This window comes from Acrocarpospora sp. B8E8, from assembly GCF_039871605.1.
Taxonomy (GTDB): Bacteria; Actinomycetota; Actinomycetes; order Streptosporangiales; family Streptosporangiaceae; genus Acrocarpospora; species Acrocarpospora macrocephala.
The window spans coordinates 114,356-161,950 of record NZ_JBDPLV010000019.1 but is presented as its reverse complement, the minus strand read 5'-3'; the positions used below and the strand labels follow the sequence as shown (position 1 = coordinate 161,950).

The window sequence follows — 47,595 nt, the reverse complement described above, 5'->3', positions numbered from 1 at the left end:
CGATCTCGGAGTAGCCAGGACCGGCCCAGACGGCGGCGGGCTCGCCGAGCGAGCGAGCCAGGGTCAGCAGCTCAAGGGTGACCTTCTTGACGTCTCCGTCGACGTGCTCGACGAGCACCAGGATCTCTGCCATGCCACCCCTCCCTAGATGAACTTCTTCGACGCGAGGAAGTCGGCGGTCTTGACGCCGCCGTCGCCCTCATCCTTCACCACGGTGCCGGCCGCGCGCGGCGGCGCGACCGCGAAGTCGGCGACCTCGCTCCACGCGTTGGCGACGCCGACCAGCGCGGCGTCGATCTCCGCGTCGGCGATGCCGAAGGTCTGCACCGGCTTCTTCTTGGCCGCCATGATGCCCTTGAAGGACGGGTAGCGCGGCTCGTTGATCTTCTCGACCACGGAGACGACGGCCGGCAGCGACGCGTCGACCTTGTCGAAGCCGTAGTCGGTGACCCGCTGCACGGTGATCCCCGTCCCGGAGATCTCGACCTTGTTGGCGAGGGTGAGCTGGGGGGTGCCCAGCCGCTCGGCCAGCATGGCGGCGAGCATGCCGGTTCTGGCGTCGGTGGACTCGGAGCCGAGGATGACCAGGTCGAACCCGATCTTCTTCAGCGTCTGGGCCATCGCATACGACGTGGACAGCGCGTCCGAGCCGTGCAGGGCCGGGTCGACCAGGTGGACGGCCTTGTCGGCGCCCATGGCCAGGGCCTTGCGGATGGTGTCGGTGGCCTTGTCGGGGCCCATGGTGAGCACGGTCACCTCGCCACCGTGGGCCTCCTTCAGACGCAGCGCCTCCTCGACCGCGTACTCGCACAGCTCGTTGATGACGCCGTCGGCGGCGTCCCGGTCGAGCGTCTTGTCATCGGACCGCAGCTTGCGCTCGGTCGCCGTGTCGGGGACCTGCTTCACGCAGACGACGATGTTCATGGCCGGTGGCCGACCTCCCGTATTCCGTGTGGCTCTGATCGCATGTTACCCGCGAGTAGCTTAATCACAAACCTCCTACCGGGCACCCTACCGAACTATGTTCGGGAGGTATCAGGTGGGGTGATTTAACTCGCCAACGCCAGCAGACCCACGGCGAACAGCAGCGCGCCCACCGCCAGCAGCAGCGTGAACGTGCTGAACAGCGTGCTCAACCCCGCCCACAACGCGACAGATCCCGCGATGCACACCAGGTCTAGCACCACGCGTGGCCGTGACTTCGCCGCCAGGCCGAAGCCCGCGTCCACCAGGACCGTCGTGCCGTACGCGACGAGCAGCAGCAACGACAGTTCGGGCACGTGCTCCCGGCCGGTGGCGGACAGCAGGCCTACCACCAGCCCGGTGCCGACCACCCAGCGCCGCCGGATGACCTCCCGGCGCCGCAACCGCGACTCCTCGGCGGACGAGCGCCGCTCGGGCGTCATGCCCGGCCGCCACTCCCGGGTCTCGGCCTCCCGGGCGGAGAGCGGCTCGGCGGTCATCGGGGTCACCGGTTCCGGCGCTCCGGTGAGCACCCGCTGGCGGAACGTCCCGGCCAGGCGGTTCAGCAACTGCGCGGCCGACGGTCTGGCCGCCGGTTCCGCGCGCAGGCACTCGCGCAGCAGCGGGGCGAGCCAGCCGGGCACGTCGTCCAGGTCCGGGTCCCCGTGCACCACCCGGTAGGCCACGGCCGGCACCGGCCCCGTCCCGTACGGGTGCCGCCCCGACGCCGCGAACGCCATCGTCGCCGCCCAGGCGAACACGTCGGCGGCCGGACCGGCGTCGCGGCCCTCCAGGACCTCCGGGGCGAGATAGCCGGGCGTGCCGATGACCGCGCCCGAGGTGGTCACCGCGGCGGTGTCCAGCGCGTACGCGATGCCGAAGTCGATCACGTAGGGTTCGCCGTCGGCGAGGATCACGTTGGCGGGTTTCAGGTCGCGGTGCACCACCCCGGCCCGGTGCACGGCGACCAGGGCTTCGGCCAGGCCGTGCGCGAGCCGTACGAGATCGTCGCCGTGCAGCGGGCCGTCGGCGACCACGGCGGAGAGGGCGCGGCCCTGCACATACCGGGTCACCAGGTAGGGCTGGTCGCCGTCCAGGGAGGCGTCGAGGACCTCGGCGACGTGCGGGCCGCGGACCCGGCGCATGGTCTCCACCTCGCGGGCCAGCCGGGCCAGCGCGGAGGCGTCGGCGGCCACGTGCGGGTGCAGCACCTTCACCGCGACCGTGCGGCCCTCGCCGTCCAGCGCCAGGTGGACCTCGCCGAATCCGCCCGAGCCGAGCGGGGAAAGCAGGCGATAGGGGCCCAGATACTCGGCTCCCATGCACCCTCCCTTTCGCGGCTTCACGCTCTATCGTGCCCAATCAGGCCACGGCCGCACCTATCGGGTATCAGTTCCAGAATGTGATGAAGCCCAGCCCGAGCTGGTTCATCAAGTCCTCCACCAGGCCGCCGATGAGGTTGACGACCGTGTCCTCGCCCTTCTGCTGCAAATCGGAGACGATCGCGTCGATGGCCACCGACGGCGGCCGCCACGGCGCCCAGGACGCGGCCGTCGAGATCGCGGCCATGATCACGAAGAAGGCGAGCGTGCCGACCGCGATGGTGGCCACCATGCCCGCGCCGGGGCTGCGGATCAGCCCGCTGAGCGACTTGGTGACCGCCTTCCGCGGGCCGCCGCCGCCCGGCAGGATGAACAGCCCGGCCACGAAGGCACCGGCGGCGTATCCGGCGGCGGTGTCGGTGTTCTGGTGCGCGCCGTACACGAGCAGGCCCCAGACGCACATCCCGAACATGATCGAGAGCGGCACCTGGAACAGCGTCGCCAGGGTCGCCTTGATCAGCGCCCACGGGGTGCCGAGCACGGCCAGCACCGGGTCGGCGCCGCTGCTCCCCCGGCTCTGCCGCCGCTCGGTGAGGCCGCCGAACAGGTAGTGGCCGACCCGCAGGCAGAGCGCGGCGGCGATGGCGAACAGGCTGACGATCACCGGCAGCAGGCAGGCCGCCGCGACCAGCACGGCGAGCAGCATCGCGGCCAGGACCGGGTGCCCGGTCCGGTAGCGCTGCCCGCTCGGGCTCGGCTCCGGCTGGTACGGCCTGGCCTGCGCGGGCGGCGGCGGCTGGTACCGGGGCGGCGCGGTCGGCTGGGCGTTCACCGGCGCCGGATACCCGGCCACCCGCTGGTCGGGGAACGGCGCCGGCTGGTACGGCGGGGGCGGCACGTAGGGCGGCGGCGGCGCGGCCTTACGCGCCTTCTGCGGCTTGGGCGGCTTCTGCGGACGCTCCGGCTTGACGTAGTTGACCGGCGTCAGCAGATCCGAGTGCGTCTGGTTGACGGGCAGCCCCCGCGTGCCACCGGGCCCGTCGTCGAGAACGCGGGTGCCGTCGTTCACCACCCGGGTGCCGTCGCTCAGGACACGGGTGCCGTCGGCCAGAATGCGCGTGCCGTCCGCGAGCACCTTGGAGCCGTCGTTCAGAACCCGAGTGCCGTCGACGTGGATGCGGGTGCCGTCCGCGAGGATCTGGGTCCCGTCCTCCAGCACGCGGGTCCCGTCCTCACCGGTCAGCACGTGCGTGGCGGCCGACTCCTTGAACACGGTCACCGACGGGTCCAGCGCCCGGGTCAGCCGCAGCAGCGCGCCCGCCGTGGGCCGCGTCCCCATGTCGGTGGACAGGGCCAGCCGCAGCCACCCGCGCAGCCACGCGGGCGCCAGGTCGACCTTGGCCTTGCCCTCCAGGATGTTGTAACAGACCACCTCGAACGTGCCGGACCCGAACGGCGGCTGCGCGGTGGCCGCGAAGAAGACCGTCGCCGCCAGAGCGTGCACGTCGGCGGCCTGGGTGATCCCGGCGTCCCTGATGATCTCGGGCGCCAGGTAGCCGGGGGTGCCGACGAACATGCCCGTCTGGGTCAGCCGGGTGGCGTTCACCAGGTGCGCGATGCCGAAGTCGATGACCAGCGGATCGAACCCGCCGGGCCGTTCGACCAGCATCACGTTGGCCGGTTTGAGGTCGCGGTGGATGACGTCGGCGGCGTGCACCGCGACCAGGGCCTCGCAGAGGCCGCGCGCGAGCCGGATCAGATCGCGGGCCGGCAGCGGCCCGTCCTCCAGCACGTGCTGCTCCAGCGTGCGGCCGGGCGCGAACCGGGTCACGATGTACGGCGTCGCCCCGATCAGATCCGCGTCCAGGACCTCGGCGACCCGGGGGCTGCGCACCCGGCGCATGGTCTCCACCTCGCGGGTGAGCCGGTCCCGCGCCTTCAGGTCGGACGCGACATGCGGGTGCAGCACCTTGACGGCGACCTCGCGGTTGTCCCTGTCGAGTCCGAGGTGGACAACCCCCATGCCCCCCTCACCGAGCCGGCGGAGCAACCGGTAGGGCCCGATCCGCTCCGGAGCCTCAGTCGTGGCCATCTATGACCCCCCTGGTCCCTGTTGCCGTAGCACGGTCAAACGCTCAATCAGCTCCTGAATGTCAAAGCCCCAGAAGAGGCCGGCGGTGTTGTCCCCCCTCACCGACAGCAGCGCGATTCCGGCCAGCAACACCGCGATCACCCCGATCCCCCACGCCGCGCCGACGGCCGCCCCCCGGGTGGGGAGCAGGGACGCGAGCGTACGCCGTACCTGGCGGGTGGGCGCTTCCACGGCCGGTCCCGCGCAGATCGCCCAGAGGGCGACGGCGACGCCCCAGGCGAGGGCGGAGTTCTCGTCCATGGTGGTGACCAGGACGGTCAGCAGCAGCGTGACCGGGACGCCGAGGATCAGCCCGTAAAGGACCAGTCCCAGCGTGGACCCGATCGACTTGAACAGCGGCCCGGGCAGGCCGATCACCCGGAACACGTCGCTCGCCGCGGCGCCGATCGGGCGGCGGGTGTTGAGCTCCGGCTGGGCGATGTCGGCAGCCCGGAACAGCACGACGGCGGGGATCGCGATCAGCGCGACCAGCACCGGCGCGATCACGGCCGCCGCGGTCATCGCGACCAGCATGAACGAGCTGGCCACCCCGTAGGCCTTGGAACGCTGGAGCATGTTGCCGGGCCGCATGCCCGGGTTGTGCAGTGGTTGCGGCGGCGGCACCCTGACCGTCTGCTGGAACGGCGGCGGATGCGGCTGGTGGACGTGCGGGGTCTGCTCGTAGAAGTCCGGCGGCTGCTCGAAGAAGTTCTGCTGCTGCGGCAGCGACTGGCGGAGTTCCTCCGGGCGCACCCGCCGGGTGGGAATGTCGCCGTCCCTGCCGGGCTGCTCCTGCGCGGGCGGCGGCTGGTGCGGCTGCCAGGCGCTCGCCCCGGACGGAGGGCCCATCCGGGTGGGGATGTCGCCTTCGACGATCTTGGGGATGGTCGGCGGCTCGTACTTCGGGGGCGGCGGCTCGTACTTGGGTGGCTGGGACACGTCCGGCTGGGCGGTGAGCCCGGCGCGGCGGAGGTCCTCGCCGGTGACGCGCACGGTCGGGAACGGGTCGCCCGCCTGGCCGGCGGGCGGTGGGGAGGCCACCTGGCCGGTCGCCGGGGCGTCGCCGAGCAGCGAGACGAACTCCGACCGGGACACGGCCGGGGTGATGAGCGGGTTCGGCTTGAGCGGCGCGACCGGCTGGTTGACCTGCTCGTGCGAGGCCGGACGTGGCTGCGGCGGCGGCCCGTCCAGGCCCATGACCGCGATCGGCTTTCCGGTGGTCTGGTCCACGTTCGGCACCGTGGTGACCTCGTCGGGCACCCGCGGCCGGTACGGATTCGGCAGCAGCCTCGCCACCTGGTCGCGCAGCTCGGACGCGGTCGGGCGGCGGGCCGGGTCGCGTTGCAGCGCGGCCCGCAGCACCGGCTGGATGACCTGCGGCGCGCCCTCCACGTTCGCCTTGCCGGAGGTGATGTTGAAGAAGATCATCTCCAGCGTGCCCTTGCCGAACGGCGGCAGGCCGGTTGCGGCGTAGAGCAGCGTGCCCGCCCAGGCGTGCACGTCCACCTCGGGGCCGGCCTCGTGGCCTTCGATGATCTCGGGGGCGAGGTAGCCGGGGGTGCCGATGAACATGCCGGTCTGGGTGAGCCGGGTGGCGTCCACGGCCTGCGCGATGCCGAAGTCGATCAGCACCGGCTCGCCGTCCAGCATCAGCACGTTGCCCGGTTTGAGGTCGCGGTGGATGACCCCGGCGGCGTGCACGGCGGCGAGCGCCTCGGCCACCCCGGCGGCCACCTTGAGCAGCGCCTCCACCGGGAGCGCCCCGTCCTGCTTGACGATCTCGTCCAGCGGGCGCCCGGGGACGTATCTGGTCACGATGTACGGCCGCTGGCCGGTCACATCCGCGTCCACGACCTCGGCGATGTGCCGGTTGCGGACCCGCCGCATGGTCTCGACCTCGCGTGAGAGGCGCCGACGCGCGGTGTCGTCTCCGGCGACCTCCGGGCGCAGCACCTTGACGGCCACCTGCCTGCCATGAGGATCCAAGGCCAGGTGGACCACGCCCATACCACCCTCACCGAGCCGCCGCAGCAACCGGTAGGGGCCCAGTCGGTCGTCCTGATTCATGCCTTAAGCACCATACCGACTAAAACACCGTCCATGAGTGAACCATCGGGCCACATTCCTGCTAAGCACAACGTTAGGCGTGGCTCAACGGTTTCCCACCCTACGGTCACAATGTGAGCACCAGTGTCTCGCCCCGGGTGGCGGCGACCACGTCGGCGCCGGATATGGCCAGCTTGGAGCGGCGTACACCGCTTCCGATCACTAGAAATGAACGGTTGGTCACGTTTTCATCAACGAGGACGGGCCAGCCTTCGGGGAGGCCCAGCGGGGTGATACCGCCGTATTCCATCCCGGTGAGGGCGACTGCCTCTGACTGCGGGGCGAAGGACACCTTGCGGACGTCCAGCCATTTCCTGATCACGCCGTTGACGTCGGCGCGGTCGGTGGCCAGGACCATGACGGCCGCGTAGCGGGTCTCGCCGCCGCGCTTTCCGGCCACGATCACGCAGTTGGCGGAGTCTTCGAGGGCGACGCCGTACCTCGCGCAGAAGGCGGCCGTGTCGGCCAGGCCGGGGTCGATCTCGGCCACCCGCAAGCCTGGGACCAGGGCTTTGGCCACCGGGTCGGCCAGCAGGTCGAGGTGGTCGGCGGCGGGCATCCAGTCGAGCGTCACTCGGTCTCCTCCTTCAGCACCCGGTCGTGGAGGCTGGTCACCACGTGGCGGGCGGACTCGAAGGCTCCAGCCTGCCAGGCGACCAGGTGGGTGAGCCAGTCACCGGCGAAGTAGACCCGGCCGGCGGGCTCGTGGAGCAGGGTGGACGGGGGCATGTTGGCCCAGGCGCCCTCGATGTGGGGGCGGTTGGACCAGGCCATCGAGATGCTGGAAAGCAGGTCTTTCCGGTATTTCGGGCCGTGCACGCGTTCGCCCTGGGCGAGGGCTTTCTCCAGGCGGGCTGGGTGCTTCAGGGCGGTATAAGTGTCGGCGTCGGCGGCGAAGTTGTAGTAGCCGACGACCAGGCCGCGGGGGCGGTGGAACCCTTCTGACGGGTACCAGATGCGGGCGATGTCGAGGTCGGTCTCGGTGATGCCGCCGTAGATGCGGTCCTCCTGCTCCCACCAGCGGCGGCCGTACTCCAGGCCGAGCTTTCCCGCGGCGAAGGGCTGGGCGGCGCGGAGGGCGGCCAGGACGCGGGTGTCGAGGTTGCCGGGGATCTTCGCCATCAGGTGCGGGGGGAGGGTGGCGACGCAGTAACCGGCTTTGATCGTGCCGCCGGCGTGGGTGATCTCGACGCCGTCGTCCAGGTTGGTGACCTTGGAGACCGGGGAGGAGAGCTGGATGCGGTCCCGGCCGATCACGTCGGCGAGGGCGGTGACGATCGAGTCCATGCCGCCGACCGGCTGGAACATGGGCATGGCCTGCTCGGAGGAAAGGTCGAAGGTGAGCGCGGGTCCGAGGTGGTAGCCGAGGAGTTCGCTGAGCGGCGGCGCGGGTGGGAGCGGTGTTCCGGCCTCCACCCCGGGGTAGGTGGCGAAGCCGCGGCGTTCCGAGCCCTCGTAGGTGGTCTTGTCGCCGAGGTCGCCGAACTGGCGGAGGAAGTCCAGCAGGAGTTCCTTGTCGGATTCCTGGACGGTGTCGTTGAGCGCGCCCTGGCTGGTGGCCTTGGCGAGGAGTTCGGAGAGGGTGCCGAAGACGTCGGCGCGGGCGGTTCGATAGCGGACGGGGGCCTTCATGCCGGAGGTGTAGATGTAGGCGGAGGCGTTGCCGTTGACGAACGGTTCGATGGGGACGCCGAGTTCGCGGCAGTAGTCGAGGGTGACCATCCAGGAGGCGATTCTGGCCGGGCCCGCGTTGAAGTAGACGCCCTCGCCGAAGCGTGCGGTCTGCTTCTCGCCGGTGGTCTCGGTGAGCTGGTCGCCGCCCCGCAGGGTCAGGTTCCGGCCGCCGATCCGGTCGGCGGCCTCCAGGATCGTGCAGTCGTATCCGGCTTTGCCTAGTTCGTACGCACAGGTGAGGCCGGCGATGCCGGCGCCGAGGATGACGACTTTGGCGGCGGATTTGCCGCGTAACGCGAAGTCCGACGGGCGCGGGGCTTCGAATTCCGAGCGCTGCTCGCCGGGGGCTAAGCCGAGGACGTTCATGGCGGCGTACATGGCGCCCGCCCCTCCGGCGGCCCCCAGTCCGATCAGCAGCGCGCGCCGGGTGACGGTCATCGAGTCTCTCCTTGAGCGGTCAGCCGTAGATTCCGCTGCCGCAGGCCACCTGGCCGGCGATCATCGCGAAGAGGCCGAAGAGGGCCATGATCTCGTGGTAGTCGCCGGTCTCGAACTCGGTGTGCCGGGGGCCGACCAGGCGCGTGCCCGGGACCAGGGCGCAACCCGCCGCGATCGCCGTGGAGTTCCACTCGACCCCCAGCCGGTACGGCGGCTGCACCACGTAGGGCGAGAAATCCGACAGCCGGTTCAACGCCCTCCCGGCCGCTTCTCTGATCCGCTCCTGGGCTACCGACGGCGGCAACAACTCGGCCGAGAAACGATCCACGCCCTTCTTGACCGCGACCGTCTCCACCTCGCCCAGCAACTCCACGGCCTCCTCGCAGACCGCGTCATCGCCCGTGACCAGCGCCACCGGCACCCCCAGCGCTCCCGCGAACCCCGCCACCAGCCGCGTCTCCCCGCAGATCTCGTCGTTGAGGTAGACGTTGTGGATCTCCTTACCCATCCACGTGTGGTTGAGCACCCCGTGCGGCACGCCTGCCCTGGCGTGATATCCCACAAAACAGGCGGCGTCGAAGTCCGCGGTCAACCCCTGAGCCATGCGATGCGGCTTTCCCGGCCCTCTGATGAGCGTGGCCCGCGGGTCCAGCAGATCGACCCGGAGGTTCTTGGTCGACCCGTGCGCGTCATTGAGCAAAACCGCCCGCGCCCCCGCCTCGAACGCCCCCGCCACCACCGCGTTGGCGTCCTCCGTCATCAGCTCGCAGCCGCGCTCATATCCCCGGCCGCCCGCGTGCATCTCCTCAGGATCGGTCAGCCCGGTGACGCCCTCCATATCAACCGACAGATAAACCCGCATGCCCCCAACTCTCAGACGGTCTTGAGATCCCGCAACCGATCCAGCTCCCGCCGCATCGCCACAACCTCCCGCCGCAACATCTGGACCTCCCACAAGGTATCCCTGATGTCCCGCAGATGATCAGCTTTGGTCACATAACGCGCATCGATCCGGGCCCGCACCGCCCGCCGAAGCCGCATGGGAACAACCCTCAAGACGAACCGCATAAACGGCCACGATAGCCGCACCGAACAACGAAAACGCCCAGCTCTGATCACAATCCGGGCTTCTCGCCACCTACCAAACTCTAGGTGGTTCTCCCACCCACCCATCCCTTTGTTTCCCCTCGGGCTCCGCCCGCCCCCGTCATCCCCGTGGTCGCCCACACGAAACGATGGCCACGTCTTACCCCGAGCCCGAGGCCGGAGGCCGATGGGGCCGAGCGCGAGCGTCCCAAAGGGCGGGTGGGTGGGGGAACCACCCGGAAGTCCGGGAGGCAAAGCCCGGCCCGTGGCTTGGGTGCGGCGGGCCGGGTACGCGTGGTTAGCGCAATGTGCCGTTGGTCATTCCGGCGGGTTCCTCTGGGACCGTGATGAGGCCTAGTTCGGCGGGGGAGGCCATGAGGGGGTGGTGGGGGACCACTCGGACCGAGTAGCCGAAGGCGCCGGTGCGGTCTAGGGGGATGGTGCCGGTGAAGGGGGCTCGGCCGTCGTCGCCGGGGGGGCCGGCGGTGAGGGTGACGTAGGTGGGGTCGATCAGTTCGTCGTGGGGGCCTACGCGGCCGTAGCCGGACTGGACGTGGATGTCTTCCGGGGAGAGGTCGCCGAGGGCGATGGTGGCGGTGATTTCCATGGTGGCGCCTAGTTCGGGGGTGTCGCCGATGCCGGAGGTCTCCACGTGTTCGACGCGGATGCCGGGCCAGGCCTGGGAGACGCGGAGTTTCCAGGCGGCGAAGGATTTGGCGCCGTGGTAGTGGTCGGCGGAGAGGGTGCGGGCTGAGTCGGCGGCGGGGGCGTACAGCTCGATGACGTAGTCGCGGAGCATGCGGCCGGCCAGGACCTTGGGGCCGAGGGAGCTGAGGGTGTGCTTGACCATTTCCAGCCAGCGGCGCGGGAGGCCGTCGGCGGCGCGGTCGTAGAAGCGGTCGGCGACCTCGCGTTCGATGAGGTCGTAGAGGGCGGCGGCTTCGAGTTCGTCGCGGCGGTCGGGGTCGGTGACGCCGTCGGCGGTGGGGATGGCCCAGCCGTTGGTGCCGTCATACCACTCGTCCCACCAGCCGTCGCGGATGGAGAGGTTGAGGCCGCCGTTGAGGGCAGCCTTCATGCCGGAGGTGCCGCAGGCTTCGAGCGGGCGCAGCGGGTTGTTCATCCACACGTCGCAGCCCTGGACGAGCAGCTGGCCGAGGGCCATGTCGTAATCGGGCAGGAAGACGATGCGATGCCGCACATCCTCCATGTCAGCGAATTTCACGATCTGCTGGATGAGCTTCTTGCCGCCCTCGTCGGCGGGGTGCGCCTTGCCGGCGATCAGGATCTGCACCGGCTTCTCGGGATCGAGCAGCAGGTCCCGCAGCCGGTCGGGGTCGCTGAGCATGAGCGTGAGCCGCTTGTAGGACGGCACCCGCCGCGCGAACCCGATGGTCAGCACGCCGGGATCGAGCGCCTCGTCGGTCCAGCCGAGCTCGGCTTCCGACGCGCCACGCTCCCGCCAGGACCGCCGCAGCCGCTTGCGCGCGTCCTCGACCAGCCGGCCCCTGAGCTGGCCGCGAATGGTCCAGATATCGCCCTCGGACAGCTTCTGCACGCTGTCCCAGCCCTGCGTGCGATCGACCAGCGTCGGCAGTTCCTTCCCGGCGAGCTCCATCACCTCGCGCCCCACCCAGGTCGGCGCGTGCACGCCGTTGGTGATCGACCCGATCGGCACCTCGGAGAGGTCGAACCCGGGCCACAACCCCTGAAACATCTCCCGGCTGACCTCGCCGTGCAGCACCGACACGCCGTTGACCCGCTGCGCCAGCCGCATGCCCATGACGGCCATGTTGAAGACGGCCTTCTCGCCGTCCCCGTCCGCCGCCTCGGGCTCGGCCCCGAGCTCCAGGATGCGATCGACGTCCACGGTCGGCCAGGCGTTGTCGCCGCCGAACTGCCGCCCGATCATCTCCGCCGGGAACCGGTCGATCCCGGCCGGCACGGGGGTGTGGGTGGTGAACACCGTGCCCGCCCGCACCGCCTCCAGGGCTTCGTCGAAGGACAGCCGCGCCTCGGTGAGCTCGCGGATGCGCTCAAGCCCGAGGAAGCCCGCGTGGCCCTCGTTGGTGTGGAAGACCTCGGGTTCGGCGTGGCCGGTGATCCTGCAGTACGCGCGCAGCGCCCGTACGCCGCCGATGCCGAGCAGCAGCTCCTGCATGAGGCGGTGGTCGCCGCCGCCGCCGTAGAGGCGGTCGGTGACGTCGCGGGCGGCGGTGTCGTTGTCGGCGACGTCGGAGTCGAGCAGCAGCAGCGGGATGCGCCCGACCTGGGCCACCCAGATCTGGGCGTGCAGGGTGCGCCCGCCGGGCAGGCCGATCCGGATCCGGGACGGCGTGCCGTCCTCCTCCTTCAGCAGCGACAGCGGCAGGCCGCCGGGGTCCAGCGACGGGTAGTGCTCCTGCTGCCAGCCCTCCGGCGACAGCGACTGGGAGAAGTAGCCGTGCCGGTAGAGCAGGCCGACCCCCAGGATCGGCACGCCCAGGTCGCTGGCGGCTTTCAGATGGTCTCCGGCGAGGATGCCCAGGCCGCCGGAATATTGCGGGAGCGCGGCGGCGATGCCGTACTCGGGGGAGAAATAGCCGATGGCGGCGGGGCCGCTGGGGAGGGTCTGGTACCACCGCGGGGCGGTCATGTATTCCCGGAGGTCGTCGGCGGCGTCGGCCAGGCGACGCAGGAAGCGGCGATCGCGGGCGAGTTCGCGCAGCCGGTCGGCGGCCACGGCGCCGAGCAAAGCCACCGGATCGTGGCCGACGCGCTCCCACACGTCGGGGTCCACGTCGGCGAACAGGTCCATCGTCTCCGGGTGCCACGACCAGCGGAGATTCTGGACCAGCTCACCGAGCGGGGCGAGTTCGGCCGGAAGGACGGTACGGACGGTGAACCTGCGAATAGCTCTCACGTGGCCAGACCCTAGGGGATGTGAGGGGGTGGAGGAGCACATACAGCTCTCACCATTGCCCTACGGACTCAAACATCACAGATCCGCAGTCCCGCCCGTGATTCCGCTGCCCGTCCACGGCTCGGCGGAAGGAGATGGAGTTGACCCGCGCCATGCTCTTTCATATCCATGGGTAAACATGGAGCATTGGGGCAACTCCTGTATGAGCCACCGGCCCGCTCGGCGGGTCGTGGTTCGTGCTGCCCGACTCCGAGTAAAGATCGATCCTGCCCCGTGAACTCCGGCGGCACCGGGTGTGCCGTCGCTACGTTGAGAAACGATGATCGGAAGAATCCCAATCCAGGACATCCACCCTGTCGTCGACTGCGGGAAGCGTCCCGCGAAGGCGGCCGCAGGGGAAACCTTCGAGATCAGCGCCACCGTGTTCCGGGAGGGACACGACGCGGTCGCCGCGGGGGTCGTGCTGATCGACCCCCAGGGCGTGGCCGGGCGGCTGCAGCCCATGCGCGAGCTCGCGCCGGGCACCGATCGGTGGGGGGTGAGCGTGACCCTGCCCTCGGAAGGGTTGTGGTCCTTCCGGGTGGAGGCGTGGAGCGACCCGGTGGCGACCTGGCTGCACGACGCCGGGATCAAGATCCCCCGCGGGCTCGACGCCGACCTGATGTGCGAGGAGGGCGCCCGCCTGTTCGAGCGCGCCGCCAAGGCGGTGCGGGCCGGTGACTGCCTGCCGGGCGCGAAACGGCTGGTGAAGGCGAGCGATCGGGCGCTGCTCCAGGCGGAGCTGCGGATGTGCGGGCACCGGGCCGCGCTACTGGCGCTGGCCGCGCGGTTGCGGGACGACGAGGTGGATCCGCGGGCCAGGTTCGCGGTGGCGCAGCTGCCGGAGACGCTGGCGCTGGTCGCCGCGCATCCGCTGCGTGACCTGGTCACGAAGGCGACGCCGGCGCGGATCCGGGTGGACCGGCGGCGGGCGCTGTTCGGCTCCTGGTATGAGTTCTTCCCCCGCTCGGAGGGGGCGGTGATCGAGGACGGCGTGCCTGTCTCCGGCACGTTCGCCACCGCCGTCAAGCGTTTGCCCGCGGTCGCCCAGATGGGCTTCGACGTGGTCTACCTGCCGCCGATCCACCCGATCGGGGTGGCGTTCCGCAAGGGGCGCAACAACACGCTGACCCCGGAGCCGTTCGATCCGGGTTCGCCGTGGGCGATCGGCGGGGAAGAGGGCGGGCACGACGCGATTCATCCGGATCTGGGGACGATCGAGGACTTTGACGCCTTTGTCGCGCGAACCCGCGAGCTGGGCATGGAGGTCGCGCTCGATCTGGCGTTGCAGTGCTCGCCGGACCATCCGTGGGTGAAGGAACATCCGGAGTGGTTCAACATCCGGGCCGACGGGTCCATCGCGTACGCCGAGAATCCGCCCAAGAAATACCAGGACATCTACCCGCTCAACTTCGACAAGGATCCGGCCGGGATCTACGCCGAGGTCAAGCGGGTGGTGCTGCACTGGATGGAGCACGGCGTACGGATCTTCCGGGTGGACAACCCCCACACCAAGCCGGTGGCGTTCTGGGAGCGGCTGCTGGCCGACATCAGGACCGACGACCCGGACGTGCTGTTCCTGTCGGAGGCGTTCACGCGTCCGGCCATGATGCGCGCGCTGGCGAAGGTCGGGTTCCACCAGTCGTACACGTACTACACCTGGAAGAACTCGCGGGCCGAGCTGGAGGAGTATCTCTCGGAGCTGGCCCACGAAACGGGACATTTTTTGCGCCCGAATCTGTTCGTCAACACTCCCGACATCTTGCATGAGTACCTTCAAAACGGTGGCATACCCGCCTTCAAGATCCGCGCGGTGCTGGCCGCGCTGACGGCGCCGACCTGGGGGGTGTACGCGGGATATGAACTGGGCGAGAACGTCGCGGTCCGGCCGGGCAGCGAGGAGTACCTGGACAGTGAGAAGTACCAGTACCGGCCGAGGGACTGGGCGGCGGCCGAACGGGAGGGGCGGAGCCTCGCTCCGCTCATCACGCATCTCAATTTGTTCAGAAGAGCACACCCGGCGCTCCAGGAATTGCGTAATCTACGGTTTCACAACTGCGATCAGCCGGATGTGATCTGCTTCTCGAAGCGGCTCCCCGGCGCCTACGACACGGCCACACGACGGCACGCCCTAGGCGACGTCGTTCTGGCTGTCGTCAACCTGGATCCGCACCACACCCATGAGGGCATCGTCCATCTGGACCTGCCGGCCCTCGGTCTCGACTGGCATGCCGAGTTCGTCGTGGACGACGAGCTGTCGGGCGAGTCGTACCGCTGGCGGCAGTCCAATTACGTGCGCCTCGATCCACATCTCAATCCCGCACACGTCTTCACGCTGCGTCACGGGTCAGCGCACCGCCCGTGAGGACAGCCCTTGCACAACCGGGGAGTACAACGGTGAGCCTTACGCCGATTCAGCATCAGCCCATCCCGAACACCTTCACGCACGACAAACCCCGCGATCAGTACTGGTACAAGCGGGCGGTGTTCTATGAAGTGCTGATCCGAGGCTTCGCCGACTCCAACGGGGACGGCACGGGCGACATTCGCGGCCTGATCGAAAAGCTCGACTACTTCCAGTGGCTCGGGATCGACTGCCTCTGGCTGCTCCCGCTCTACGAATCCCCCCTCCGAGACGGCGGATACGACATCGCCGACTTTATGAAGATTTTGCCCGAATTTGGGGATCTCGGGGACTTCGTGAGGCTGGTCGAGGAAGCCCACAAACGCGGCATCCGGGTCATCGCCGACCTGGTCATGAACCACACCAGCGACCAGCACCCGTGGTTCCAGGCCTCCCGGCGTGACCCGGCCGGACCGTACGGCGACTTCTACGTCTGGCACGACAACGACGAGAAGTACAAGGACGCCCGGATCATCTTCATCGACACCGAGACGTCCAACTGGACCCACGACCCGGTCCGCGGTCAGTACTACTGGCACCGCTTCTTCAGCCACCAGCCGGACCTCAACTACGAGAACCCGGACGTGCAGGAGGCGATGCTGGAGGTGCTGCGGTTCTGGCTGGACCTCGGCATCGACGGGTTCCGGATGGACGCCATCCCCTACCTGTTCGAGCAGGAGGGCACCAACTGCGAGAACCTGCCCAGGACGCACGAATACCTCAAGCGGGTCCGCGCCGAGGTGGACCGCCTCTATCCCGACCGGGTGCTCCTGGCGGAGGCCAACCAGTGGCCGGCCGACGTGGTCGAATACTTCGGCGACCCGGTCACCGGCGGGGACGAGTGCCACATGGCGTTCCATTTCCCGCTGATGCCGCGCATCTTCATGGCCGTACGGCGGGAGTCGCGTTACCCGATCTCGGAGATCATGGCGCAGACCCCGAAGATCCCGGAGAACTGCCAGTGGGGCATCTTCCTCCGCAACCACGACGAGCTCACCCTCGAAATGGTCACCGACGAAGAGCGCGACTACATGTACTCCGAGTACGCCAAGGACCCCCGGATGCGCGCAAACGTGGGCATCCGCCGCCGCCTGGCCCCCCTGCTGGAGAACGACAGGAACCAGATCGAGCTCTTCACGGCGCTCCTTTTGTCCCTTCCGGGTTCACCGGTGCTCTATTACGGGGACGAAATCGGGATGGGGGACAACATCTGGCTGGGCGATCGCGACGGAGTCCGTACGCCCATGCAGTGGACGCCCGACCGGAACGCGGGCTTCTCCACCTGCGACCCGGGCCGGCTCTACCTGCCGCCGGTGATGGACCCGATCTACGGCTACCAGGCGATCAACGTCGAGGCGCAGCAAAAGAGCTCGGGCTCGCTGCTGCACTGGACCAAGCGGATGATCGACATCCGCAAGCGGCACCCGGTGTTCGGCCTCGGCGAGTTCATCGAGCTCAACTCCTCCAACCCGAGCGTGCTGGCCTTCGTCCGGGAGCTGGGCGACGACCGGGTGCTCTGCGTCAACAACCTGTCCCGCTTCCCGCAGCCGGTCGAACTGGACCTGCGGCGCTTCGAGGGTGCGGAGCCGGTGGAGACCATGGGGGGCGTTCCCTTCCCCCGAATTGGTGAACTTCCGTATCTTTTGACGCTTCCGGGGCATGGTTTCTACTGGTTCACCATCCCACCGGTGTCACGGGAGGACTAATAACGTGCTGACCGAGCTCCTTACCGGCTGGATCGCTACTCAACGCTGGTTCGCCGGTAAGGGGCGCCCGATCGACGAGCTGTCGATCGAGTCGAGCACCCAGCTCGCGGCCGACGACCCGATCCTCGCCCATCTGATCATCTCGGTACGGCAGGGCGATCGGGTCACCCGCTACCAGCTGCTGCTGGGGCTGCGGGACGAGATTCCGGACCGGCTCAGGCACGCGATGATCGGGCGGACCGAATGGGGCGGCCGTGATCGTTACGCGTTCGACGCGGCGCACGACGCCGGCCTGACCGGCTGGCTGCTGACCGGCATGGACGTGAACCTGAGGGTCGATCCGCTGGCCTTCCACCGGGTTCCCGGGGTCGAGATCGACACGACACAGCGCAGCCTGGTGATGACGGCCGAGCAGTCCAACACCTCGATCGTGTACGGCGACAAGTACATCCTCAAGCAGTTCCGCGCGCTGATCCCGGGGGTCAATCCGGAGCTGGAGATCGTGACCGCGCTGGCGGCGCAGGGGTCCTCGCATGTGGCGAAGCCGTACGGGTGGATCGAGACCACGCTGGACGGGGAGACGACCACGCTGGCGATCATGCAGGAGTTCCTGTCCAACTCCAGCGAGGGCTGGGCGATGGCGCTGACCAGCGTGCGCGATCTTTACGCGCAGCCCAGGGACGTGTCGGCGGCCGACGCCGGCGGGGACTTCGCGGCCGAGGCGCGGCGGCTGGGCACGGCGACCGCGCAGGTGCACCGTGATCTGGCCCGGGCCTTTCCGACCGCGGTGATCGAGCCGCCCGAGGTCAAGCGCATGACGGAGCGGTTCAGGCGGCGGCTGGATCGGGCCATCGCGGAGGTGCCGCAACTGGACGCGCACGCGGAGGTGGCGCATGCGGCCTATGACCGGCTGGCGGACATCGACCGGCCGGTGGCCGTGCAGCGGGTGCACGGGGATTACCACCTCGGGCAGGTGATGCGGACGGCGGCCGACTGGGTGGTGCTCGACTTCGAGGGCGAGCCCGGGCAGCCGCTGGCCGAGCGGCGGGCGCTGGACTCGCCGCTGCGGGATGTGGCGGGCATGCTGCGCTCGATCGAGTACGCGGCCCGGCATCTGCTGGCCGACCATCCGGACGCGGCCTCGCTGGTGTCCCGGGCGCAGGAGTGGTCGGCGCGCAACCGCGCCGCCTTCCTGGCCGGTTACACCGAAGCCGGGGGCAACATCACGGGCGCGGACGCCGTGCTGCTGCACGCCTTGAAGCTCTCCAAGGCTGTGTACGAAGTCGTCTACGAGGCACGTAACCGACCCACGTGGCTGCCGATCCCGTTGGCCGCCTTCCAGGAATAACAGATCCCGAAATATCCGGCGGCCTTACTCGGGACGTCCTCCGCAGACGCCCATCTCGCGGCCCAATGTCTCGCGGATATCCCTCCCAGAGATATCCCACGCAGGGATAGTCAGCGGAACCGGCGTCAATGGGCGGATCTCCGTGCAGACCACCTCCCGGGGATCCCTCCCAGGGATAGTCAGCGGATGGTCCACTGACCGGGAAGGATCAGCGGGCCGCCGAAGGCGGGCAGGCCGAGTTCGGCCGCCAGAGCCGACATCGGGCCCCATGCCTCCAGGCGAATCCTGGTCAGCGCGGCGGCCTTGTCCTCGCTGGACTCCGCCGGGCGCAGCCGTTCCAGCGGATTCAGCCGCGGATAGGAGCGAACGGGGGCGTCGACCGGCAGCCCGGCGCGCTTGCGGGCCAGCGTCAGCGCGTCCTCAAGACCGCCGAGCTCGTCGACCAGGCCGTTCTCCCGCGCGTCCGCGCCGGTCCAGACCCGGCCACGGGCCAGCTCGTGCGCCCGTTCCCGGCCCAGATTCCGCCCTTCGGCCACTTTGCCGACGAAGTCATCGTAAATCCGGTCCAGCCAGGCGTTGACCCGTCCCCACTGGGCCTCCGAGAACCCCCGGGTGAGCGAGAACATCCCGGCGTTGGCGCCCTCGGTGATCGTCTCCGACACCACGCCGACCCGGTTGAGCAGCTCCCCCAGCACCGGCTTGCCGCCGAAGACCCCGATCGAGCCGGTCAGCGTACCCGGCTGAGCCATGATCACGTCGGCGGCCATGGCCACGAAGTACCCACCCGACGCGGCCACGTCGCCCATCGAGACGATCACCGATTTCCCGGCCTTGCGGGCCAGCACGACCTCCCGCCAGATCGTGTCGGAGGCCACGTACGACCCCCCGGGGCTGTCCACCCGGAACACGATCGCGCGGACCTTGTCGTCGCGGCGCGCGGAGCGCAGCGCGGCGGCGATGGTGTCGGAGCCCATCGCGCTGCCGCCGCCCAGCGGGGAGCGCCCGCTGCGGCCCATCCGGATCGGCCCCTCACCCTGGACCAGCGCCACCACGTCCTCCCCCGGATGCGGCAACTTCCGGGGCCCGCCGAGCTTGGCATACCGCGCCACATACTGGAGATGAGCGCCCTCGGGCACGACCTCGGCATAGACCTCGTCACGATATTTCAGGCCATCGATCAGCCCGGCCTCCAGCGCCTCCGCGCCGATGAAAGGCCCCTCGTCGATCAGCTCGCGCACCCGGACCGGCTCCAGCCGCCGCGACTCCGCGATCCCCGCCACGATCTGCTCGGTCACCGACTCCGCGATCCGAGACGCCGACTCACGATGCGCGTCGGTCATGTGATCCTGGGTGTACATGTTGGCCGCGGTCTTGTACTCGTGCCGCTGCCCGACCTGATACTCCACGCTCAGCTTGGCCAGCGCGTCCTTCACGAACCGCTGCTCCAGCGCGATCCCGGTCAGGCCCACGTCGCCGGACGGCTGCAGGTAGACCCGCTCGAACGCGCTGCCCAGGTAGTAGGGCACGGTTCCGGTGCCGAACTCGCCGAACGTCTCCGCATACGCGACGGTCAGCTTCCCGGCGGCCCGCAGCTTCACGACCGCGCCGCGCAACTCCTGCACCATGCCGAGCCCCAGCGGGCCACCGCCGATCTTCACGATCAGCGCCTTGACCCGCGGATCCTTGCGGGCCCGGCGCAGCCCCGCGAGCACGTCGGCCAGGCGCGGCTTGCGCATGGTCAGCAGCGCGCCCAGCGGATCGGCGGGCGGACCCTCCGTCAGCCCTTCCGTCAGGTCCAGCTCAAGGACCAGGGGCCCCGTGCGGCGCTGCCGCATCCGCCCAACGGTCTCCACGATCGTCCTCGTCGCGTCCATACCCGCCACCCTAAGCGACCCCGACGACAATGCGGCGGCCCTCACGAGGGCCGCCGCACTGCTCAGCGGGCCGAGACGGTTCCGGCGCTGTTGATCATCATGAGCTTCAGCTGACTACCGTCCATATACGTCTGCGCGGGCGTCAGGTACCCGTCGCTGGACGTGGCGGTGGACCGGTTGAACCTCTGCTGGAAGTGCGGAATGTAGCCGACCTCGGTGCGGAAGCTGGTCAGCGACGCGGTGCCCTCGTTCCAGTGGTACATGTTGGTCTGCCACTTCGGGTAGTAGTAGCCGGGCACGTCCGGCTCACCGGCGTCGCGGGTCGGCGAGACGAGCCAGTCGTCCACCCCGTCCCCGTCGACGTCGGCGATATCCCAGAGGAACAGGTCCTTGATGGCGTACCGATCAGTGGTGGCTCCCGGGTCCGAGATGTGCAGGTACCAGCGCCCTCCGGTGTAGACGTTGTACGCGATCCGCGACGTGCCGCCGGTGCGCACGATGGGATTCGCCGGATACGACACCCGGTTCTCGTACTTGTTGCCGTCGCTGTTGTCGTGCGCGTACGAGTAGAACCGGTCATCGACGGTGTTCGAGCCGAGGTCGTAGACCGAGACGTGCCGCTCGATGCCACCCCACGGGTCGCGGGTCATGGTGCCGGAGAGCCGGTCCAGATAGAGGGAGTAGTTGCTGGTCCCGGCGACCAGCACCACCTTGCTGGAGTTGCCGGGGTCGACCGCGACGACACCGTAGTTGCGCCCGCCGATGTCGGTGCGCCCACCGGTGAGGTAGGGCCGGTCGGCCACGAGCTGGCTCGCGCTCAACGGGCCGACCGCGTACTGCGCGACCCGGCCCGAGGTCCAGAACACCAGCCGTTGCTGACCCGACACGTTGACGATGAGCCCGTTGGCCGCGTGCGAGTTGGTGATGTACTTGGTGCCCGTCGGATACGTGTTGGCCAGGGCGTTGGTGTAGGTGGCGTCGTACGACGACGTGGACGGGAAGTAGAGCGCCCCGTCGGTGGTGAACGAGCTGCCGTTGAAGCCGAAGAACCACGAGGTGCTCGCGTAGTACGGAGAAACCGCGATCTTGTTCGTGGGACCCCACAGCACGCCGTTCTCGGTCCACTGATGGGTCGGATAGATCGTGCTGCCGAAGTTCCAGCAGATGTCCGTGAGCGGGGAGAGCGGCGTCTGCCGGGTTCCGGTCTGTCCGCTGTAGAAGTACAGCGTGGTGGTGACGACCGGGGTGGTGCCACAGGTGGTGCCCGTGGACGCGGACACCACGACGAAGACGTCGGGCCAGCCGTCGGCGTCGTAGTCGAAGCCGCCGTAGGGTCCGTACCCGGTGGTGCCGGCGGTCCAGAGCTGCGTGCCGGACTGGTCGACGGCGCGCAGGGTGCCGCCGGTGAGCTGGAAGCCGACGGCGCTGACGGTCGCGCTGCCGGTCACGGTGTAGACCGGCAGCACGACACCGCCGGAGAGGGTGATGACGTTGCCCACGGCGGGCGGATTCGCGGCTGCGGGTGCCACGCCGACCAGGCCGACAGCCGTGGTCATCAGCAGGCACATCGCTAATCGGGAGACGAGTCGGTTCACACGGACTCCTTGCTGGGTTATGGAACGGTCTCCAAGGCGTCCAGCACCCGCATGGCCGGCAGCACGTCTGCCACCGTGCAACGCGGGGCGCGGCCCTCGGCGACGGCGGCGAGGAAATCAGCGTCCTGTGCCTCGATCGCCGCGTCCTGGGTGGCCGCGACGCCGGGCGAGTCGACGATCACGCCGTCGGGCCCGTACAGGCGGCCGTCTCTGATGTGCAGGGTCTGGTCTTCGGCGATCAGGAGGTAGTCGCTGACCGGCTCCCGGGAGTGGTAGGAGAGCGAGAGCGTGGCCAGGTCGCCGGCCGGGGTGGCCAGCACCGCGCCGACATCCATCGGGCTGCCGCTCCCCGTCCAGGCCGGCCCGCGCCGGCCGTGCACGCTGACCTCGGGTGCGTCGAGCAGCCACAGCGCCGCGTCGACGAGATGCGCGCCATGGTGCCAGAGCACGCTGTCGGTCCAGTCCCGGGCCTTGCCGGTCCAGCCCACGTTGCTCTGCCGCAACTGCAGCGAGCGTGCCACGACGTGGCGTAGCCGCAACTCGCCGCGCTCGACGCGGGCCCGCACCTCCAGATGCGGCGCCCAGAACCGCAACGTGTGGCCCATCGCGACCGACCGTCCGGTCTCCGCGGCGGTACGCGCCACCAGTTCGGCCTCGGCCAGCGACACCCCGGCCGGGATCTCGCACAGCACATCGCGCCCGGCCCGCAGCGCGGCGACGGTGAGCGAGGCGTGCACGGGGCTGGGCGCGGCGACCACGACCGCGCTCACCTCGTCATCGGCGAGCAGCGCCGCGGTGTCCCCGTAGGCGCGTGGAATGTCGTGCTCGGCGGCGAACGCGGCGTTCTCCGCGGGCTTCGGCCCGGCCACCGCGACGATCCGGCCACCGGCCGCGCGGATCGCCCGGGCATGGCAGGCGCCGATCGCGCCCGGCCCGAGAATGCCGATGCCCGTAGCGTTCATGGAGTCCCTCCGAAGATCGTGTCGGCGCTGCGGCCCAGCACCCAGGCCTGGTCCTCGTCGCCGAGGAACGGCATGTGGCCGGTGACATGGTCGACGGCCGCGGCATAGTCGGCGTCGGTGCCGCCCGCCCGGTTCCAGTCCCCGCTCCACATGAGCCGGTCCGCCCCGAAAGCCGCCAGGGACATCCGCAGGTACGGCTCCGCGTCCGGATAGGGGTACGGGGTGCCGGCGTTGAGGAAGAAGCCCGACCACGAGGTGGAGGTGTTCGGGCGCTCGGCCAGCCTGAGGAACCGCCGGAATCCGCGATACGGCGGGGGATCGTCGGCCAGCTTCAGCCAGCCGAGATGCTCGAGCCTGAAGTGCACGCCCGGGTGCCGGTCGACGATATCCAGAAACGCGTCGCCGGTGACGTCGGCGAACGGCCCGGTGACGCTGGCGACCAGCCGATGCGTGTCCATCGCCCGCCACACGCCGGATGGCGTGCCGCCGGCCGGGAGCCGTACCCCCCTCAGCACGCTGCGCTCGCCGATCTCATCGACGTGCCGCGGCGCGCGAGAATCCTGGGGGTCCACCAGAGCGACTCCGGCGAACAGGTCGGGGCGCTCGCGCACGCAGCGCTCGAGGTACTCGTTGTCGGGGTTCCCCAGATGCTGGACGAGGACGGCGCGGGCGATCCCGTGCGTCTTCATGGCCTCGAGATAGTCGGCGATCGGCCGGTACTTGGTGAGTCCCACGTGCACGTGACAGTCGACGATCACGCGGTCAGGCCCCGGCACGGCCGCCCGCCAACCGCGCGCAGGCCGCTGTGAACTGCGCGGACGTGGCGGTGTATCCCACGTTGGACTCGATGTACCGGATCGCCAGCAGGTTGGCCAGCTCGCCCTCGCGCGTCTCCGGATACTCGAAGGTCCGCACGCAGTCGCGCAGGACCACCACCCGGTAGCCCCGGTACATCGCCTCGGTGACCGTGTTGCCGAGGCAGATCCGGCTGTCGAAGCCGACCACCACCAGGTCCCGGATGTCGCGCGCCCGCAGCGTGGAGTCCAGCGTGGTCTCGTAGAAGCCGCTGTACATCTGCTTGCGGATCAGCGGTTCGCCGTCACCGGGCGCGATCACCTTGGAGAAGGCCAGGATGTCGTTGGGTTCCCGCCACGCCTCCAGAACGTCCACGTCGCAGGTGCGCATGGACAGGTTGCGCCACTCGGTGCGCTCCGTGAGGCCGGGCGAGAGATGGTTGGTGAGGTAGACGACCGGCAGGCCGGCCTGTCGCGCGGCCTCCCTGGCCGGCACGATGTGCTCCCGGACGATCTCCTTCACGACGGGGTCGGGGGCGTAGATGCCGGTGAGGTCGGGATGCTCCTCCTCGTCGTCGAAGCCCCGGCCGTAGGCGTCCACGATGAGGAATCCGGTCCGCGCCGGGTCGAGCTCCAGCGCTTCCTCCGCGTGGCCGAGCGGGTTGTCGAACGACGGGTACATCCGGTAGTACCGGCCGGTCAGGGTCAGCGTCATCGTTGTCCTTCACTGGGGAGGGCCGGCTGGGTCTGGGTGATGAGGGCCTGCGTTCCCCGGTCTCCGCCTAGCGCGTCGATTACCGCCTGGCACAGCTCGCGGACCAGGCTGGTGCCAGGCAGCCGGCGGGCGTCGCCGACCTCATCGAGGGCCAGCCCGAGGTCCTTGGCCAGGTGCGCCACCTTGAATCCGGGCTCCAGGTCGCCGTCGCTCAGCCGGGGCCAGGCGAAGTCGAGCAGCGGCGAGCCCGCCACCCCGACCCGTACCGACTCGTGCACCCGTGCCGGATCGAGCCCCGCCGCCTCGGCGACGGCGTAGGCCTCGCAGATGCCGAGCGTCACGTTCGCCACGAGCGCCTGGTTGACCAGCTTCGCGGCCTGCCCGGCACCGGCGGGGCCGTGGTGCACGACGGTCGAGCCGAGCACCTCGAAGACCGGCCGGACGCGCTCGAACGCGTCGGCGGCACCGCCCACGAAGACGGAGAGCGCGCCGCTTTGGGCTCCGGCGGGTCCGCCACTGACCGGAGCGTCCAGCACCGAACCTCCGGTGATGTCGGCCAGCCGCCGGGCCAGCGCGGGCGACGACGTCGACATGTCCACCGCGATGGTGCCGGGCGAGGCGTTCGCGAGGATGCCGTCCGGACCCAAGTAGGCCGCCTCGACGTCGGCGGGAAACGGCAGCATAGTGATGACCACGTCGCGATCCCGGGCCGCCGCCGCGATCGAGCCGGCCCAGCCCGCGCCCAGGGCCAGCAGCGGTTCCGCCCTGGCCGGGGTCCGGTTGTGCACGGTCACCTGGTGCCCGGCCGCGACCAGCCGCGCCACCATCGGCGCGCCCATCAGGCCCGTGCCGATCCAGCCGATCCTCATGCGTGCCCTCCCGAAGGTTGCCCGGCCAGATTCGCCGCGAGCGGGGGCGACGACTCGGCGAAATGGCAGGCGGCCATGCCGCCACCGGCCGCCGGGCGCAGCCGCGGGCGCTCCTCGCGGCAGCGCGCCGGCTGGCCCAGTTCCCGCCACAGGGGACATCTGGGCGCGAAATGACAGCCCGCCGTGACCGGCCCGGAGTCCGATATCTCGCCCTTGATCACCGTGCGGGTGAAGCCGCCACCCGGCCGGAACACCGGTATCGAACCGATCAACGCCCGCGTGTACGGGTGCACCGGGTTCTCCAGCAGCGTGCGCCGTGGACCGATCTCCACCAGCCGGCCGAGGTACAACACCGCGATCCGCTCGCACAGGAAGTACACAGCGCGCAGATCGTGGCTGATGAACAGCATGGCCAGGCCAAGTTCCCGGCGGAGTTCGGCGAACAGGTTGAGCACCTGCGCCTGCACCGAGACATCCAGCCCGGAGACCGGTTCGTCGGCCACCACCAGAGCGGGCTGAACGGAGAGCGCCCGGGCGATGCCAAGACGCTGCCGCTGCCCACCGCTGAACTGCTGCGGATACCGGTCCAGCATCGCGGGCGTGAGGCCCACCTGGCGCAGAAGCGCGCCCATCCGCTCGTCCAGGTCCGCTCCGGCAGCGAGCCGATGGATCTGGTACGGATCGGACAGCACCGAACGAACCGTGCGCCGGGGATTGAAGGCGTTCTGCGTGTTCTGGAAGATCATCTGCACGTCCCGGCGGAACTCCAGCAATCGCCGCCCGGACAGCCCTCGCAGATCCTGCCCGCGCAGCTCGATCTGACCGGCGGTCGGTTCCTCCAACCGCACGATGAGCCGCCCGATCGTCGTCTTCCCCGAGCCGCTCTCCCCCACCAGGCCCAGCGTCTCGCCGGGAAACACGTCGAAGGACACGTCGTCGACCGCCCGGACCGTCGACCGCCCGGGCCCGAAACCGCGCTCCCGGAAGTCCTTCACCAGACCGCGCACCGACAGCAGCGGCTCCCCGGTCACCGGACCACCGCCTCGGCGACGGACTCGGTGAAGTGGCACCGGCTGCGCCGCTCGGAGGCGAGGTCGGCGAGGTCCGGGGCAAGCGAGGTGCACTTCTCCGGGTTGCCCAGCCGCTCGCGCAGCCAGCACCGTTCGGCGAAGCGGCACCCGGCCGGCCAGGCACGCGGATCGGGCGGCGCGCCCGGAATCGTGGTCAGCTGCTCGGGCGGATCGCCGCCCAGCGGCGGTATGGCGTCGAGCAATGCCCGGGTGTACGGGTGAGCCGGAGCGGTGCACACCTCGACCACGGGACCCGACTCCACGATCTGGCCGGCGTACATCACCAGGACCCGGTCGCAGATCTCCGCCACCGTGGTCATGTCGTGGGTGACGAACAGGATGCCGGTGCCCGACTGCTCGCGTACATCGAGCAGCAGGCGGAGGATCTGCGCCTGGATGGTGACGTCGAGCGCGGTGGTCGGCTCGTCGGCGATCAGCAGGTCCGGCCCGAGCTGGACCCCCATCGCCACGGCCACCCGTTGCTGCATCCCGCCGGACAGTTCGTGCGGATACCGCCGGACCTGGTGCTCAGGGCGCGGCAGCCCGACCCGCCGGAGGATGTCCAGGATCCGGGCCGGCCGCTCGGCCCGCGGCAGGTCGGGCAGGTGGGCGGCGAGCCCTTCGCCGACCTGGGCGCCGATCCGGGTCACCGGGTTCAGCGCGGCACCCGCGTCGGACGGGATGAGCGCCATCTGGCGGCCCCGCAACTGGGCCAGCTCCCGGAGGCTGAGCGTGCCCAGCTCGATGTCGCGCAGCCGCACCGAACCGGCCACGATCCGGCCCGGCCGGGGGACGAGCCCGAGCAAGGCCAGCATGGTCACGCTCTTGCCGCTGCCGGATTCGCCGACCATGCCGACGATCTCGCCGGCGCGCACGTCGAAGCCGACCCCGTCGACGGCCCGCGCCACGCTGCCGCGCAGCGAGAACTCCACGGCGAGATCCCGTACTTGGAGCACGACAGTGGCCATCAGCCGGTCCTCTTCGCGTCGAGCCGATCGCGGAGCGAATCGGAGAGCAGGTTCATGGCGAAGACCGCGAGCACGATGGGGACGCCCGCGACCAGCGCCAGCTCGGGATGCGCCAGGATGAACTCCCGGCTCTCCGCCAGGCGCGAGCCCCACGAGGCCTGCGGCGGCTGCACGCCCAGCCCGAGGAAGCCCAGCGCGGCCTCGTCGAGGATGGCGAAGCCGAGCAGCACCGTCGTCTGGACCAGCACCAGCGGGACCAGCCCGGTCAGGATGTCGGTCCGGATCACCCGCAGCCGGGACGCGCCGAGCACCCGGGCCGCGTCGACGTAGGGCCGGGACCGGATGCCCACCACCGCGGCTCTGATCAGCCGGGTGTAGAACGGCCAGTACGACAAGCCGAGCGCCAGGATGGTCGTGGTCAGCGAGGGGCCGAAGAGCCCGACCACGCCGATCGCCACCAGCAGCGACGGGATCGCGAAGAACAGGTCGACCACCCGGGTCACCACGAGATCCACCCAGCCGCCCAGGAACCCGGTCAGCACGCCCAGCGGAATGGCGACGGCCGTGGCCAGGGCCACCGCGCCGAGCGCGATCAACGCGGTCGCCCGCGCGCCGTGCGCGATCCGGCTCGCCACGTCCCGCCCGAGCTCGTCGGTGCCCAGCCAGTGTGCCGCGCTCGGACCGGCGAACCGGTTGCCGACATCGATGGCGTACGGATCCTTGCCGATCAGCCACGGGCCGATCGCGATGGTGAGCAACACCAGCAGTCCCAGGGTCGCGCCGACCACGGTGAGCAGCGGCGTCCGCCGCCGGCCCACCGCGCGGGGCTCGGTGACGAGAACTGCGGCCGGCGCGGTCATGTCGCCGCCTCAGCGGTGGAGAACACCTCGGCGGTCACGTCAGCCTGACCCTCGGGTCGAGGAGGCTCTGGGCTATCTCGCAGGCCAGGTTGACCGCGATGAACAGGCCGCCGTAGATGAGCAGTAACGCCTCCACCATCGCGTAGTCCCGCTCGGTCACCGCACCGGTGACCAGGCGACCGGTGCCGGGCCAGTTGAACAGCGCCTCCACCACGATCGAGCCGGCCATCAGCGAGGCGACCGTCAGCCCCAGCGCGGCGACGAGCGAGGGCAGGGCGTTGCGCAGCACGTATCCGACGGAAATCTTCCGCGGCGCCAGGCCCTTCGCGCGGGCGAACGGCACGAACGGCTCCTGGGCCGTCTCCAGCACCGCGGATCGGGTCAACCGGGCCAGGTACGGACTGATCGCCAGCCCGAGCGTCAGCGCCGGCAGTAGCGTCAGCCGAAGGCTCTGCGCCGGATCGTCGGCGAAGGGCACGTATCCCTGGGACGGCACCAGGTTCAGCTTCAACGAGAAGAAGAGCATCAGCAGGGTGCCCAGGAAGAACGCCGGCACCGCGAGCCCGAACAGGGTCGCCGACGTGATCAGCGAGTCCAGCCGGGAGCCCGGGCGCGTTCCGGCGGCCACCCCCGCCGGGATGGCGATCAACAGGGACACCACCAGCCCGGCGCCCGCCAGCTGGAGCGTGGCCGGGATCCGGTCGACGATGATCGTGCTGATCGGCAGCTGGGAACGGAAGGAGACCCCGAAGTCCCCGCGCATCACCCCGGCGAGCCAGTCGCCGTACTGGCCGAGCAGGGGGCGGTCCAGACCGAACTGCTCGCGCAGCTGGGCCACGACGGTGGGATTGCTGTTCACGCCGAGCATCGCGGTGACCGGATCGCCGGGAATCAGCCTGACGTAGACGAACGAGAGCACGGACAGCCCGAAGAGCAGAGGCACCGCGAGCAGGATTCTGCCCAGTGCGTACCGGAGCATCGCCCACCTTCCTTTCCCAGGATCGGTGGTGACCGGCGCTCCCGCCGATCACCACCGATTCAGTCAACCGCCGCGCCGGCACCGGTTCAGCCGACGCTGGCCCGCACCAGGCTGTAGGAGTCGTCGTCCAGCGGCGCGGTGAAGTTCTGCACCCGCTTGCTGACCGCGACCTGGGGCCATTGGTAGCCGACCACCAGCATCGGCACCTCGTCAGCCTGCCACTGCTCCAGTTCCTTGAAGATGGCGGTGGCATCTGCCGGGGTGCCCGCGCCTAGCGCCTGATCGATCTTGGCGTCCAGCGACTGATCGGCCAGGTGGGTGGTCAGCGAGGTGAGCGAACCGCCGGTGTGGAACCAGTTCTGGTAGAGGTCCGCGGCTCCGCTGGCGCCGGCGCCGCCGTGGTACATGGCGAACTTGCCCTTGGCCACGTCACCCCAGTACGCCGCCGGGTCGTACTTCTCCGGGGTCACCTGGATGCCGACGTCCTTCAGGTTCTGCTGCAGCACCTGGACGTGGCAGCCGGCGGCCGGCCAGTTGGACTCGTAGGGCACGGAGACCTTGAACGGGGTGCCGTCATCCACTCCGGCCACGCCCTTGGCGGTCCGGGTGCCCCCGGCGCCCTGCACCCAGCCGGCCGCGTCGAGCAGCGCGCCGGCCTTGCTGATCGCATCCGCCCGGCTCGACGTCTGATACGTGGAGATCTCTGTGTAGTTCGGATCCCACGGCCGCAGGATGTTGCCGTACGTGACCCCGCCGGTGCCCGACCAGCAGGCGGCCTGCCGGCCCTCGCGGTCCACCGCGAAGGCCACCGCCTGGCGGACCTTCTTGTCGGAGAACGGGGGCTTGGTCCGGTCCCAGCCCCAGAACAGGGGGGCGAGGGCGTCGGACTGGAGGACCTGCACCGTGCCGCCGCTCTTGAGGCGCTCGGCGTCGGTGTAACCGATGTTGGCGATGTCGCCGGAACCGCTCTCGATGGCGGCGGCATGCCCGGACGGGTCCTCCGAGAACGTGTACCGAATCTTGCTGATCTTCGGCGGCGTCGGGTAGTGCGGGTTGACGTCGAAGATCGCGCTGCCCTTCGGGACATAGGACGTGAGTTGCCACGGCCCGGAGGTGGCGGTCGGCAGGGTGAAGTAGCCCGGCTTCGCCTCCACCGCCTTCTTCGAGAGGATCGCCGCGCTGCCCGGCCGGCTGGCCGTCTCCGGGAAGATCCGCGACGGCGCGGAGAGAGCAAACCGGACCGTCTTCTGATCCACCGCCTCGACGCCGGTCAGCGTCGAGAGCAGGCCCTTCATCACCTCGCCGGTCTTCATCCGGTCGAAGGAGAACTTGACGTCCTCGGCGGTCACCGGGGTCCCGTCGCTGAAGGCGGCGTTGCTCTTGAGGGTGAACGTATAGGTCGTGTTGTCCGGCGAGGACTCCCACTTCTCCGCGAGCGCGCCGACGAGCTTGCCGTCGGCGTCGCGCTCGGTGAGGGTCTCGTACATCATCGCCATCGGGATACGCGAGGCATCGGCTGCGGCGATATTGGGATCGAGCCCTTGGCTCGGCTCGGGTTGCAACATGGTGATCTCGGTGATCGCGGTGCTCGGGGTGCTCGATGCACCGGGTTCCGAGCCGCCACAGCCGGCCAGCGCAGACACGCCGACCAGCACAAAGGCCCCGGTAAGCGCCGTTGTTCGCCGCATCCCGCCTCCTTAGGGTTCCACGTAACTAGCGCAGAGATTAGGGCGCGATCCAAGCTGCGGTCAAGACCCCTGACTTAGGTCATAAGTGTTACATTGACCTCACACGCACGAGAGGACGGTCATGCAACCCACCACCATCTGGGGCGGGATCTTCCCCGCCGCCCTGACAATGTTCGACGCGCACGGCCGGCTCGACGAGGACGCCAGCGCCGCCCACGTGGACTGGTTGATCGGTCAGGGCGCGCACGGCGTGGTCGTCGCCGGGACCAGCGGCGAGTTCATCTCCCTGTCCGGCCGGGAACGGCGCCGGCTCTTCGAGGCCACCGTGAAGGCCGCGGCCGGCCGGGTCCCGGTCATCGCCGGCACCGGAGCGTTCAGCACCGCGGAGACGGTCGAGCTGACCCAGGGCGCCGCCGAGGCGGGCGCCGCCGGTGCGATCGTGATCCTGCCGTACTACCAGCGCCCGCACCGCGACGAGGTGCTGGCGCACTTCCGGGCGGTCGGGCGGGCCGCCGAGATCCCAATCATGGTCTACAACAATCCGGCCAACTCGGGGACCGAGCCGCTGACCGCCGCCGACCTGGCCACCCTGTACGGGGAGGGCGCCGCGCAGGCGGTGAAGAGCACGTTCCCGACCGTGCACCAGGTCCACGAGGCGCGAGCCGCCACCGACGAGGGGTTCCGCGTCTTCTACGGCAGCTTCATGGCCCCATTGGAGGGGATGGCCGGTGGCGCGCACGGCTGGGTGAGCGGGATCCTCAACGTGGCGACCCCGGACGCGGTCGCGCTGTGGAACGCCGTGCAGCGCGGTGATCTGCCCGCCGCCCGGGCCGCCTGGGCGCGCATCCTGCCAATCAAGTATCTCTACACGCGGCAGCCCCTCGGACCGGTCAGCGATCTGGCGATCTACCGGGAGATGCTGGCGATGCGGGGCCTGCCGGGCGGGCACAGTCGCGCGCCACTGCTCCCGCTGACCCCGGACCAGCGCGGGACCCTGGCCCGCCTGCTCGCCGAGAGCTGATCTGGAACCGGGCTGCCCCGCACGCGAGGCAGCCCGCAGGTCAGGAGGTGGCGCCAGGTCCGCGCAGGGCGCGGCCCGGAGTCGCCCCGGTGAGCACGCCGTCGTCGAGCACCAGCCGGCCGTTCACCGCCACATAGGACATACCCAGCGCGAGTTCCCGAGGCCGTTCGAAGCTGGCGGGTGCGTGCACCGTGGCCGGGTCGAAGACCACCAGGTCCGCCTTCATCCCGTCGCGGACCAGCCCGCGATCCGAGAGGCCGAGCCGCTGCGCCGGGAACGAGGTCATCTTGCGGATGGCCTCGGGCAGCGAGAGCAGCCGCTCCTCGCGGACGAAGTCGCCCAGCACCCGGGCGAAACATCCGTACGCCCGCGGGCTCGGGTACGCCCCGATCAGCACCGCGTCGCTGGCGATCATCCCGAGCGGATGGCAGACGAACTTCCACAGGGTCATCGCCTGCGGGCTGGGCCTGGTAAACGTGGCGCCCGGGTTGGCCGCGGCCAGCACGCACAGCGTCTCGGTCAGGTCCCCGCCCCACTCGGTGACCACCTCGGCGAGATTCCAGCCCTCGAACCGCGTATGGGCCGGATCGCTCAGGTTCCCCAGCCGTACGTCGGCGAAGGGCCGGCTCACCACGTACTGCCGGACCGCCGCGCTGTCCTGCAACTCCGCGCGCAACCGGTCGCGCAGCGCCGGATCGGCGAGCCGTTCCTGGAGCGGGTCCGGTCCATCCGCCTGCAACCAGCCGGGCAGCAGCCGGACCAGCCGGGTGCCGCCCCACTCGTACGGATACGTATCGAACGTGACGTCGAGCCCGTCCGTGCGCGCGCCCTCCACGAGGTCGAGCATCCGCTGGGCACCGCCGGTGTAGGTGGCCCGCATCGAGCGGGAGAAATGGGTTAACTGCACAGGAATGTCGGCCCGTCGGCCGATCTCCAGCGCCTCCAGGAACGGGTCGAGGTAGGTATCTCCCAACGCGTACCGCACATGGGTGTGGTAGATCCCGCCGAACCTCGCGGCCTCCTTCGCCAACTCGACCAGTTCGTCGGTGTCCGCGTGGCTGCCCGGCGGATAGTCCAGGCCGGTGGACAGGCCGAGCGCGCCGTCGCGCATCGCGTCCCGGACGATCCCGCGCATCCGGTCCAGCGCGACCTTGCCGGCCGGCGCGTCCGACCAGCCGAGCGCGCTGATCCTGGGCGCGGTGTTGCCCACGAAGACCCCGACGTTGACCGAGGCGCCCCCGTCATAGCGGGCCAGCAGGTCGGCTACGGACCGCCAGGAGTAGTCGATCTCCGGGTGGCCGGCGATGCCGGCGTTCATCCGGACGAATCGCAGCAGGTCGGCCGGGTCGTCGAACGGCGCGTAGGACAGGCCGTCCACCCCCAGGATCTCGGTGGTCACCCCCTGCCGTACCTTCATCTCCAGCGTCGGGTCGACCATCAGCACCAGATCCGAGTGCGAGTGCGCGTCGATGAAGCCCGGGGCGACGACGAGGCCGCGGGCGTCGATCCGGCGCTCGGCGGGCACCTGGGACACGTCGCCGCGCAGCACGTACGCCCGGTCGCCGCGGACCCCGACGGCGGCGTGGAACCCGGGGTTTCCCGACCCGTCCACGACCAGCCCGGAGTGGATGATCAGCTGGTACGGCTCGCTCATCGGGTGCCCCCTCGGTCGAGCTCGGGTTTGAACGGGTGCTTGACGATCTCCTCGACCCGCAGCCGCGGCCCGAGCCCGGGCGTGTCCGTGACCACCCACTCGCCGTTCTCCACCCGCGGCGGATCCTCGGTATACCGCTCCCAGTACTGCATCTGGGCCGGTGTGATCATCGACTCGGAGATCAGCAGATTCGGCAGGGTGGCCGCGAGCTGCCAGGTCGCCGCGCTCTGCAGCGGCCCGAACGGGTTGTGGAACGCGATCGACAGCCCGTGCACCTCCGCGCAGGTGGCGATCTTGCGAGCCGCCGTGATCCCGCCGCAGATCCCGACATCCGGCTGGACCACCGCCACCGCGTGCGCGCCGATGAACGGGGCCGAGGCGAAGTGGTTGCCCCACCGCTCGCCGGCCGCGATCGGGGTGGTCGAACGGCGGCTCACCTCGAGCATCCAGTCCACCCGATCCGCCGGCACCGGCTCCTCGATGAAGGTCAGGTCATAGGGCGCGAGCGCTTCGCAGAGCCGGATCGCGTTGGCCACGTTCAACCGGCCGTGGCAGTCGAGCATCAGATGGACATCCGGGCCGACCTCCTCCCTGGCCGCCGCGAAATACTCCGCGATCACCTTGAACGTCCAGGTGGGCAGCAACTCGGTCTCGGTCTGCCGGGCCGGGATCAGCGCGGGCCGATCGTGCTTGACGCTGGTCACCTTCTCGTAGAAGCCGGGCAGCGTGGTCTTCACCGCCGTGAAGCCCCGGTCCACCCGGTCCCGGATCTCGGCCGCCAGCTCCTCCGGCGAGCCGCCGGCCTTCGCGTGCGTGTAGACCGGCACCCGATCCCGGAACTTCCCCCCGAGCAACCGGTGGACCGGGACGCCCAGCGCCCGGCCGTTGAGGTCCCAGAGCGCCTGGTCGATCGCGCTGATCCCGATGGTGAGCAGGGTGCCGCCGAGGAACGCGTCCCGGTACATGCGCTCGGCGTGCTGCTCGATCCGGGTGGGGTCACGCCCGATCAGGTATTCGGACAGCTCCTCGATCAGGGCGGCGACCGACCGCGTGCGCCTGCGCATCGCCACCTCGGCCTCCCCCACCACACCTTCATCGGTCTCGATCCGGACGTAGATGGCGTTGTAGAACCCGAAATCGGCGATCCACTGGCGGACACCGGTGACTCGCATGACACCTCCCACAGCTCAGCTCACTGCGACAATGTAACCTAGGTTAGGCCCTAGGTCATACCTCCTGTGTCCTGGGTGCATCGGAACGCGCTACGCTGTCCCCCAGGTGGCCGACTTGGCCGGTCGGCCAGTTCGGCAGCGACCGATTCTGGAAGGGTGACCGGCGTGACCATCGGGGAGTCAGCACCACAGGGGCAGTGGCGGCACACCCGGGTCCCGCTCGGGAAGCAGATCGCCGACCAGATCCGGGACCTCATCAAGACCGAGGGGCTGATCGACGGCGACCCCCTGCCCTCCGAGTCCGACCTGGCCAACCGGTATGGCGTGAGCCAGCGGGTGGTCCGCGACGCCCTTCGCACGCTGACCAACCAGGGCGTCGTGGAGACCCGCCAGGGCAAGCGGGCCACGGTCAGCGGGCTGCGCCCGGTCGCGGTGGAGGACTACTTCCGGCTCGCGGTGGACGCCCACGAGGAAGCCATCGACGAGCTCCTCGAACTGCGGCTCGCCATCGAGACCAAGGCCGCCGGGCTGGCCGCCACCCGGGCGACGGCCGTCGAGATCGCCGAACTGCGCACGGTGATGGCCCAGCTCAACGACGCCGAGGACGATCTGTCCCGCCGGGTCGAGCTGGACATGGCATTCCACAGCGCGATCGCCCGTGCCTCGCGCAACAGGTTCTTCCAGTCGATCCTGGACGCGCTGGCCGAAGCGCTCACCGCCGAGCGGCATCGCGGCGGCCAGCTCACCGAGGCGGCCGGGCTGACCCACGCCGAGACCAACACCCAGCACCAGGCGCTGCTGCTGGCCCTGGAAGCACGTGACGCCCAGCTCGCCGAGCAGTGCATGCGGGCGATACTGGAGCGCGCCCGGCACTACTTCCGGGACCTGGACAGCACAGCGCCGGGTGCCTAACCTCGATCCTGAACTCTGTCCTAAGACAGACTTGGGGGTCGAGGTGTCAGAGTGGTGGACCGCGCGTGGCGATGGCCGCAACCTCGGGCGTACGGACCTTGCAGGCGGATACCGCCACGCGCCGGTGGAGGTCTGGCACTTCGACACCGGCGGGGACGTGCGGTTCGCGCGTACTGTGCGGGTCCGGGGCGTCGAAGCCTTGCTGGTCCAGGCAGGCAGCACGCTCGCCGCGACCGGCTGGGACGGCAGGCCGATCTGGCGCGCGGACACGCTCGGCGTCACCCGGGTGCTGCACGCCGGGCGGTTCGGCGCGCCCGACGCGTGGCACGCGCTGATCACCACCGATGAGCGCACCGTGGCCCTGATCGACCTGGACACCGGTACGCCGGTGTGGACCTGGAACACGGAGGCGCGGGCCAACCTCGCCGGGCCCGGCGCGTCCAAGGTGTTCGGCTCCCCCGGCGCGCTGCGCTGGGTGTGCTTCCCGACCTACTCGACCCGGGGCCGATGCGTCGACTTCTCCGATCCTGGCCGTCCGTCCGTGGTGTGGGACGTGGACTACGGGGACGCGTACGACGCCGGGTTCGGGCCCACCGTGGTAGTCGCGGACGTGACCGGGGGTGGCCAGGCCGAGGTGCTGGTGTCCAGCCGCTGCGGCACGGGTTATGCCAGTGCCGACACCGAGGCGCTGGTGCTCGGGCGCGAGGACGGCCGGCTCTACCAGGCGGTGATCGACGCCGGGACGGGTGCCGTGCGGCTCGTCACGCGCTATCGGCCCGATCCCGGCGACTACCCGTGCGCCCGCCCGTACGGGCTCCTGCAAGCCGTGTCGCCGGACGGCGGCCCACGACTCGGCGCCGTCCTGGTGAGCTGCCAGGTCGAGGAGTACCTGGCGGTGACCGGGCACTCCGGCGCGGGACTGCATCGCGCCTGGGGCCACTTCGTGGAGAAGGACTGGCCCGAGGACCATCGTGAGCTGCGCCCGCAGATCACCTCGGTCGCGGACGTTCGCGGGACGGGACGCCCCGATCTCGTCGTCGGCCTCTGGCAGGACGGCCGGTGGCGCACGCTCGTTCTCGACCTCTCCGCCGGGCCGTCCGGCGGTGACCTGGCGGCTGGGGCGCTGGCCGTGTTCGACGCCGGGACGGTACTTCTGGGGATGCCATGACCTTGATGGCGATGGGCGTCCCGAACTCGTGGTGAGCCGCGAGTCCGAGCGCCGACCGGCGGGCCGTACCGTGCTGGAGATCGTGGACGGCACGACCCTGGAGACGCTGGCCACGCTGGCCGATGCCGCGCTGCTCACCTCGAGTGACTCGGCGCTTCCCGAACACGTCAACTTTCACGCGGACCGGCGGAGCGTGGTGGAGGTGCGGGACGGCTCCGGTTCGCCCGGGCTGCTGGTCCGCCGTGACGATGGCGTCCATGTGTGGAACGGGCGGACGTCGCGGCGGCTGGCCGGGCCGGAGTACACCCGGGCCGACTGGTACGGCGGGGAGCTCATCCTTTCCACCGCGGACGGCCAGGTCAGCCGGTGCGGTCCCGATCTGTCCCCGGTCGGCGACCCCGTACGGGCCTCGGGCCGGTTCTGCCAGCCTTTGGTGTGGACGCGGAACCACGGCCCCGAGATAGTCACCGACCTGGCTGGCGGGCAGGTCATCGGCGGGACATCCGGGCCCGGAGGATTGGACCGCGAGTGGCGGGTGCCGGGTGCGTTGCCGGCGCTGCACCGCGACGCCAGGGGTACGCACCGGCTAGTCGTGTCCACTGTGGACGGTGATCGCCCAACGGCGACGGTGCACCGTGAACCGGGTGGCCAGGACGCCACGGCGATCACGATCACGCTGGCCGCGCCGCCGGCTCTGGCGCTCGTCCCGTTCGGCATGGCCTTCCGGCTGCTCGCCAACCTGCACACCGGCGTGCACACCGCGGCGCTGGCCCTGTACGACGAGCGCGGTGCCCCACTTTGGGCCGATCCCCTGCGCGGCGGGCATCCGGCCCGGCCCGGCGTGGTGCCGCTGGGCGGGGACACCTGGTTGATCGCGGCCGACGACCATGGCCGGCTGCGCCTGTACGACGAAACCGGGAAGGTCCGTGCGGAAAACGACTGGACCGCCGCGTACACCACCCCGATCGCGGTGCCGGGGGCCGATGGCGGCACCGCCGCGCTGCTGCGCGCGGACGGAATCCATGGCCTGGAACTGATCGACCTCGACGGTGAAACGGTGTGGCGGGTCAACACCGAACTGTGGCGCTACTTCCCGGGCCGCTCCGCGCTGGCCCGCGCGCCGGAGCCGGGACGGTGGCTGCTCGGAGCGGTGTCGCGCGATGGCGAGTTCGCGGCGCTCGACGCGGTCACCGGGGAGGTGCGTTGGCGCCTCGACACCGGACCGGCCATCCCGGAGCGCGCGGTCGCGGCCGGCGACCTGGACGGCGATGGGCGCGACGAGTTCCTGGTCGGCACCCGGGCCGGTCGGCTGATGTGCCTGCGCGATGGCGAAATCGTCTGGGAACACCAGTTTCCCGCCGCGGTCACCAACCCGGTATTGGCCGATGTGAACGGTGACTGCCGGGTGGAGATCCTGGTGGCCACCGCGGACGGAATGCTCCGGCTGCTCGGCACGGCCAACGGATGACGGCCCTCGCGTCTGTAGACGCGAGGGCCGCTGATCCTCCGGGGGATGGGGTCGAGCCGACCCCGAGGATCCGGGGGTGGCTAGCGGAGACCGTTGTAGATGGCGCTGATCAGCTCACCGTTGCTGGTGTCACCACTGGTCTCCCAGAAGAAGGCGCCCGCCAGGCCCTGGTTCTTGGCGTAGGTCATCTTCCCGGTGATCGTGCTGGGGGTGTCGTATCCCCACCACTGGCCGTTGCAGAACCCGTACGCGGTGCCGGCGACCGTGCCGTTGGCCGGGCACTTGGTCTTGAGGACCTTGTAGTCCTCGATGCCCGCCTCGTACGTGCCCGGCGCGGCGCCCGTGGCCGAACCACCCGGCGCGCTCTGGGTCACCCCGGTCCAGCCCCGGCCGTAGAAGCCGATGCCGAGCAGCAGCTTGCTGGACGGGATGCCCTTGGACTTGAGCTTCTGGATCGCCGCGTCGGAGTAGAAACCCGCCTGCGGGATGCCGGTGTAGGACGTCAGCGGCGAGTGCGGAGCGGTCGGGCCCTGCGGGGCGAAGGCGCCGAAGAAGTCGTAGGTCATCGGCATGTAGAAGTCCACATACTGCGCCGCGCCCGCGTAGTCCGCCGCGTCGATCTTGCCGCCGCTGGTGCCGTCGGCGGTGATCGCCGCTGTCACCAGGCTGTTCGCGCCGAACCTGTTGCGGATCGCCTGCATCAGGTTCTTGAAGGAGGCGAAGCCGCTGGTGTCACAGGTCAGGCCGCAGGCGTTCGGGTACTCCCAGTCGATGTCGATGCCGTCGAACACGTCCGCCCAGCGCGGGTCCTCGACCACGTTGTAGCAGGAGTTCGCGAACGCGGTCGGGTTGGCGGCGGCCTGGGTGAAGCCGCCGGAGTAGGTCCAGCCGCCGAAGGAGAAGATCACCTTCAGGCCGGGGTGCATGGCCTTCAGCCGCCGCAGCTGGCCGAAGTTGCCGCGCAGCGCGCCGGTGTCCCAGGTGTCGGCCACGCCGTTCACCGAGTCCGCCGCCGAGTAGAACTTGTCGTAGTCGGAGTAGGTGTCGGAGAGCGAGCACTGGCCGCCGCTGACGTTGCCGAAGGCGTACAGGATGTGGGTGAGCTTGGCGGCGGAGCCGCTGGTCTCCAGGTTCTTCACGTGGTAGTTGCGCCCGTAGACGCCCCAGTTGGTGAAGTAGCCGATGACCTTACGCCCGGGCGGCGAGGTCGGCGTGGGACTCGGGCTCGGGCTCGGGCTGGGGCTCGCGGTCGGGCTCGGGCTCGCGGTCGGGCTGGGCGACGGCGAGGGTGACGGGTTCGTGCCGCCGGTGCAGGCCGCTCCGTTGAGGGTGCAGTTCTGTACGGCAGCCAGCCCGCCGGGCGCCCCGATGAAGCCGAACGAAGCTTGCCCGCCCGCCGGAACCGCCCCGTTCCACCCCTTGTTCACGAAGGTGTAGTGGTTGCCGCTCTTCGTCATGTCGGCGTCCCAGGCCGAGCTGATGGCGGTTCCCGCCGGGACGTCGAACTCGACGCGCCAGCTGGCCAGCGCGGAGTCGCCCGCCCGGACCGTCACCTTCGCCTCGAAGCCGGAGCCCCAGTCGGAGGTGACGGCATAGGTGGCGGTAGCCGGAGTTGCAGCGATAGCCGTCCCGACCCCCAACGGCACCAACAGCGCCGCCGCAGCGATCAAGGACCCGAATGTCATTCGACGCAAGGGTTGCTCCAGGTCAGATAGGGTCAGTCCCTCGTACTAATAGGAAAGTTTCCTATGAGTTACTCCCGGAGCGTACGGTCAATCATGGAGCAGGGTCAATGGGGCGACATCGGGGTTAATGTCCGCTTAACCCTGACCTAAGGCGAGGCCTCTCGATCATGGTCCCCTCCTTGGTGGAACCGGCTCTTCCGGCCGGATGAGGAGAACCTACGATCGGCGGACATCCGGGCGTTAGACCGTTCCAATGCCGATTCGCATCCGAATCACGCCGCGAGGACGTCGAGGACGTACGAGGAGGGGACAACAACCGGCGCACGTGTCGACTATCCGAATTGTGCGCCGGTCGTTGTTCTAACCACGGGCGGGCTCGGCTGAAGTGCTGCCCGCCAATATTGCTCCCATGAAGGGAACGACGCGGCGCAGAGGCCACGAGAAGGAATATCAACGCGTCACCGGGTGACGCGGTTTCGGGTACTGAGGTCTAGTCGCGGGGTTTCAGGGAGGCGGGAATGGAGTCGATAATGGTGGTGTCCTGGGTTTTCTCCCGGGCGTCGGTGGGGCAGGTGGCCTCGCGGCCGGGTGCGTCGACGCAGGGGAGCAGGACTGGCCGGGCCGGGTCGGCTGGGATGCCTGGCAGGCCGACGTCGACCATCGCACCGCCCGCCTCCGCGTAGGTGGCGCGCGTGGTGGCCACGGCACGCCGGAAGTAGATGTGACCTCGCATGAGGTAGCACTCCTCCTATGTGGGAAGAAATTCCGGAATTTCGCATCCCGACGCCATTACCGCCGAGACACTTCCATTCCAGACATCACCACGAAAGAGTGCAGTCGAACCCTAATGCACGTTAATAAATCCCAAGGTCATTCATTTCGCCTATTTAATTAGATGTCGGAAATTTCCGATTTGTGGAGGAGCCAGACGGCGCCCAGGGGGGGTACCCGGAGGTGGGTGGAGCAGGGCAAACCGTGATGGGGGTCGTCGGTGGCGATGACCTCGCCGAGGTTGCCGATGCCGCTGCCGGCGTATTCGTACGCGTCGGTGTTGAGCACCTCCTCCCAGCGCCCCTCCCGCGGCAGCCCGAGGTGGTAGTCCTCGTGCGGCCCGCCGGAGAAGTTGGCCACGCAGGCGAGAACCGAGCCGTCGGAGCCGTACCTGAGGAAGGAGAAGACGTTCCCCGGCGCGTCGTCGGCGTCGATCCAGCGGAATCCGTCAGGGGTGAAATCCTGCGAGAAGAGGGCGGGCGTCGACGCGTACACCCGGTTCAGGTCCTTGACCAGGCGTTGCACACCCTGATGGAAGTCGAAATCCAGGACCCACCAGTCGAGCCCCTTCGACTCCGACCATTCCGAGCCCTGGCCGAACTCGCCACCCATGAACAGCAGCTGCTTGCCCGGATGCGCCCACATGAACGCGTAGAGCCCGCGCAGGTTCGCGAAGCGCTGCCATTCGTCACCGGGCATCTTGGCCAGCAGCGAACCCTTCAGATGCACCACCTCGTCATGCGAGAGCGGCAGCACGAAATTCTCCGAGTAGGCGTACATCAAGGAGAAGGTCAGCTGGTGATGGTGATACTGCCGGAACACCGGCTCGTGCTTCATGTACGCCAGTGCGTCGTGCATCCACCCCATGTTCCATTTGAAGCCGAACCCGAGCCCGCCCAGGTGCACCGGCCGCGACACCCCGGGCCAGGCGGTGGATTCCTCCGCGATCGTCACGATCCCGGGGGCCTCCCGGTAGGCGAGCGTGTTCATCTCCTTGAGGAACTCGATCGCGTCCAGGTTCTCCCTGCCGCCGTAGATGTTGGGCGTCCACTCGCCGTCCCGGCGTGAGTAGTCCAGGTAGAGCATCGAGGCCACCGCGTCCACCCGCAGCCCGTCGACATGGAACTCGCGCAGCCAGTAGACCGCGTTGGCGACCAGGAAGTTGCGCACCTCGCGGCGGCCGAAGTCGAACACGTAGGTGCCCCAGTCGGGATGCTCGCCGCGTTCGGGGTCGGCGTGCTCGTAGAGCGGGGTGCCGTCGAAGCGGGCCAGCGCCCAGTCGTCCATCGGGAAGTGCGCGGGCACCCAGTCGACGATCACGCCGATCCCGGCCTGGTGCAGGGTGTCGACGAGGAACCGGAAGTCGTCGGGGCCGCCGAACCTGGACGTCGGCGCGTAGTAGGAGGTCACCTGGTAGCCCCAGGAGCCGCCGAACGGGTGCTCGGCGACAGGCAGGAACTCGACGTGGGTGAACCCCATGTCCGTGACGTACGCGGTGAGTTGCTCGGCCAGTTCCCGATAGGAGAGCCCTGGCCGCCACGACCCGAGATGCACCTCGTAGGTGCTCATCGGCGCGGCCAGCGCGTCCCGCGCCGAACGCTCGGCCAGCCACTCCTCGTCGTTCCAGACATATTCGGATTTGTCGACCACGGAGGCGGTCTGCGGGGGGACCTCGGTGCGCCGGGCCATCGGGTCGGCCTTGCTCCGCCACACCCCGTCCACGCCGAGGATCTCGAACTTGTACCGCGAGCCCGCCTCGACTCCCGGGATGAACAGCTCCCAGACCCCCGACCGGCCCAGCGACCGCATCGGATGGCCGCCCCCGTTCCAGTGGTTGAACTCGCCGATGACCCGCACGCCCAGCGCGTTGGGGGCCCAGACCGCGAAAGCCGTACCCACCTCACCGTCGTGGTCGAGCACCCGCGCGCCGAGCACCTCCCAGAGCCGCTCGTGCCGCCCCTCCCCGATCAGGTGCAGGTCCACCTCCCCGAGCGTGGGCCAGTGCCGGTACGGATCTCCCGCCTCGTACGGCTCCTCGCCCGAATAGCCCACCCTGATCCGGTACGCCGGGATCTTATCCAGCCCCGGCAAAACCACCTCGAACACCCCGAACGCCACATGCCGCAGCGCATACGCGGCCCCGTCGACCAGCGCCTCGACCTTCTCCGCGAACGGCCGCAACACCCGGATGACGACCCCGTCCGCGGTCAGATGACCACCCAGGATCGCATGCGGATCGTGATGCGCCCCCCCGGCCAGCCGATCCAAATCCCTACGCGTCTGGTCATCCACGCTGCCTCACTCCTTGCCTAACCCGCCGCCGGTCCTACCCTGCCCCAGAACCTCCTCCACACCCACCCCCCGCGCCCGAAAGATTCACTTCACTCCTCCTGAAGCCTCGCGTGAGTCCCGATAATGAGGGCGACATTTGATCATTCAGGAGGACACACGCATGAGCAGATATCGCTTCTGGGTCATCGGTGTGATCCTCGCCGGCGGATACGCCGTGATCTTCACGGCGGCGAGCGCCTACCTCAATCTCGTGGGCGACGACCTCCCCGACTGGATGATCGCGCAGACCTGGTATCCGCCGTTCGATGAGGCGGTGATCTTCGCGCCGCTGCGGATCGCGGCAGCGGTGATCATCGTCTGGGCGATCTGGCAGGTTGCCCGGGGACCCGCCAGGACGACTCCACCGCTGCGGTCGCCCTGGTGGACCGGAGGCGTCGACGGCCTGCGCCGAACTCTCTACTGGGCCGCCGGAGGCTACCTGCTGCTCTGGTTTCTCCGATACATCGCCCCAAGTCCCATCCTCCCGCTGATCCTGATGAATGTCCTGCTTGTCGTCCTGTTTCAGCGGGTCCTGACCGGCACGCGACCGCTGTTGCGGTGGCTGACTTCGATCTTCGGCGCGATCAGTGTCGTGGAAATGATCGCGGTCTACGTCGTCTTCGACGTTCTCGCCCTGCCCATGTCCATTGAATGGATCTTTGTCGTCAACCTCAATTCGGTCGTGCACTCGATCTGGCTAGGGATGATCTTGGTCGCCCAACGGCTGGACGGCCGCTGGTCCTGGCGAGCACTGTGGCCGGCCTGGGCCAACCTGGCGGTAGGTCACATGATCTGGTGGCACCAGCTGGACTTGCCGACCATCGTCCCCATTCCCTCTATCTTCTGGCGGATTGTCGTTCAGTTCTCCGGCATGATCAGCGCCCTCCTGGCGGTCTGGGCGGTTCGGTCGGCGCATGCGCTAGCCGACGGGGCGGTAACGGGAGCGGAGGCGGACCAGGGGGGACCTGACGGTGTCGACGTAGTCGACGGACAGGACGGTGGCGAGGAAGAGGGTGTGGTCGCCGGCGGGGACGACGCGGGTGGTTTCGGCTTCGAGGGCGGCGACGCCGTCGTCGATGAGGAGCGCCTCGGAGACGGTGCCGCGATGGTGCGGGGTGCCGGCGAGGAGTAGGCGGGCGCCGGGGCGGCCGGGGGTGGCGAAGCGGGAGGCGATGGCCTGCTGGCCGTCGGCGAGCAGGCTGGCCGCCCAGCGATCCTGGCGGAGCAGGAGTTCGGCCAGGTAGCTGGAGGAGGTCAGGCTGACCAGGATCAAGGGGGGTTCGGCGGAGACCGAGAGCAAGGTGCTGACCGTGTTGCCGACGTCGTCGCGGCCGTCCCGGACTGTGACCACGGCCACTCCCCCGGCCAGCTGCGCCATCGCCTCGGTGAACTCGCTCACCGGAAAACCCTAGCCCCCACGTGGGGGCCAGGGTTCCAGGTGGCTAGACAGCCGCCGACCTAGCGACTCACCGCTGCGGCTGTCCAGATCACGACTTTCCAATTGCTACAGCAGGCCGTTCTGGGTCAGCCAGTCCTTGGCGACCGCGGGCGGGTCGTCCTTGTCGACGGTGATCTTCTTCATCATGTCGAGCAGGCCCTGGGTGGTGAGCTTGGCCGAGATCGCGTCCAGGGTGGACTTCACGGTGTCGTCCACGCCGGCCTTGAAGACGAGCGGGGTGACGTTCTCGGCCGCGAACGCGCTCTTGTTGTCCTCGAGGGAGACCAGGTCGTAGAGGATGATCTTGGGCTCGGTGGTGAAGACGTTGCCGACCTGGATGGTGCCGCTCTTGATGGCCTCGGCGGTGGTGGCGCCGGTCGGCTCCCACTGCTTGAACTCCAGGCCGTAGACGGTCTTGAAGTTCGCCTCCTGGCGGTCCTTGAACTCCGGCGGGCCGCCCACGATGTAGTCCTTGGAGACCTTGGCCAGGTCCTCGATCGTCTTCAGGTTGTCCTTGGTGGCGGTCTCCTTGCTGACCGTCAGCGAGTTGTTGTCCTGCGCCGCCGACGGGGCGAGGACCTGCAGCTCGGGCGGGAGGGCGGTGCCCAGCGCGGTCACCACGTCCGTGGTGCTCTTGGCGGTGGCGCTGGAGTCGACGAAGGCCAGCAGGGAGCCGATGTACTCCGGCAGGATGGTCAGCCCACCGCTCTTGATCTGGTCGTAGACGATCTCGCGGCTGCCGATGTTGGGCTTCTCCGTGACCGTCACGCCCTTGGCCTGCAGAGCCTGGGCGTAGATCGAGGCGAGCAGCACGCTCTCCGGGAAGTCGAACGAGCCGACGGTGACGCTGGCGGCGGTCGTTCCCCCCGAACTGGCCGGCGCGGCGGCGGTAGGCGTGGCCTGACTGAGCGGATCGGATCCGCCCCCGCACGCGGACAGAGTGAACACCGCGGCGACCGCGGTGAGTATGAGGCGTTTCATCGAGAAATATCCCTTCAAATTCGGGGGGTAAAGGTGAGATTAGCGGACCTGGCGCACCCCCGGCGAGACGACCACCCGGTTGAGCAGCGCGAAGCCGAACTGCACGGCCAGCGCCAGCAGCACGACCAGCACCGCTCCCCCGAAGACACTGGGATAGTCCTTGGTGGCCAGACCGTCGATGATGTAGCGGCCCAGACCGCCAAGCCCGACGTACGCGGCGACGGTGGCCGTGGCCACCACCTGGATCGCGGCCAGCCGCAGGCCCAGCAGGATCAGCGGCAGCGCGACCGGGACCAGCGCGCTGAACAGTACCTGCCGCCCGCGCAGCCCCATGCCGTAGGCGGCGTCACGCAGGTCCGCGTCCGCGTTCCTGATGCCCTCGTACGCGTTGACCAGGATCGGCGGGACCGCCAGCGCGATCAGCGGGATCAGCACCGGCCAGATCGTGCCCACCCCGATGAGCAGCACGACCAGCACCAGCAGGCCCAGCGTCGGCAGCGCCCTGGCGGCGTTGGCCGACAGCACCACGAGCACGGCGCCGCGCCCGGTGTGGCCGACCCACAGCCCGAGCGGCAGCGCGGTGATCGCGGCGATCGCGAACGCGAGCAGGGAGAACTCGACGTGCTGGAGCAGCCGGGTGGGGATGCCGTCGGGACCCGACCAGTTGGCCGGCTCCCCGAAGAAGTCGATCAGCCAGTTCACGCCGACCTCCTGGCCCGCGACCACGGCGTCAGCAGCCGTTGCAGCACGATCAGCACCAGGTCCGCGGCGACGGCCAGCAGGACGATCAGGGCGATGCCCACGATGATCGGCGTGGAGAACTGCCGCTGCCAGCCGTCGGTGAAGAGCGCGCCCAGGCCGCCCTGGCCGATCAGCGCGCCCACGCTGACCAGGCTGATGCTGGCCACGGTGGCCACCCGGGTCCCGGCCAGCACCACCGGCGTGGCGATCGGCAGCTCGACCAGGACCAGCCGCCGCAGCGGCCGGAAGCCCATCGCCGTGGCCGACTGCCGCACGTGATCGGGGACCGAGGTCATCCCGTCCACCACGGACGGGATCAGCACGGCCAGCGAGAACAGCGTCAACGGGATGATCACGGTGGTCTGGGTGAGGCCGGTCACCGACAGCAGGATGGAGAACAGGGCGAGCGAGGGCATGGCGTACACGATGTTCATCAGGGCGGTGGTGGGCTGGTAGAGCAGCCGCCAGCGGGCGCAGGCCAGGCCCAGCGGGATCGCCAGGATCAGCCCGAAGACGACCGGCACGAACGCCATGACGATGTGGTTCTCCAGCAGGGTCCTGATCGCGAGCGGGCTGCCGTTGTCCCAGTTCCTGGCGATCCAGTCCCACCGGATGAGCGGCTCATCCACGGGCAACTCCCGACACGGCGGCGTCCAGGGCGTCCCTGGCGACCACGCCGAGCACCTTGCCGTCGCCGTCCACGGCCACCGCCACGCCGTTCACCGACAGCAGCGCCGCGTCCAGCGCGGCCCGCAGCGAGTCCGTCGCCGGATTGAAGCTCCCGTACGGCCGTGTCCCGTCGTCGGACTTCCATCCCACCGGCTTGCCGTCGTCCACCACGAGGGTGTCAGGCGGCGGACTCAGCGGCACGTCCGCGGCCGGGACGAACGACAGGCGGCGGATGCCGCGGTCGCGGCCGAGGAACTCGCGCACGAAGTCGTCGGCGGGCGCGCTCAGCAGCGTGGCCGGATCGCTGATCTGGGCCAGATGCCCGCCCACCCGGAACACCGCGACCGTGTCCCCCAGCTTGACCGCCTCGTCGATGTCGTGGGTGACGAACACGATGGTCTTGTGCAGCTCGGACTGCAGCCGCAGCAGTTCCTCCTGCAGGCTCGTCCGGACGATCGGGTCGACCGCGCTGAACGGCTCGTCCATGAGCAGCACCGGCGGATCGGCGGCCAGCGCCCGGGCCACGCCGACCCGCTGCTGCTGCCCGCCGGACAGCTGGAACGGATACCGCTTGGCCAGCTTCGGGTCCAGGCCCACCCGTTCGAGCAGCTCCATGGCCCGCGCCCTGGCCTTCTTCCGGTCCCAGCCCAGCAGGTACGGCACGGTGGCGATGTTGTCCACGATCGTGCGATGCGGGAAGAGCCCGGCCTGCTGGATGACGTAGCCGATGCCGCGGCGGAGGGTGGCCGGTTCGATGGCCTTGACGTCCTGGCCGTCCAGCGTGATCCGGCCCGTGGTCGCGTCGATCATTCGATTGATCATGCGCAGCGAGGTGGTCTTGCCACAGCCGGAAGGCCCGACGAAGACGGTGATCGTCCCGCTCGCCGCCTCCAGACTGAGGTTGTCCACAGCCACGGTCCCATCCGCGTAGCGCTTGGTGACGCCGTCAAATCTGATCACTCGTGACCTTTGCTATGGCCGCGCCTCCGGCACGGCCGGCTTGAACGTCCAGCAGTCGATCTCGCCAGCCAGCCTACGAGGCGGCTGTCTGTTCTGTCGCCTGGGGCGACCTAATTGGAACTTCGGAATGA

The 47,595-nt window shown here is 69.5% G+C and carries 37 protein-coding genes and 1 pseudogene; 7 read left to right on the top strand and 31 right to left on the bottom strand.

Going from position 1 to position 47,595, the window contains the following annotated elements:
• The 10 genes and pseudogenes from ABGB08_RS20630 to glgP form a co-directional block, all read right to left on the bottom strand.
• Positions 1-133, bottom strand: a pseudogene (locus tag ABGB08_RS20630) (electron transfer flavoprotein subunit alpha/FixB family protein); the annotation flags it as partial.
• Positions 134-144: 11 nt separating this feature from the next.
• Entirely contained in the window at positions 145-924 is a 780-nt protein-coding gene (locus tag ABGB08_RS20625) for an electron transfer flavoprotein subunit beta/FixA family protein (protein WP_347592609.1), read from the bottom strand.
• A gap of 125 nt (positions 925-1,049) precedes the next feature.
• Positions 1,050-2,285, bottom strand: coding sequence for a serine/threonine-protein kinase (locus ABGB08_RS20620; RefSeq protein WP_347592607.1), 1,236 nt, complete (start codon positions 2,283-2,285; stop codon positions 1,050-1,052).
• A 67-nt stretch (positions 2,286-2,352) separates the two neighbouring features.
• Entirely contained in the window at positions 2,353-4,377 is a 2,025-nt protein-coding gene (locus ABGB08_RS20615; RefSeq protein ID WP_347592605.1) for a serine/threonine-protein kinase, read from the bottom strand.
• Entirely contained in the window at positions 4,378-6,483 is a 2,106-nt protein-coding gene (locus tag ABGB08_RS20610) for a protein kinase (RefSeq protein WP_347592603.1), read from the bottom strand.
• Between the two features lie 106 nt (positions 6,484-6,589).
• Positions 6,590-7,081, bottom strand: a complete 492-nt coding sequence (locus ABGB08_RS20605) for a YbaK/EbsC family protein (RefSeq protein ID WP_347592619.1) — start codon at positions 7,079-7,081, stop codon at positions 6,590-6,592.
• Positions 7,082-7,092: 11 nt separating this feature from the next.
• Positions 7,093-8,634 carry an FAD-dependent oxidoreductase gene (locus ABGB08_RS20600; protein ID WP_347592601.1) on the bottom strand — a complete coding sequence of 514 codons (1,542 nt, stop codon included), beginning with the start codon at positions 8,632-8,634 and terminating at the stop codon, positions 7,093-7,095.
• A gap of 19 nt (positions 8,635-8,653) precedes the next feature.
• The gene (locus ABGB08_RS20595) at positions 8,654-9,496 is read right to left on the bottom strand and encodes a M55 family metallopeptidase (RefSeq protein WP_347592599.1); all 843 of its coding nucleotides are present in this window, start codon (positions 9,494-9,496) and stop codon (positions 8,654-8,656) included.
• An 11-nt stretch (positions 9,497-9,507) separates the two neighbouring features.
• Positions 9,508-9,675 (bottom strand): hypothetical protein, encoded by a 168-nt coding sequence (locus ABGB08_RS20590; protein WP_155349710.1) that lies wholly within the window; start codon positions 9,673-9,675, stop codon positions 9,508-9,510.
• Between the two features lie 343 nt (positions 9,676-10,018).
• Positions 10,019-12,622 carry an alpha-glucan family phosphorylase gene (gene glgP, locus ABGB08_RS20585; protein ID WP_347592597.1) on the bottom strand — a complete coding sequence of 868 codons (2,604 nt, stop codon included), beginning with the start codon at positions 12,620-12,622 and terminating at the stop codon, positions 10,019-10,021.
• Between the two features lie 319 nt (positions 12,623-12,941).
• Here glgP and ABGB08_RS20580 point away from each other — a divergent pair, with 319 nt between their 5' ends.
• Genes ABGB08_RS20580 through ABGB08_RS20570 form a run of 3 tightly spaced genes read left to right on the top strand, consistent with a single transcriptional unit; the run spans position 12,942 to position 18,119 of the window.
• Positions 12,942-15,026, top strand: coding sequence for an alpha-1,4-glucan--maltose-1-phosphate maltosyltransferase (locus ABGB08_RS20580; RefSeq protein ID WP_347592595.1), 2,085 nt, complete (start codon positions 12,942-12,944; stop codon positions 15,024-15,026).
• Between the two features lie 32 nt (positions 15,027-15,058).
• On the top strand, positions 15,059-16,771 hold the full coding sequence (treS, locus tag ABGB08_RS20575) for a maltose alpha-D-glucosyltransferase (protein WP_347592593.1): 1,713 nt from the start codon (positions 15,059-15,061) through the stop codon (positions 16,769-16,771).
• A 4-nt stretch (positions 16,772-16,775) separates the two neighbouring features.
• Positions 16,776-18,119 (top strand): aminoglycoside phosphotransferase, encoded by a 1,344-nt coding sequence (locus ABGB08_RS20570; protein WP_347592591.1) that lies wholly within the window; start codon positions 16,776-16,778, stop codon positions 18,117-18,119.
• 179 nt (positions 18,120-18,298) lie between these two features.
• Here ABGB08_RS20570 and sppA read toward each other — a convergent pair whose 3' ends face one another.
• The 11 genes from sppA to ABGB08_RS20515 form a co-directional block, all read right to left on the bottom strand.
• Positions 18,299-19,993, bottom strand: coding sequence for a signal peptide peptidase SppA (gene sppA, locus ABGB08_RS20565; RefSeq protein ID WP_347592589.1), 1,695 nt, complete (start codon positions 19,991-19,993; stop codon positions 18,299-18,301).
• 62 nt (positions 19,994-20,055) lie between these two features.
• Positions 20,056-21,588: a hypothetical protein gene (locus ABGB08_RS20560; RefSeq protein WP_347592587.1), complete on the bottom strand. Its 1,533-nt coding sequence runs from the start codon at positions 21,586-21,588 to the stop codon at positions 20,056-20,058.
• A gap of 17 nt (positions 21,589-21,605) precedes the next feature.
• Positions 21,606-22,550 carry a Gfo/Idh/MocA family oxidoreductase gene (locus ABGB08_RS20555; RefSeq protein WP_347592585.1) on the bottom strand — a complete coding sequence of 315 codons (945 nt, stop codon included), beginning with the start codon at positions 22,548-22,550 and terminating at the stop codon, positions 21,606-21,608.
• Positions 22,547-23,308, bottom strand: coding sequence for an amidohydrolase family protein (locus ABGB08_RS20550; protein ID WP_347592583.1), 762 nt, complete (start codon positions 23,306-23,308; stop codon positions 22,547-22,549). The genes ABGB08_RS20555 and ABGB08_RS20550 overlap by 4 nt, the downstream gene beginning before the upstream one ends.
• Positions 23,309-23,312: 4 nt before the next feature.
• On the bottom strand, positions 23,313-24,059 hold the full coding sequence (locus ABGB08_RS20545; protein WP_347592581.1) for an isochorismatase family cysteine hydrolase: 747 nt from the start codon (positions 24,057-24,059) through the stop codon (positions 23,313-23,315).
• Positions 24,056-24,928 (bottom strand): NAD(P)-dependent oxidoreductase, encoded by an 873-nt coding sequence (locus ABGB08_RS20540; RefSeq protein WP_347592579.1) that lies wholly within the window; start codon positions 24,926-24,928, stop codon positions 24,056-24,058. The genes ABGB08_RS20545 and ABGB08_RS20540 overlap by 4 nt, the downstream gene beginning before the upstream one ends.
• On the bottom strand, positions 24,925-25,959 hold the full coding sequence (locus ABGB08_RS20535) for an oligopeptide/dipeptide ABC transporter ATP-binding protein (RefSeq protein ID WP_347592577.1): 1,035 nt from the start codon (positions 25,957-25,959) through the stop codon (positions 24,925-24,927). The genes ABGB08_RS20540 and ABGB08_RS20535 overlap by 4 nt, the downstream gene beginning before the upstream one ends.
• Complete coding sequence (locus ABGB08_RS20530) at positions 25,956-26,966, bottom strand: ABC transporter ATP-binding protein (protein ID WP_347592575.1); 1,011 nt, start codon at positions 26,964-26,966, stop codon at positions 25,956-25,958. The genes ABGB08_RS20535 and ABGB08_RS20530 overlap by 4 nt, the downstream gene beginning before the upstream one ends.
• Entirely contained in the window at positions 26,966-27,826 is an 861-nt protein-coding gene (locus ABGB08_RS20525; RefSeq protein WP_347592573.1) for an ABC transporter permease, read from the bottom strand. Before ABGB08_RS20525 ends, ABGB08_RS20530 begins: the two co-directional genes overlap by 1 nt.
• Before the next feature lie 34 nt (positions 27,827-27,860).
• Complete coding sequence (locus ABGB08_RS20520) at positions 27,861-28,805, bottom strand: ABC transporter permease (protein WP_347592571.1); 945 nt, start codon at positions 28,803-28,805, stop codon at positions 27,861-27,863.
• An 86-nt stretch (positions 28,806-28,891) separates the two neighbouring features.
• Positions 28,892-30,493: an ABC transporter substrate-binding protein gene (locus ABGB08_RS20515; protein WP_347592569.1), complete on the bottom strand. Its 1,602-nt coding sequence runs from the start codon at positions 30,491-30,493 to the stop codon at positions 28,892-28,894.
• Between the two features lie 121 nt (positions 30,494-30,614).
• Here ABGB08_RS20515 and ABGB08_RS20510 point away from each other — a divergent pair, with 121 nt between their 5' ends.
• Complete coding sequence (locus ABGB08_RS20510; protein WP_347592567.1) at positions 30,615-31,514, top strand: dihydrodipicolinate synthase family protein; 900 nt, start codon at positions 30,615-30,617, stop codon at positions 31,512-31,514.
• 40 nt (positions 31,515-31,554) lie between these two features.
• Here the strand turns inward: ABGB08_RS20510 and ABGB08_RS20505 are convergent, their stop codons facing one another.
• Together ABGB08_RS20505 and ABGB08_RS20500 are read right to left on the bottom strand one after the other, a co-directional pair.
• Positions 31,555-33,168, bottom strand: coding sequence for a D-aminoacylase (locus ABGB08_RS20505; protein WP_347592565.1), 1,614 nt, complete (start codon positions 33,166-33,168; stop codon positions 31,555-31,557).
• Positions 33,165-34,340, bottom strand: coding sequence for a mandelate racemase/muconate lactonizing enzyme family protein (locus ABGB08_RS20500; RefSeq protein ID WP_347592563.1), 1,176 nt, complete (start codon positions 34,338-34,340; stop codon positions 33,165-33,167). Before ABGB08_RS20500 ends, ABGB08_RS20505 begins: the two co-directional genes overlap by 4 nt.
• Positions 34,341-34,505: 165 nt before the next feature.
• Between ABGB08_RS20500 and ABGB08_RS20495 the strand changes: the two genes are divergently transcribed.
• From ABGB08_RS20495 to ABGB08_RS20485, 3 genes are read left to right on the top strand one after another with little or no spacing between them, the layout of a single operon-like run.
• On the top strand, positions 34,506-35,252 hold the full coding sequence (locus ABGB08_RS20495) for a FadR/GntR family transcriptional regulator (protein WP_347592561.1): 747 nt from the start codon (positions 34,506-34,508) through the stop codon (positions 35,250-35,252).
• A gap of 43 nt (positions 35,253-35,295) precedes the next feature.
• Positions 35,296-36,420, top strand: a complete 1,125-nt coding sequence (locus ABGB08_RS20490; protein WP_347592559.1) for a hypothetical protein — start codon at positions 35,296-35,298, stop codon at positions 36,418-36,420.
• Between the two features lie 31 nt (positions 36,421-36,451).
• Positions 36,452-37,888, top strand: a complete 1,437-nt coding sequence (locus tag ABGB08_RS20485) for a PQQ-binding-like beta-propeller repeat protein (protein ID WP_347592557.1) — start codon at positions 36,452-36,454, stop codon at positions 37,886-37,888.
• 80 nt (positions 37,889-37,968) lie between these two features.
• Here ABGB08_RS20485 and ABGB08_RS20480 read toward each other — a convergent pair whose 3' ends face one another.
• The 8 genes from ABGB08_RS20480 to ABGB08_RS20445 form a co-directional block, all read right to left on the bottom strand.
• Positions 37,969-39,573: a glycosyl hydrolase family 18 protein gene (locus tag ABGB08_RS20480; protein ID WP_347592555.1), complete on the bottom strand. Its 1,605-nt coding sequence runs from the start codon at positions 39,571-39,573 to the stop codon at positions 37,969-37,971.
• Positions 39,574-40,063: 490 nt separating this feature from the next.
• Positions 40,064-40,306, bottom strand: a complete 243-nt coding sequence (locus ABGB08_RS20475; protein WP_347592553.1) for a hypothetical protein — start codon at positions 40,304-40,306, stop codon at positions 40,064-40,066.
• A 158-nt stretch (positions 40,307-40,464) separates the two neighbouring features.
• Entirely contained in the window at positions 40,465-42,636 is a 2,172-nt protein-coding gene (glgB, locus tag ABGB08_RS20470; protein WP_347592551.1) for a 1,4-alpha-glucan branching protein GlgB, read from the bottom strand.
• 958 nt (positions 42,637-43,594) lie between these two features.
• Positions 43,595-44,074 (bottom strand): flavin reductase family protein, encoded by a 480-nt coding sequence (locus tag ABGB08_RS20465; RefSeq protein WP_347592549.1) that lies wholly within the window; start codon positions 44,072-44,074, stop codon positions 43,595-43,597.
• A gap of 105 nt (positions 44,075-44,179) precedes the next feature.
• Positions 44,180-45,094 (bottom strand): ABC transporter substrate-binding protein, encoded by a 915-nt coding sequence (locus ABGB08_RS20460; protein ID WP_347592548.1) that lies wholly within the window; start codon positions 45,092-45,094, stop codon positions 44,180-44,182.
• Positions 45,095-45,133: 39 nt separating this feature from the next.
• Positions 45,134-45,796 carry an ABC transporter permease subunit gene (locus tag ABGB08_RS20455; RefSeq protein WP_347592547.1) on the bottom strand — a complete coding sequence of 221 codons (663 nt, stop codon included), beginning with the start codon at positions 45,794-45,796 and terminating at the stop codon, positions 45,134-45,136.
• A complete protein-coding gene (locus ABGB08_RS20450; RefSeq protein WP_347592546.1) occupies positions 45,793-46,464 on the bottom strand; it encodes an ABC transporter permease in 672 nt (223 codons plus the stop codon). The genes ABGB08_RS20455 and ABGB08_RS20450 overlap by 4 nt, the downstream gene beginning before the upstream one ends.
• A complete protein-coding gene (locus ABGB08_RS20445; protein ID WP_347592544.1) occupies positions 46,457-47,464 on the bottom strand; it encodes an ABC transporter ATP-binding protein in 1,008 nt (335 codons plus the stop codon). Before ABGB08_RS20445 ends, ABGB08_RS20450 begins: the two co-directional genes overlap by 8 nt.
• Positions 47,465-47,595: the final 131 nt, after the last annotated feature.

Excerpts from the sequence above, each read along its gene's own strand:
- ABGB08_RS20625 (WP_347592609.1), bottom strand. The coding sequence starts at position 924 with ATGAACATCGTCGTCTGCGTGAAGCAGGTCCCCGACACGGCGACCGAG.
- ABGB08_RS20620 (WP_347592607.1), bottom strand. The coding sequence starts at position 2,285 with ATGGGAGCCGAGTATCTGGGCCCCTATCGCCTGCTTTCCCCGCTCGGC.
- ABGB08_RS20615 (WP_347592605.1), bottom strand. The coding sequence starts at position 4,377 with ATGGCCACGACTGAGGCTCCGGAGCGGATCGGGCCCTACCGGTTGCTC.
- ABGB08_RS20610 (WP_347592603.1), bottom strand. The coding sequence starts at position 6,483 with ATGAATCAGGACGACCGACTGGGCCCCTACCGGTTGCTGCGGCGGCTC.
- ABGB08_RS20605 (WP_347592619.1), bottom strand. The coding sequence starts at position 7,081 with ATGCCCGCCGCCGACCACCTCGACCTGCTGGCCGACCCGGTGGCCAAA.
- ABGB08_RS20600 (WP_347592601.1), bottom strand. The coding sequence starts at position 8,634 with ATGACCGTCACCCGGCGCGCGCTGCTGATCGGACTGGGGGCCGCCGGA.
- ABGB08_RS20595 (WP_347592599.1), bottom strand. The coding sequence starts at position 9,496 with ATGCGGGTTTATCTGTCGGTTGATATGGAGGGCGTCACCGGGCTGACC.
- ABGB08_RS20590 (WP_155349710.1), bottom strand. The coding sequence starts at position 9,675 with ATGCGGCTTCGGCGGGCGGTGCGGGCCCGGATCGATGCGCGTTATGTG.
- ABGB08_RS20580 (WP_347592595.1), top strand. The coding sequence starts at position 12,942 with ATGATCGGAAGAATCCCAATCCAGGACATCCACCCTGTCGTCGACTGC.
- sppA (WP_347592589.1), bottom strand. The coding sequence starts at position 19,993 with ATGGACGCGACGAGGACGATCGTGGAGACCGTTGGGCGGATGCGGCAG.
- ABGB08_RS20555 (WP_347592585.1), bottom strand. The coding sequence starts at position 22,550 with ATGAACGCTACGGGCATCGGCATTCTCGGGCCGGGCGCGATCGGCGCC.
- ABGB08_RS20545 (WP_347592581.1), bottom strand. The coding sequence starts at position 24,059 with ATGACGCTGACCCTGACCGGCCGGTACTACCGGATGTACCCGTCGTTC.
- ABGB08_RS20540 (WP_347592579.1), bottom strand. The coding sequence starts at position 24,928 with ATGAGGATCGGCTGGATCGGCACGGGCCTGATGGGCGCGCCGATGGTG.
- ABGB08_RS20530 (WP_347592575.1), bottom strand. The coding sequence starts at position 26,966 with ATGGCCACTGTCGTGCTCCAAGTACGGGATCTCGCCGTGGAGTTCTCG.
- ABGB08_RS20525 (WP_347592573.1), bottom strand. The coding sequence starts at position 27,826 with ATGACCGCGCCGGCCGCAGTTCTCGTCACCGAGCCCCGCGCGGTGGGC.
- ABGB08_RS20520 (WP_347592571.1), bottom strand. The coding sequence starts at position 28,805 with ATGCTCCGGTACGCACTGGGCAGAATCCTGCTCGCGGTGCCTCTGCTC.
- ABGB08_RS20515 (WP_347592569.1), bottom strand. The coding sequence starts at position 30,493 with ATGCGGCGAACAACGGCGCTTACCGGGGCCTTTGTGCTGGTCGGCGTG.
- ABGB08_RS20510 (WP_347592567.1), top strand. The coding sequence starts at position 30,615 with ATGCAACCCACCACCATCTGGGGCGGGATCTTCCCCGCCGCCCTGACA.
- ABGB08_RS20505 (WP_347592565.1), bottom strand. The coding sequence starts at position 33,168 with ATGAGCGAGCCGTACCAGCTGATCATCCACTCCGGGCTGGTCGTGGAC.
- ABGB08_RS20500 (WP_347592563.1), bottom strand. The coding sequence starts at position 34,340 with ATGCGAGTCACCGGTGTCCGCCAGTGGATCGCCGATTTCGGGTTCTAC.
- ABGB08_RS20480 (WP_347592555.1), bottom strand. The coding sequence starts at position 39,573 with ATGACATTCGGGTCCTTGATCGCTGCGGCGGCGCTGTTGGTGCCGTTG.
- ABGB08_RS20475 (WP_347592553.1), bottom strand. The coding sequence starts at position 40,306 with ATGCGAGGTCACATCTACTTCCGGCGTGCCGTGGCCACCACGCGCGCC.
- ABGB08_RS20460 (WP_347592548.1), bottom strand. The coding sequence starts at position 45,094 with ATGAAACGCCTCATACTCACCGCGGTCGCCGCGGTGTTCACTCTGTCC.